Origin of the sequence: Pantoea sp. ME81, assembly GCF_903970985.1 — a bacterium.
GTDB lineage: Bacteria > Pseudomonadota > Gammaproteobacteria > Enterobacterales > Enterobacteriaceae > Pantoea > Pantoea communis.
Window position 1 is genome coordinate 1 of sequence record NZ_CAJCKS010000022.1, and the last position, 45984, is coordinate 45984.

The 45984-nt window shown below is 53.9% G+C and carries 51 protein-coding genes; 14 read left to right on the plus strand and 37 right to left on the minus strand.

The annotated features are described in order from the left end of the window. Positions 1-484 precede the first annotated feature (484 nt). Complete coding sequence (locus tag H7A81_RS06180; RefSeq protein WP_058959398.1) at positions 485-1039, plus strand: histidine phosphatase family protein; 555 nt, start codon at positions 485-487, stop codon at positions 1037-1039. Positions 1040-1109: 70 nt separating this feature from the next. Here H7A81_RS06180 and H7A81_RS06185 read toward each other — a convergent pair whose 3' ends face one another. Beyond that, positions 1110-2060: a YncE family protein gene (locus tag H7A81_RS06185; RefSeq protein WP_182057002.1), complete on the minus strand. Its 951-nt coding sequence runs from the start codon at positions 2058-2060 to the stop codon at positions 1110-1112. A gap of 416 nt (positions 2061-2476) precedes the next feature. Between H7A81_RS06185 and H7A81_RS06190 the strand changes: the two genes are divergently transcribed. Beyond that, on the plus strand, positions 2477-3490 hold the full coding sequence (locus H7A81_RS06190; RefSeq protein ID WP_034826283.1) for a glycosyltransferase family 32 protein: 1014 nt from the start codon (positions 2477-2479) through the stop codon (positions 3488-3490). On the opposite strand, the gene H7A81_RS06195 is transcribed toward H7A81_RS06190, so the two are convergent. Continuing rightward, the gene (locus H7A81_RS06195; RefSeq protein ID WP_045832974.1) at positions 3464-4387 is read right to left on the minus strand and encodes a LysR family transcriptional regulator; all 924 of its coding nucleotides are present in this window, start codon (positions 4385-4387) and stop codon (positions 3464-3466) included. The two genes, H7A81_RS06190 and H7A81_RS06195, sit on opposite strands and share 27 nt — an antisense overlap. Positions 4388-4507: 120 nt before the next feature. Between H7A81_RS06195 and H7A81_RS06200 the strand changes: the two genes are divergently transcribed. From H7A81_RS06200 to H7A81_RS06210, 3 genes are all read left to right on the plus strand, one after another. Continuing rightward, positions 4508-4897 (plus strand): tautomerase family protein, encoded by a 390-nt coding sequence (locus H7A81_RS06200; RefSeq protein WP_034826287.1) that lies wholly within the window; start codon positions 4508-4510, stop codon positions 4895-4897. Between the two features lie 212 nt (positions 4898-5109). Next, positions 5110-7401 carry a phosphatidylglycerol--membrane-oligosaccharide glycerophosphotransferase gene (opgB, locus tag H7A81_RS06205; RefSeq protein WP_182057003.1) on the plus strand — a complete coding sequence of 764 codons (2292 nt, stop codon included), beginning with the start codon at positions 5110-5112 and terminating at the stop codon, positions 7399-7401. Positions 7402-7600: 199 nt separating this feature from the next. Continuing rightward, complete coding sequence (locus H7A81_RS06210) at positions 7601-8218, plus strand: hypothetical protein (protein WP_182057004.1); 618 nt, start codon at positions 7601-7603, stop codon at positions 8216-8218. 32 nt (positions 8219-8250) lie between these two features. On the opposite strand, the gene H7A81_RS06215 is transcribed toward H7A81_RS06210, so the two are convergent. Next, entirely contained in the window at positions 8251-8955 is a 705-nt protein-coding gene (locus H7A81_RS06215) for a GNAT family N-acetyltransferase (RefSeq protein ID WP_166935927.1), read from the minus strand. 106 nt (positions 8956-9061) lie between these two features. On the opposite strand from H7A81_RS06215, the gene H7A81_RS06220 reads away from it, so the two are divergent. Next, positions 9062-10513 carry a PLP-dependent aminotransferase family protein gene (locus tag H7A81_RS06220; RefSeq protein WP_182057005.1) on the plus strand — a complete coding sequence of 484 codons (1452 nt, stop codon included), beginning with the start codon at positions 9062-9064 and terminating at the stop codon, positions 10511-10513. A gap of 30 nt (positions 10514-10543) precedes the next feature. On the opposite strand, the gene H7A81_RS06225 is transcribed toward H7A81_RS06220, so the two are convergent. The 4 genes from H7A81_RS06225 to H7A81_RS06240 all read right to left on the minus strand — a co-directional run bounded on the left by H7A81_RS06225 (position 10544) and on the right by H7A81_RS06240 (position 14342). Then, positions 10544-11038, minus strand: a complete 495-nt coding sequence (locus tag H7A81_RS06225; protein WP_034826295.1) for an RcnB family protein — start codon at positions 11036-11038, stop codon at positions 10544-10546. Between the two features lie 160 nt (positions 11039-11198). Beyond that, complete coding sequence (locus H7A81_RS06230) at positions 11199-12377, minus strand: serine hydrolase (protein ID WP_182057006.1); 1179 nt, start codon at positions 12375-12377, stop codon at positions 11199-11201. Positions 12378-12524: 147 nt separating this feature from the next. Next, positions 12525-13307: a MetQ/NlpA family ABC transporter substrate-binding protein gene (locus H7A81_RS06235; RefSeq protein ID WP_058959406.1), complete on the minus strand. Its 783-nt coding sequence runs from the start codon at positions 13305-13307 to the stop codon at positions 12525-12527. A gap of 18 nt (positions 13308-13325) precedes the next feature. Next, the gene (locus tag H7A81_RS06240) at positions 13326-14342 is read right to left on the minus strand and encodes an isopenicillin N synthase family oxygenase (protein WP_182057007.1); all 1017 of its coding nucleotides are present in this window, start codon (positions 14340-14342) and stop codon (positions 13326-13328) included. 208 nt (positions 14343-14550) lie between these two features. On the opposite strand from H7A81_RS06240, the gene H7A81_RS06245 reads away from it, so the two are divergent. Next, positions 14551-15228 (plus strand): YecA family protein, encoded by a 678-nt coding sequence (locus H7A81_RS06245; RefSeq protein ID WP_058959408.1) that lies wholly within the window; start codon positions 14551-14553, stop codon positions 15226-15228. Between the two features lie 139 nt (positions 15229-15367). On the opposite strand, the gene H7A81_RS06250 is transcribed toward H7A81_RS06245, so the two are convergent. Then, positions 15368-16417 (minus strand): DUF1176 domain-containing protein, encoded by a 1050-nt coding sequence (locus H7A81_RS06250; protein WP_182057008.1) that lies wholly within the window; start codon positions 16415-16417, stop codon positions 15368-15370. A gap of 84 nt (positions 16418-16501) precedes the next feature. Then, positions 16502-17392 (minus strand): LysR family transcriptional regulator, encoded by an 891-nt coding sequence (locus H7A81_RS06255; protein ID WP_182057009.1) that lies wholly within the window; start codon positions 17390-17392, stop codon positions 16502-16504. Positions 17393-17482: 90 nt separating this feature from the next. Between H7A81_RS06255 and H7A81_RS06260 the strand changes: the two genes are divergently transcribed. Further along, complete coding sequence (locus H7A81_RS06260; protein ID WP_182057010.1) at positions 17483-18259, plus strand: NAD(P)H-dependent oxidoreductase; 777 nt, start codon at positions 17483-17485, stop codon at positions 18257-18259. Positions 18260-18275: 16 nt separating this feature from the next. Here H7A81_RS06260 and H7A81_RS06265 read toward each other — a convergent pair whose 3' ends face one another. The 20 genes from H7A81_RS06265 to flgB form a co-directional block, all read right to left on the minus strand. Beyond that, entirely contained in the window at positions 18276-18605 is a 330-nt protein-coding gene (locus tag H7A81_RS06265; RefSeq protein ID WP_081946746.1) for a DUF1493 family protein, read from the minus strand. Positions 18606-18685: 80 nt separating this feature from the next. Then, the gene (locus H7A81_RS06270; RefSeq protein ID WP_034826310.1) at positions 18686-19180 is read right to left on the minus strand and encodes a chemotaxis protein CheW; all 495 of its coding nucleotides are present in this window, start codon (positions 19178-19180) and stop codon (positions 18686-18688) included. Further along, positions 19177-21228 (minus strand): chemotaxis protein CheA, encoded by a 2052-nt coding sequence (gene cheA, locus H7A81_RS06275; RefSeq protein ID WP_182057011.1) that lies wholly within the window; start codon positions 21226-21228, stop codon positions 19177-19179. Before cheA ends, H7A81_RS06270 begins: the two co-directional genes overlap by 4 nt. After that, complete coding sequence (gene motB, locus H7A81_RS06280) at positions 21215-22114, minus strand: flagellar motor protein MotB (protein WP_182057012.1); 900 nt, start codon at positions 22112-22114, stop codon at positions 21215-21217. Before motB ends, cheA begins: the two co-directional genes overlap by 14 nt. After that, on the minus strand, positions 22111-23004 hold the full coding sequence (gene motA, locus H7A81_RS06285) for a flagellar motor stator protein MotA (RefSeq protein ID WP_182057013.1): 894 nt from the start codon (positions 23002-23004) through the stop codon (positions 22111-22113). Before motA ends, motB begins: the two co-directional genes overlap by 4 nt. An 83-nt stretch (positions 23005-23087) precedes the next feature. Then, complete coding sequence (gene flhC, locus H7A81_RS06290; RefSeq protein ID WP_182057014.1) at positions 23088-23666, minus strand: flagellar transcriptional regulator FlhC; 579 nt, start codon at positions 23664-23666, stop codon at positions 23088-23090. Positions 23667-23676: 10 nt separating this feature from the next. Then, on the minus strand, positions 23677-24018 hold the full coding sequence (gene flhD, locus H7A81_RS06295; RefSeq protein ID WP_182057015.1) for a flagellar transcriptional regulator FlhD: 342 nt from the start codon (positions 24016-24018) through the stop codon (positions 23677-23679). Between the two features lie 311 nt (positions 24019-24329). Further along, positions 24330-25058, minus strand: coding sequence for an RNA polymerase sigma factor FliA (fliA, locus tag H7A81_RS06300; RefSeq protein WP_182057036.1), 729 nt, complete (start codon positions 25056-25058; stop codon positions 24330-24332). 120 nt (positions 25059-25178) lie between these two features. Continuing rightward, the gene (locus H7A81_RS06305) at positions 25179-26816 is read right to left on the minus strand and encodes a methyl-accepting chemotaxis protein (RefSeq protein WP_182057016.1); all 1638 of its coding nucleotides are present in this window, start codon (positions 26814-26816) and stop codon (positions 25179-25181) included. A 49-nt stretch (positions 26817-26865) separates the two neighbouring features. Continuing rightward, complete coding sequence (gene flgL / locus H7A81_RS06310) at positions 26866-27762, minus strand: flagellar hook-associated protein FlgL (protein WP_182057017.1); 897 nt, start codon at positions 27760-27762, stop codon at positions 26866-26868. 11 nt (positions 27763-27773) lie between these two features. Next, positions 27774-29408 (minus strand): flagellar hook-associated protein FlgK, encoded by a 1635-nt coding sequence (gene flgK, locus H7A81_RS06315; protein ID WP_182057018.1) that lies wholly within the window; start codon positions 29406-29408, stop codon positions 27774-27776. A gap of 74 nt (positions 29409-29482) precedes the next feature. Beyond that, positions 29483-30358, minus strand: coding sequence for a flagellar assembly peptidoglycan hydrolase FlgJ (gene flgJ / locus H7A81_RS06320; RefSeq protein WP_182057037.1), 876 nt, complete (start codon positions 30356-30358; stop codon positions 29483-29485). Beyond that, positions 30358-31467, minus strand: coding sequence for a flagellar basal body P-ring protein FlgI (locus tag H7A81_RS06325; protein ID WP_182057019.1), 1110 nt, complete (start codon positions 31465-31467; stop codon positions 30358-30360). The genes flgJ and H7A81_RS06325 overlap by 1 nt, the downstream gene beginning before the upstream one ends. Positions 31468-31474: 7 nt before the next feature. Beyond that, positions 31475-32155 carry a flagellar basal body L-ring protein FlgH gene (locus tag H7A81_RS06330; protein WP_052127487.1) on the minus strand — a complete coding sequence of 227 codons (681 nt, stop codon included), beginning with the start codon at positions 32153-32155 and terminating at the stop codon, positions 31475-31477. Positions 32156-32175: 20 nt separating this feature from the next. Beyond that, positions 32176-32958 carry a flagellar basal-body rod protein FlgG gene (gene flgG, locus H7A81_RS06335; RefSeq protein WP_097118262.1) on the minus strand — a complete coding sequence of 261 codons (783 nt, stop codon included), beginning with the start codon at positions 32956-32958 and terminating at the stop codon, positions 32176-32178. A 21-nt stretch (positions 32959-32979) separates the two neighbouring features. Continuing rightward, on the minus strand, positions 32980-33717 hold the full coding sequence (locus H7A81_RS06340; RefSeq protein ID WP_182057020.1) for a flagellar basal body rod protein FlgF: 738 nt from the start codon (positions 33715-33717) through the stop codon (positions 32980-32982). Between the two features lie 11 nt (positions 33718-33728). Next, positions 33729-34934: a flagellar hook protein FlgE gene (gene flgE / locus H7A81_RS06345; RefSeq protein ID WP_182057021.1), complete on the minus strand. Its 1206-nt coding sequence runs from the start codon at positions 34932-34934 to the stop codon at positions 33729-33731. Between the two features lie 24 nt (positions 34935-34958). Next, positions 34959-35636 carry a flagellar hook assembly protein FlgD gene (locus H7A81_RS06350; protein WP_182057022.1) on the minus strand — a complete coding sequence of 226 codons (678 nt, stop codon included), beginning with the start codon at positions 35634-35636 and terminating at the stop codon, positions 34959-34961. 12 nt (positions 35637-35648) lie between these two features. After that, on the minus strand, positions 35649-36053 hold the full coding sequence (flgC, locus tag H7A81_RS06355) for a flagellar basal body rod protein FlgC (RefSeq protein ID WP_097118258.1): 405 nt from the start codon (positions 36051-36053) through the stop codon (positions 35649-35651). 4 nt (positions 36054-36057) lie between these two features. Next, complete coding sequence (gene flgB, locus H7A81_RS06360) at positions 36058-36471, minus strand: flagellar basal body rod protein FlgB (protein ID WP_182057023.1); 414 nt, start codon at positions 36469-36471, stop codon at positions 36058-36060. A gap of 213 nt (positions 36472-36684) precedes the next feature. Between flgB and flgA the strand changes: the two genes are divergently transcribed. From flgA to H7A81_RS06375, 3 genes are all read left to right on the plus strand, one after another. Continuing rightward, a complete protein-coding gene (gene flgA / locus H7A81_RS06365; RefSeq protein WP_182057024.1) occupies positions 36685-37374 on the plus strand; it encodes a flagellar basal body P-ring formation chaperone FlgA in 690 nt (229 codons plus the stop codon). A 63-nt stretch (positions 37375-37437) separates the two neighbouring features. Then, on the plus strand, positions 37438-37716 hold the full coding sequence (gene flgM, locus H7A81_RS06370; RefSeq protein WP_182057025.1) for a flagellar biosynthesis anti-sigma factor FlgM: 279 nt from the start codon (positions 37438-37440) through the stop codon (positions 37714-37716). 12 nt (positions 37717-37728) lie between these two features. After that, complete coding sequence (locus tag H7A81_RS06375; protein ID WP_182057026.1) at positions 37729-38172, plus strand: flagella synthesis protein FlgN; 444 nt, start codon at positions 37729-37731, stop codon at positions 38170-38172. Positions 38173-38208: 36 nt separating this feature from the next. Here the strand turns inward: H7A81_RS06375 and fliT are convergent, their stop codons facing one another. From fliT to fliD, 3 genes are read right to left on the minus strand one after another with little or no spacing between them, the layout of a single operon-like run. After that, the gene (gene fliT / locus H7A81_RS06380; RefSeq protein WP_182057027.1) at positions 38209-38508 is read right to left on the minus strand and encodes a flagellar protein FliT; all 300 of its coding nucleotides are present in this window, start codon (positions 38506-38508) and stop codon (positions 38209-38211) included. Continuing rightward, positions 38498-38899 (minus strand): flagellar export chaperone FliS, encoded by a 402-nt coding sequence (fliS, locus tag H7A81_RS06385; protein ID WP_034826350.1) that lies wholly within the window; start codon positions 38897-38899, stop codon positions 38498-38500. The genes fliT and fliS overlap by 11 nt, the downstream gene beginning before the upstream one ends. Before the next feature lie 10 nt (positions 38900-38909). Further along, positions 38910-40415: a flagellar filament capping protein FliD gene (fliD, locus tag H7A81_RS06390; protein WP_182057028.1), complete on the minus strand. Its 1506-nt coding sequence runs from the start codon at positions 40413-40415 to the stop codon at positions 38910-38912. Between the two features lie 267 nt (positions 40416-40682). Here fliD and H7A81_RS06395 point away from each other — a divergent pair, with 267 nt between their 5' ends. The 3 genes from H7A81_RS06395 to H7A81_RS06405 all read left to right on the plus strand — a co-directional run bounded on the left by H7A81_RS06395 (position 40683) and on the right by H7A81_RS06405 (position 43738). Next, entirely contained in the window at positions 40683-42125 is a 1443-nt protein-coding gene (locus H7A81_RS06395) for a flagellin (RefSeq protein WP_182057029.1), read from the plus strand. Between the two features lie 358 nt (positions 42126-42483). Then, the gene (locus H7A81_RS06400) at positions 42484-43248 is read left to right on the plus strand and encodes a helix-turn-helix domain-containing protein (RefSeq protein WP_182057030.1); all 765 of its coding nucleotides are present in this window, start codon (positions 42484-42486) and stop codon (positions 43246-43248) included. Beyond that, positions 43220-43738 carry a hypothetical protein gene (locus H7A81_RS06405; RefSeq protein ID WP_182057031.1) on the plus strand — a complete coding sequence of 173 codons (519 nt, stop codon included), beginning with the start codon at positions 43220-43222 and terminating at the stop codon, positions 43736-43738. Before H7A81_RS06400 ends, H7A81_RS06405 begins: the two co-directional genes overlap by 29 nt. Before the next feature lie 10 nt (positions 43739-43748). Here H7A81_RS06405 and fliR read toward each other — a convergent pair whose 3' ends face one another. From fliR to H7A81_RS06430, 5 genes are all read right to left on the minus strand, one after another. After that, complete coding sequence (fliR, locus tag H7A81_RS06410; RefSeq protein WP_182057032.1) at positions 43749-44528, minus strand: flagellar biosynthetic protein FliR; 780 nt, start codon at positions 44526-44528, stop codon at positions 43749-43751. After that, positions 44528-44797 (minus strand): flagellar biosynthesis protein FliQ, encoded by a 270-nt coding sequence (gene fliQ, locus H7A81_RS06415; protein WP_097118247.1) that lies wholly within the window; start codon positions 44795-44797, stop codon positions 44528-44530. The genes fliR and fliQ overlap by 1 nt, the downstream gene beginning before the upstream one ends. Positions 44798-44807: 10 nt before the next feature. After that, positions 44808-45539, minus strand: a complete 732-nt coding sequence (gene fliP / locus H7A81_RS06420) for a flagellar type III secretion system pore protein FliP (protein ID WP_182057033.1) — start codon at positions 45537-45539, stop codon at positions 44808-44810. Continuing rightward, positions 45536-45826: a flagellar biosynthetic protein FliO gene (fliO, locus tag H7A81_RS06425; protein WP_182057034.1), complete on the minus strand. Its 291-nt coding sequence runs from the start codon at positions 45824-45826 to the stop codon at positions 45536-45538. Before fliO ends, fliP begins: the two co-directional genes overlap by 4 nt. Then, positions 45826-45984, minus strand: a 159-nt coding sequence (locus H7A81_RS06430) for a FliM/FliN family flagellar motor switch protein (RefSeq protein WP_182057035.1), incomplete at its 5' end; no start/stop codon positions are given. The genes H7A81_RS06430 and fliO, both read right to left, overlap by 1 nt.

The window sequence follows — 45984 nt, forward strand, 5'->3', positions numbered from 1 at the left end:
TACGATCTATGAAAGTCAAAAGAACTCCCTGGTGTTGGAATTCACTCATTCGCCTGTTCTCGTCGATGTTTTTTTCATCGATCGCATTAGTAAGGCAAATGTAACCACGTCATCTCAAGGCCAACTTTGTCTCTGGCACCGTGAGTTATCACTGTGGACACAGTCTATCTACGCGCGTAGATAAATCAAGTGATAAAAGTGAAAATAATTAATTTATCTTCACTATAGCTCGGAATTAGAAAGCAAAAATGGCGTTAATTCATAACATTACAGCTCATTCAAACCAACAGCAGCGCATTAACCTCAAGGCAATTAACGAGCGTTGCTTATCATTAGCTGAGTTGTGGCTGATCCTTCATCGCGCTTTTTTTCGCACAAATCAGTTAAGCTTTAATGACAATTGCGAATTAATCTTAAAACCCTTTCGCCAGTGCGGTTCAGCTATCACCTGCATTACACTGAGTAAAAATCACACAGGGCGCCTATGACCATCATCCTCATGCGACACGGTAAACCTGACCATCCGGTCAGCGGGCGCTTTACTGCGCGAGCGCTGGCCGACTGGTGTGAAGGCTATGACCTGGCCGACATTTGCGACTCGCCGCCGCCGCGCAGTATGGCCATCGCTCGAATGGCTCGCGTGATCGCCTCCAGCCCGCTACCCCGCGCGCGTTCATCGCTCACGCGTCTCGGCCTGCAACCGCATGAGGTGGATGAGGTTTTCAGTGAAGTGGCCATTCCGCTGCTGCCGTTCGAACGCCTGCACCTGCCGCTGACCGTTTGGCTCGCTCTTTTGCGCCTGTTATGGTTATGCGGTTACGCCGGGCATGTGGAATCGTTGACTCATGCCCGAGCACGGGCGCGTCAGGCGGCAGATAAGTTGGTCACGTTATCAAAACAGGGAACGGTGTTACTGGTGGGGCACGGCATCATGAACAAAATGATCGCCCGGGAATTGCGTAAACGCGGCTGGCAGGCGGAAAAACATGCCAGCAGCCGCCACTGGAGCAGCGCGATTTACCACCGCCCGTTTATTTAACCCTGTTACGTCCAATCAAACGTCGCGATCAGGTGCCTGACGAACGTTGCCACAAGGAGATGCCCCGCCGTCAGTTCAACTGGAAGTAACTCAGCACCTCACAGCCTTTTCCGACGTTCGGGGTCGCTATCACTTTCATTTGCAGCAAATCAATCACGCTTAATGATCCATCGCCTTCATTGGCAATCAACAGCGTTCGATTATCAGCACTAAAACAGCCATCCATCGGTTTGTTGCCAACCGGAACATCCCCCAACGGATTGAGTAAATCATCAAACAGTGTGATGAGCGGCTCCTGATCGCCAATTGCTACCAATCGCTCACCGTTGGCGCTAAAACGTACCACCTGGCAGGGCTGTTGATGGGCCGTGAGTTTAATGCGCTGGCGAATACGATGGCTTTGGCGATCGACCACATACAGTAACGGCGCGTCGGCCGCGCTAGCGACCAGATAAGGATGCTTCGGCGAGGCCGCGATACCGGAGATCGGCCCCGGCAGCAGAATGTTGTCAATGATGCGCCCTTCTGCCTCGCACAGATCCACCACCGTGATGCTGGCGTCTTCTTCGTTCTCTGTGAACAATTTACGCCCGCTGGGTGAGAGCGTCAGACGATGCGCATTGTGCGATGGCAGCTTAATCATTTTTTCCACCCTATCGGTAACGGGATCGATGACTGCCACGACCGCACTGTTTTCACAGCAGAGGTAGACTTTTCCATCGCGGCCCAATTGGCCACTGTGGGGCGACTGCAACGGAGATAAATCGATAAAACCGCTGATCTGGCGTTTGCGTAGATCGATCACCGCCACTTTGTGACCGGGGTGGGGATTGTCTCCATGAATGCCGTCACCATAGATCGGCACATAGGCTTTCTCTTGCTCAGGCAACATCAGTAGCTCATGCGGACGCGGCGGAAACGCATTCAGCTCCTGTTGCACGGCAAAGGTGTCGGGATCGAGAAACAGAACCCGATTCCCCTGCTTATCGACCGCCAGTAATCCACGGTTGTGTGGCTGCATAGTGCCTCCTTTGTGTTAACCACCTCGTCTAAGCGTAGTTAACCAGCATCAGGAAGGGGCAAATCCCTGCCAGGCCAGCGAAAAATGTAGCCGCTTTAAACCATTTGAATGCGGGTATTTTTTATCTAAGCCGCAGCCAGCGCCAAGGCCAAGTTATTTTATTAGGAATAGTCCTAATGATGATTAATTATAAAATCAGTCGGCCATTCAATTATTTCCGGGAAATTTTACCCTTAACGGATCCTTCATTTTCCGTTTTATCTGAAAGAAAAAAAAAGTCATAGCCTCTAAGGCCAGAATGCTTTATTAAGCTGATGTGAGTACTTTTTACACACAGCCGTGAGGAAACATAAGAGCGCATAAGCTGCCAGCATCAGGGAATCCTTGCCACCATAATCACAATAATCAGGTGCACCATGAATAAAAAACGTCTCCAGCCAGCGCTCGCGCTCTGGCAGAACTGGAAAAGAATCGCTTTTACCAGCCAGACATTACTGCAGAAAAAACAGCATACTGCGCTCTGCGCGCCGGAGTACGATCCTAGCGAAGAGGACAATATCGTGTTGTTTTCTGGCGAAAAGTCGCTGCCAGAAATACCGAAAAAAGTGTGGATGTATTGGGATAATGAATATTTACCGAAATCCATGATGTTAAATATTCAAAAGCTGCGCAAAGATAATCCTGATCACGACATCTATTTGCTCAATCGATTAACGGTAAAAGAAGTTTTACCTGATTTTATTTTCACCTCAACATTATTAAGCGAACAGCAAAAAAGCGAAGTCATTCGTCTGGAACTGCTGTTGCGCTACGGCGGTATTGCCATTGATTGCAGCACGCTGTTATTTGAAGATCTCTCATGGGTACATCGTGCTCATCAAGAGCGCTGCATGGATGTGATTGGTTATTATCGTGAAAACTCCACCGTCAATTATCTGGCGCCAGTGATTGAAAACTGGTTTCTGGCGGCGGCTCCGAATAACCCGTTTATTCGTGAATGGCAGAAGCAATACGCCCCCATCAAACATCTGGGTGAGCAGAATTATTTCAACGAGCTCAACAAGCGCGATGACTTTTCACTCCTGACCCAGAAAATTGATCAACCGCAGCAGCAGTTGGGTTCATTGGCACAACAGGCGGCGATGCGGGAATATCGTCGGGTGAATCTCTATCTGCGCAAATGTGAAGCCAACGCTTACTATTATCAGCGTTTGAGCGGCTGGAAAAGCGAGGCGTTTGCACATGCCATCCTGTTCAACCAGCGTCCTATGACGCCACCACCGGTGATTAAGCTCAGCGGTAACGAACAGATGCACCTCGACTTCAACCTGCGTTTAGGCAATTACAACCGCAGCAGCCTGCTGGGTGAGATGATGCAGCCGCATGCGGCGATGGCGTTGGCTTCACCCATCAACAAAGCGCGCGCGTAGCCAGTGGATAAAGGTGGTCACCGCCCGTGGCACCTGTGCCGCATACGGGCGCACCACCCACAGCCGATCGGCAAAAGCATCCACGGTTTGCCACTGCGGCAGAACCTGTTGCAACGTGCCTGCTGCCAGCGCCGCCGCGGCGCTGAAATCGGGCAGCATAGCAATGCCCAGCCCTTGCAACGCGGCATCGCGGATTGATTCGCTGTTATTGGTGGCAAAATTACCCTGAATTTTCACCTGCACGGATTCACTGCCGCCACTCACCGGGCGGAAACGCCATTGTGGCGATTCCAGACCACGCGGGTAGTAGAGGCAGTTATGTTGCTGCAACGATTCTGGCACCTGAGGCACACCGTTTTGCGCCAGATAAGCCGGCGAGGCCACTAACAGCGCGCGCGTCTCACACAGCGGCAACGCCACATGGGTTTCGGGCAATGTCTGGCTGTGGCGGATGGCGAGATCAAATCCTTCACTGCCTAACGACACTAAGCGATCGGTAACATCCAGCTGCAGCCGCACCTGCGGATACTCTCGCAAAAAATCACCGATAATCGGCACCAGCTGCTGACGTGCAAACGCCACCGGCGCGCTGACACGCACCAGGCCGCGAACTGGCCCGGCCTCATCGCGCACGCTAAAAAAGCTTTGGGCGATGCGCGCGAAAGGATCGCGCAACTCATCCACCAGCTTCTCGCCCGCCGAGGTCAGACGCACGCTGCGCGTGGTGCGCTGCACCAGTGACACCCCCGCCATCTCTTCCAACTCTTTAATCTTTTGGCTCATGGCCGCTTTGCTGACATCTAATCGTTCAGCTGCACGAGTAAAACTGCCCAGTTCAGCCAGCACCGTTAGCCAGTGCAAATGCACCCAGAGCGCATCAGTTTTGATTTCTTTCATATGGATTGTTCAAAATAATAAATAATCATTTCAACCAGCGCGCTTTTTCTTTCCTGCAGCAAGCGGCAGCATAAAGCCACATCCTACTCTTATCTTGTGAGCAAAAACGAGGGTTTATTTATGCCGTTACTGACTTTTGATGTGATTCAGGGCCGTTCTGAATCAGAAATTCGTACCTTGCTTGATGCCGCGCACCGCGCGGTATTAACCGCGTTCAAAGTACCCGCGCGGGATCGCTATCAGATTGTTCATGAGAATAAACGCTATCAAATGGTGTTTCAGGATACCGGACTGGGTTTCGAGCGGACCGATAACCTGGTGATGGTACGCGTGTACACCAGCCCAAGAAGCGAAGAACAGAAAACGCTATTCATGGCAGAGTTAGCGCGCGAGTTGCAGGAAAATTGTGGCGTGCAGGGCAACGATCTGATGATCAGTTTTATCACTAACAGCAAAGGCGACTGGAGCTTTGCCGACGGCGAAGCGCAGTATCTGACTGGCAAGCTCTGATCCCTCCTCGCCCCTCGCTGGCAGCGACGCGTGCGTTGCTGCCAGGTCAAACCATAGTCAATCTAAACCTGCCTTAAACGGATCGGAACCCGCCGCACAATTCTGTGTGGTTATGTTGCAGCACTGTGACAGCCCATATAAATTGACGCATACCCCCCAAAGAGGGCCGAGGGCGCAGGGATGGCGTCACTAATTTATGTGAGGATCAAACCTTGTCCGAGTTGGTTTCGGTTGTACTCTTTTTAGCGGCAATCGCCGTTTACTCCTGTAAAGCCGGGCGAAATAAATTCTGGTTTATCCTGATCTTAGTGCTGCTCACGCTGTTTATCGTGCTCAATGCCACGCTGTTTGCCAGCAATTATTTTACCGGCGATGGCATCACCGATGCGGTGCTGTATACCCTGACCAACAGCCTGACAGGTGCCGGCGTCAGTAAATATGTGGTGCCCGCCATTGGATTAATCATTGGCCTGTTTTTGCTGTTTTGCCTGCTTTCCTGGCTGCTACGCCGCCGTAGACGGCCGCATCATTTAGGCTGGAGTTTACTGGCTATCGCCTGCGCTGCAGGTTCGGTGCAAACCACACCTGCTTTTCGTCAGGTGAAAGATCTTATTGCCTCGCACTCACGTCTGGCCGACTCTGATTTCGATAACTATTATAAGACGCCCAATAAAACCATTCCCGAACCCAAACTTAACCTGGTGTACATCTACGGTGAGAGCCTTGAACGCACCTATTTTGATCAAGATGCTTTCCCCGGACTCGCGCCGGAACTGAGTCGCGAAAAAGACCAGAGCATCGATTTCAGTGAAACCGAACAGTTGCCAGGCACCGATTACACCATCGCGGGGATGGTGGCTTCGCAATGCGGTATTCCCCTGTTTGCGCCTTTTGATGGCAACGCCTCGGCCTCGCTTTCCAGCTTCTACCCACAGAATATTTGCCTCGGCGATATCCTGAAGAACTCCGGTTATGAAAACTGGTTTATTCAGGGCGCGGATTTACGCTTTGCGGGCAAGGACACCTTCCTGCTGTCACACGGCTTTTCGCCCGCACATATGTATGGTTCAGAAGAGTTAAAGAGCCGGGTTGCCGATCCTGGCTACCGCAACAACTGGGGTTTTTACGATGACACGGTGATGGACGAAGTGTTTGAGAAGTATGAAGAACTTTCACGTCAGCAAAAGCGTTTTGCCTTATTTACCCTGACGGTGGACACCCATCATCCTGACGGCTTTATCTCGCGCAGCTGTCAGCGTAAAAGTTACAGCTACGATGGAAAACCCAATCAATCCTTCAGCGCTGTGGCCTGCTCACAAGAGCATGTCGCGCGTTTGATTGCGCGTATCAAAGCGTCGCCCTGGTTTAAAAACACCATCATCGTGGTCAGTTCGGATCATCTGGCCATGAATAACACCGCGCATCAATACCTGATTAAGCAGCCGCGCCGCGATCTGTTTATGGTGATTCGTGGTGACGAGCCACAGACGGAAGTGCTGGATGGCAAACGCAGCACCCTGGATAACGGCGCGACGGTACTGGATATTTTGGGCGGTGATAAGGCGATAGGCCTCGGTCGCAGCGGCCTCTCTTCGACGTCCTTATCGGCACAGTTTAATGATATGGCGCAGAAGGTAACGGCATGGAAAGCCGATATCATTCAGCTGTGGAAATTCCCCAGTAAGATGGATGTCTTCACCATCGATCAGCCCAAAAACACCTTCAGCTTCTCGGGATCAACCTTCAAATTGCCGATTCTGTTCCGCGTCGGGCAGGATCGCGTCGAGCCACTGCCAGAAGGTGAATATTCTGCTCCACTGCGCTACCAGCTCGCGGACTTTACCGCCTCGGATAAATTCGTCTGGGTCGATCACTGCTTCAAGATGGGCCGCTTATGGCAGCCTGATTTGGCCCTCTCTACCGATCTCTGTGTCGCCATGGGCCAGATGGGCGCAAAACCGACGGTAACACGCATCGATAAACCGCAGTGGAAGGGCAAAGCGCAATTCCCGAAGGTCGAGGTGAGTGCCGCGACTTATCAACTCAATGAGCAGCAGATTCGCGTGGAAGATAATGCGATTCGCTATAACGCCGACAGCTTCCTGCTGACCGTGCCTGGCGCCCCCACTGGCGTGAAAGGTTTCACCGGGATTTCACGGCCCGAGAGCTGGGGAAGATGGTCGAATGCCAATCTGGCACCGGAAGTGAACATCGAATATGTCGATCCGTTGCCCGCCCGTTTTGATCTAGTGATCACCGCACGCGCCTATGGCCCTAATGCGCATCGGCCCATCCCGGTGCGCGTCGGTGATGAGGAGCAGAGACTGAATCTCGGTGATGAATTCTCTACCACCACGCTGCACTTCAGTAACCCCAACGGCAGCCACAATTTGGTTATCGCACCGCCGGAGCCCCAGCCCTCCAACGATGGCAACATCACGGGCCAGGACCCGCGTAAATTGGGTATCGGTATGGTAGAGATAAAAATAATTCCACAGCCGTAACGCGAACTATTTCTTTCACAAACCAAAGCCTGCCTGTGCGCAGGCCTTTTTATTAGCCATTCACGTTACTCATTGTAAGCATTGATTTTTTCCGAGGTAGCGCGCAAAATCCACATTGTCACATTGAGAAACTATCACCCTCTGGATACGCTTGCTTCTTCATGGAGCGACACCAGAGGAAATAAGGATGATATTGACAATGCTTAACACTCATAAAGCCTATAAAGCCTTGCAGGACGCGGGCGTTGCGGACAAGCAGGCCGAAGTCATGGTGGATATTTTTGCTGACATGCAGCAAGAAAATGCCTTAACCAAATTCGACTTGTCGCAAGCAACGGAAATCTTAGTACGAGAACAAAGAGCGACTAATCAGCGCATTGATTCTCTTGAAGGGCGTGTCGACAAGTTCGAAACGGAGGTCAATCAGCGATTTGACAAAATCGATGCAAGGTTTGACAAAATCGATGTGAAATTTGAAAAGATCGATGAAAGATTCGACAAAATCGATGTGAAATTTGCAAAGATCGATGAAAGATTCGACAAAATCGATATGAAATTTGAAAAGATCGATGAAAGATTTGAAAAGATCGATGCAAAATTTGAAAAAATAGATGAAAAGTTTGAAAAGATCGACCAGCGGTTTGAGAAAATCGATGAAAAACTCAGCCAGCACGATGCTAAATTTAACGAATTAGATCAACGCATGCAGATTGGTTTTACCGAGCTAAAACAAGACAATGTCTGGATGAGACGCATAATGTTCACTATCGCCACCACAATGATCGCGTTTACCACCAAATATCTGTTAAGCAACTGAGCCGGGTATCCCGCCCGGCTGTCAACATGCTATTAACGCTGCGCCTGCAACTTTGCGCGCTGCGTTCCATCCTCATTGAAATTGTCTGCTGCCAGCCAGCGCTCAAAGGCCTGTTTCAACTGCGGCCACTCTCCATCAATAATGGAGAACCAGCAGGTGTCACGGCTGCGGCCTTTGTACACGATTGCCTGACGAAAAGTGCCTTCAAATTGGAAACCTAACCGCAATGCTGCCTGGCGTGAGGGCTGGTTGCAGCTATCGCACTTCCATTCGTAGCGACGATAACCCAATTGCTCCAGTGCGTAGCGCATCAACAAATAGTGCGCTTCCGTTGCCATACGGGTTTGCTTGAGCAGCGGCGAAAAAGCCACATGCCCGATTTCGATTGAACCGTGCGTGGTATCGATGCGCATCAGCGCCAACGTTCCGACGGCACGCTGAGTCTGCAGGTCAATCACCGCGAAATGCATCGGATCGCGACCCTGCTCGATCTTGCTGGCATAGGCCAGATAAGCATCCTCATCGGTGAAAGGCTCAGCAAACATATAGGTCCAGTCACGCCCGTCGCTGGCCTGCGCATAGGCAGCATAGAGTTCGCGCCCATGGCGTTCAGCACTGAGTGGTTCCAGTCGGCAGTAGTGGCCGGTAAAGGTCTCATAAGCGGGCCAACTGCGCGATTGCCACTCTGGCAAAGGTGCGCCTACCGGTTGTCCGTACTGGTTAGTGTATTGCGTCATCGCTCAATTCCTTTGTCAGAGAATACCTGTTGCACAGCGTGCCAGTTCGCTGGCATGTTAAAAAGCACCACATTCAGTGAAATTTATGGATCCACGAAGAATCATAATGAATGAGAGTGAATTGCACAGCCTGCTACTGGCACCGTTACTTCCCGAGGGCGCACTTACGCTACAGCAGCAGCTATTGCAGCGTATTAAACAAGCCATTCTGACAGGCGCACTCTCCGCAGGAACGCCTTTGCCCTCAACACGTCAACTGGCTGCCGACCTTAAGGTGTCACGCAATACCGTAACCGGCGTCTGGGCACAGCTTCAGGCCGAAGGCTTTTTGATTAGCGATCGTCAGGGCAGCCGCATCAGTCCTTTCGCGCAACCGCCATCCTCCCCTAATCACGACGTCAGCGCCAGTGACCTTCTGTTACCGCCAAGAGTGGCGCAGCTTCGCTCCAACCACCGCCCCCTAAGCCAGGAGATGGCGCTGCGGCCCGGTGTTCCCGCGCTGGCACACTTCCCGCTGGCCCAGTGGCGACGAACGCTTAATCGCGTGATGCAGCATCAGCCACAGCAGCTCCTCGGCTACGGTGATCCGCTCGGCGAGCCTGCTCTGCGTGCCGCACTGGCCCAACATCTGGCACTGGCGCGCGGCGTCCGCTGCACACCGGAGCAAATCGTCATTACCGAAGGCGCGCAGCAGGCGCTGACGTTGTGCGTGTCTCTTCTAAGCCAGCGCGGCGACATAGGTTGGGTGGAAGAGCCGGGCTATCGCGGAGCAAAAGCCGCCATGCGCCTTGGGGATATGCGCGTTGAGCCTATTCAGGTGGATGCACAAGGCCTGGCTCCGCAAACCCGTGACTGGCAACAGCGCCCGCCGCGGCTGATCTACAACACCCCAACTCATCAATATCCTACAGGCGTGGTGATGAGCGCGCCTCGTCGTATGGCTCTTCTCGCCACAGCGCGCCAACATCAGTCATGGATTATAGAAGACGACTACGACAGTGATTTCCGTTACAGCGGCGAACCGATCGCTGCGATGCAAGGCATGATGCAGCCATCACCGGTGATTTATGTGGGATCGTTCAGTAAAACGCTGTTTCCGTCACTTCGCATTGGATTTATGGTGCTGCCGCCCCAGCTATTGGCCCTGTTACGTCCGGCCTTGCATGAGTTACTGCGCGGGGGAAATCGCCCCGAACAGCAAGCGCTGGCCCAGTTTATTCACAGCGGGGACTACAGCCGTCATCTGAGCAAAATGCGTCGCCTCTATCGGCAGCGTCAAACCAGCTTGCGCGAAGCACTGTTGCTAACCCTGGGGACGCAGACGTCGTTGCTGGGCGGCGAGTGCGGCATGCATCTGGTATTGCGCCTGGCTGATACACAACAAGATACAGAAGTGGTGGAGAGGCTGATGGCCAGCGGCTATGCGCCCGGTGCACTGTCGGGGTTTTATCTGGGAGAGGAAAAGCAACAAGGGTTGGTGCTCGGGTATGGCAACAGCAGTACCAGTCAAATCATTGCCGGCGTCGCGCGCATCGCGCAATGCCTGGACGTGAAGTAGCGGCGGCCTGATAGCCGCCGCGACAAAGGATTAACCTTTGAAGAAGATATCGCCTGATTTACCCATCACAATCTTGCCGCTGTCGTCGGTGATCAGGATGTAGTTGGCATTGATATAAGCCCAGTGTGTACCAGGCTGCGGTGCTGGCAGGTGGCGTGGCTGCCACTCCACAATGGTGTACTGCTTTTTACGATACTCATCGGGTACCACATCACCGACTTTGTACTCTTTGTAGTCGATAATGATGGTATTCAGATCGTAATTATTTTGCCCGGCAGGGGCATCTTGCATCCCATTCTGCGATGGACGAATCGGTGCCACATCGCCGCTGGATTCGGCTGGTTCATTGCTGGCCGGGGCATCCACTGCCGGAGCCTGAGTTTGTGCGTCGGGTGCAGTCTGCTGCACCTGAGGTGGCGGTGGTACGTTATCCGTTTGCTCGCCTTCAGCCAGTGCGGCTGGAGTCAGGCTCAAAGCGCCCAGAAAAATTCCTGCAGAAAGAAGGGTGACGTGTGTCCTGCGCATTGGTGATTTCCACTCTGGTTAATTATTAACTGTCCAATTTACTGACAAGTGCAGCACGCACAAGGTTCCCCCGGCGCGTTTTGCGCGTCAAATTTCGCTGCACAGCATACCTCAGCAAAAGCGACTTTTGGCGCAGTAAAATTGCAAGCAACCATGTTCGTTACTCTGCCTGATTCTTCTGTGCCAGATCCATCAACAGAGCAATGCCCAGATAGTTGCTCCAGTTAAAGGCATTTTGTAGCACCACAATCGCATTGCCATTTTGTTTATCAAAACCGATAAAGCTGGAGTAGCCGCCAATATAGCCCACCTGATAGGTGATTTTTTGCTGACCGTAGGTGTCCGTGACCCAGGCAATATTTTGAGACTGATTGCCATGCTGCTCATAGCCTTGATTAATCTGAGCAAAAGCGGCGTTGATGGGTGCGCTGGCGTCATTGTGCAGATGCGCATCCAGATAGCGGATTAAATCACGTGCGTTGCTATACAAACTGGCGGCGGCCACCATGTTATTGCTGAATGCCCAATCCGGCGTCAACTCACCACGCGGAATCAGCTTTGGCTGGTCGCCCGCATGGCCCAGCGCACGCATCGGATAGCCACGCAGGCTTTGTGGTTTGAAGCTGCTGCTGGTCATGCCCAGGGGTTGGAACAGATTGTGTTGCGCCAGGCTTTCGATGCCCTGATGCAGACGATGCTTCAGAATATAGCCGAGCAGCGCATATCCCAGATTGGAATACTGCGCCGCGGGTTTTGCTGGTGCTTCAAAATCAGCCAGATAGCTCAGCACTGCATCGCTATCGAGGTTGCCGTAAAAATTCTCACCGCTGCGCAGATACGCCATAAATTTCATAAACATCGGCAAATCCATATCCTGACGCGGCAGGCCAGAGGTGTGCGTGACCAGTTGCAGCAGCGTAATGCGTTTTGCATCTTCACTGAGCGGCACTTCCGGCGGCAGCAGCGTAGCAAGCGTATCGTTCCAGCGCAGCTCGCCGCGATCCACCAGCTCAATGATCACCTCCGCCGTTATACCTTTGCTGAGCGATCCAAGCGCAAACAACGTATCGGGTGTGATCGGATAACGCTGTACCGCATCAGTTACGCCAAAACTATAAAACTGCGCAGGCTGGCGCTGATGGATAATCGCAATGCTGATGCCCGACACCTGCTTCTGCTGCATGTAGTGCCGCACGATGTCATCGACGTTTTCATTGAAGGTCGCATGGGAGAGATAGACTTTATCGCCGACCGGCGCAGAAGTTTGTGACAGCGTGCCACAGGCGCTCAATAGCAAACTGAAGCACAACAGCAGCGATCGCGGAATGATGCAGCGCATCACCGATTATTCCTGGTGAAAGATTTCATAGCAATTGATTTATAAGGTATTTTTTATTTTTAGCAAAAAGTGCGATGGGTGTTTGTGGCGAAATATAACACAGAAGAGGTGAATCGCCACCTGCCAGAAACAGGTGGCGAGGCGGGATTATGGGTTGACCGGAATCACCGAACCTTGATAGTGCTGGTTGATAAATTCAGCAGTTTGCTTTGACTCCAGATCTTTGGCTAATTCGAGAATACGCGGATCATGGGCCAGTTTTGGCGTCGTCACCAGCACGTTCGCATACGGATTATCTTTTGCCTGCTCCAGCGCCAGCGCATCTTTCGATGGCACTAACCCCGCCTGCAACGCGTAGTTACCGTTAATGATCGCCAGTTGCGCATCATCCAGTGCACGCGGCAGCTGTGGCGCTTCGATTTCAATGATCTTGAGGTGATGCGGATTGTCACTGATATCCGCCGTTGTCACCAGCGAACTGGCGTTGCTGCCCTTGAGTTTTATCAAACCGCTATCCTGCAGCAGATACAGCGCACGGCTGAGATTGGTGACATTATTGGGCACCGCGACCTGCGCGCCATCAGGCAGATCTTTCAGGGATTTAACTTTATGCGAGTAAATACCCAACGGCTCAATATGCACCGTCGCCACCACTGCAAATTTCTCCCCCAACGCTTTTTCTTGATCGCGCAAATAAGGCACATGCTGGAAGTAGTTTGCATCCACATCGCCGCGCGCTAACAGTTCATTGGCGTTGAGATTGCCGTTGAGCTCAATCACCTTCAGGTCGAGCTTTTTATCGGTTTGTTTGATGTGGTTGAGGATTTCGCTGTGCGGCACCGGATCGGCCGCCACGCGCAATGCGGCTGCCGAAGCATATGTGCTGAATACTGAGAGCAGTGCCAGGGTTGCTATCACCTTTTTAGTCATGTGCTTTCCTTACTTTTATTATGATTGAACGGTGTTCTGGGCGTCGGCGTAGTAACGCGCTGCCACGTCGCGATGCGATCGCAAACGCCCTTTGAGATAGTTCCAGCCCACTTCACGCAGCAAGGGATTGGTGGGATCGCTGGTCGGCCCGTGCGCTTCTGCCGCCAGCTGCGGCGGTAATTGATAAATCGGCACTTTGGCATCCAGCTGTGCACCGAGGAAAAAGGCGATGGAAACACGCTCTTTGCGTGCAGGTGGCGATACCACACGGTGAACCGTGGCACGCAGATAACCATTGGTAGCAATCTCCAGCAATTCGCCGATATTCACCACAAATGCGCCCGGTTTCGGCAATGCATCCACCCAGTGACCCGGCGTCACTTCAACCTGTAAGCCGGGCTGCTCATCCTGTAGCAGAAACGTCAGGAAGCCTGAATCTTTGTGCGCGCCGACGCCCTGCTGGCTGGCATCGCTGGCCTGGCCGGGATAACGAATCAGTTTCACATGCTCGTTGGGATGCGTGCCGTACAGTGCATCAAATGCATCTGGCGGCAGCGACAACGATTTGGCAAACGCACGCAACAGGCGCAGTGCAATCCCGGTCATCGCCTGTTGCCAGGCGTGGATCACTGGCCTGAGCTGCGGCAGCGCCTCTGGCCATAGATTTGGCCCCTGCAGACGCTTCCAGGCGGGATCGCCCGCTTGTAACGCTAACGCCACACGTTCCGCGCCAATATCAAACTGCTCACGCTGGTCGCGTTGCTCACGGGTATATTCCACGCCAGCCCGGTTGTAGCCGCGGAAATGCGGTGAGTGGATCATCGAGACACGCTGCTTCTCCTCATCCGGCAGGGCAAAAAACGCCTGGGTGATGCTTTGCACGTTCTGCAGCAACTGTGGATTGATGCCATGATTGATCAGGTAGAAAAAACCGACATCGCGCGCCGTGGTGCGCAGTTCGGCGAGATAAGGCGACTGGCCAGCATCCGGGAGTTCCAGCAGTGCCAAATCCAGCACCGGCAAGGTTTCTGCCATACAATTTGGTCCTTAACGCAGTAAAGTTCTGCGTTTACGCTGCCACTGGCGTTCCATTCCAGCCAATACTGTTGCGCAATATGTTATGGCGAATGATTTTTAGGAAAGCTTCAGCAATCGATATGCAAAAAGCGGTAAATCCGTGCCGCTTCCCGCTATAATCGCGCCGTCAAAACTTTGCCTACCCGCACCGCACAGGAGATGCCGTATGAACCAAGGCCCGTTAACCGAGAAAGAACTGAACTGGCTGGAAGATATGCTGGAGAAATACGGCAATGAACAGTCGGTGGTGGATACTTCCGAGCTGGATGGCATGCTGACGGCTCTGCTCTCCGGCCCGAACGATATCGAACCGAGCGAGTGGCTGGTGGCGATGTGGGGTGACAAGAAGCACATTCCAAAATGGTCCAACGAGCGTGAAATGGATCGCTTTATGGCGCTGATTTTCCAGCACTTTAACGACATTGCCGAACGTCTGGCGGAGTTCCCGGATCAGTTTGACCCGCTGTTTGGCATGCAGGAGATGGAAGGTCAGGAGTTCACCGTAGTGGAAGACTGGTGTTATGGCTATCTGCGCGGCGTAGCGTTAGATCAAGATTGGGATCAACTGCCAGAGAGCCTGCACCCGGCGATGGCCGCCATCACGCTGCACGGCAGTGAAGCGCAATTGGCAAAGCGTGAAGCGTTCTCGCCAGAGGAGTTTGAGGCCAGCATTGACGCCATTCGCCCGGCGGCGCTGGAGTTGCATGAATACTGGCAGGAACAGCGCATGGCACAGCCCGATCCGGAACCCCAACTGCCACACTTCGCGGGCGAGAAAACCGGTCGTAACGATCCCTGCCCGTGCGGCAGCGGCAAAAAGTACAAGCAGTGTTGCGGTAAATAACGCGAAATAATGAGAGGGGCGCGCCAGAGCACGCCCTCTCCTCAATCTACTTTCAATGCTGCAACTTCACTAAACCCAACTCAGGGCGTGTACGGCCATTAGGCCCTTGTGCCGGCTTTTCACAAAATCTCACAACGCATTAAGAGGCGGGCTTCACCTCAGTGACCAGGGTCGGCAATTGCCATGCACCGCCAGCGCGAATCGCACGACACATGCCGGTGGTAACATCACTGCTCTGCACGAAATCCTTGCCATCCCATACCCAGGCCGCTGTACTCCAGCAGTCGCCAATGCCGCGCCCTTTCTGTGCCTCGGAAATCATGCCTTCGCTGTAATCTGAACCGGAATCGGTGATCAGTTGAGGTTTACCCTGCAACGCACGATCCATTAGCCAATAGCCATAGCCTTCGTTATAGGCACCGCGCCAGCACAGCGCGGCAATCAGCACATGCGTATCATCCACTGGCGTTAACGTGAGCGGCTCAGAGCCCTCTTCAGGTTGATCATCCGTAGGGTCCAGATTATCGCAGCTGTCGTCATCGGTCAGCGAAGCAATCAGCTTCGGCTTGAGCAACGCCAGTTCATCCGCACTCAACGGACGAGGCGCGGCTTTCTCAACTTTGACCTGCTGAATCACCGGCATTGCGACCGCCGCTGGAACACTGTTTTCAGGCTTATTGCCCTTGCGCACCAGCGCGCCAGGCGTACTCAGACGACCCTGTGCATCGTCCATCTTCAGCAGCGTGGCAAAGGCACCATTGCTGGAAAGCTCGAACGGCTCTTCGCCGCCGCGAAACTCAACTTTGCTACTGCCTTTGATGGCATTAATCAGCGCCAGCGTTTGCGCATCGGTCAGCGTCCACTCATCGTTCTCGGCTTTGGTGACCTCGCCCTGCGCGTGATCATCAATCCACAGCGCCAGTGCATCCACTTGCCTGGAGTCATCATCGCCAGTATCGGCCAGCACCACGCGTCCATGGGTCGGTGCATTGGGCCCGCCCTCACGTGTGAGCAGGACTGAACCACCCGCGCCCTCTTCAGCGCTGTAACCCGCAGCGCGGCAGGTTAAGGTATTGTCGCAGGCGAGTTCCCAGTCTTTATGGCTGAAGGAGACGCCATCTTCATCTGCCAGCAATGGCACGCTCAAACTGGTGAGCAGCGCGAACGCCAGCAGCAATCGGGTTTTCATGCCATCACTCCATAACGGTAAAGGTGGCTAGTGTGATGATTTTTAGTGCGCGGGAGAAGTGAATTTTTTGCGCTGATATCCGATCTACAGCGATGCCACAATTTGCTGGCGTAGCCACTGTTGGGCAGGATCGCGGTGCAGCCGTTGATGCCACAACATTAAAATATCAAAGCCGGGAATCTCCAGCGGCGGAGTGAAAACGTGAAGATGTGCGGCACTGCGCACCAGCCGCTCGGGTAGCACAGCGACCAAATCACTGCTCGCCAGCACTTCCAGCATAAACAGGAAATGCGGAACCGACAGCACGACACGACGCGAGCGTCCCACTTTTGCCAGCGCGGTATCAGTTGCGGCATTGAACCCGCCACCATCAGGCGAGATCAGCACAAATTCCAGCTGACAGAACTGATCCAGCGTGGGGGCCTGCTGTAACTGTGGATGATCTCGCCGACTCGCCAGCACGTAGCGCTCACTGAACAACTTGCGTTGATGCAGGTTCGCTGGCGCGTTGTCACCGGTGTGAAACACCACATCCAGCACCCCTTTCTCCAGTTGGTGAGCGACCTGCGGTGGGTGAAGCGCAAAGACCGCCATCCGACTTTGTGGCGCGGCTTCGCGAATGATATTGAGCGCGGGCAATACCAGCGCGGAGGACATGTAATCAGTGGCAGCAATCCGCCAGGTGTCTTCAGCATTCTTCGGGTCAAAGGCCTCTGGCGGAGCCACGGCACGCGTTAATGCCTCCAATGCCAATCGCAGCGGTTCACGCAGCGCTTCTGCTCGTGCAGTGGGCAACATACCGCGCGGCCCCGGCAACAGCAGAGGATCATCGAATACCGTGCGCAACCTGGCCAGCTGCGCACTCACCGAGGGTTGCGATAAATTCAGCCGCTGCGCCGCTCGCGTTACGTTCAACTCCTGCAGCAGAACATCCAGTGTCTGCAGCAGATTCAAATCCAGCGCATTGATATTCACTGTGACTATACCTGCGATTTGAGCAATTGATTTCCACTATATCCAGCAGCGTCCTAACCTGCAGCTGTTTTCAACTCACAGGACTCAGCCATGAATGTACTGATTGTGTATGCCCATCCAGAACCGCGTTCACTGAGCGGTTCGTTGAAGGATTTTGCCGTTACTTACCTCCAACAAGCGGGCCACCGGGTGCAGGTATCCGACCTTTATGCCATGCAGTGGAAAGCTCAGCTTGATGCTGTAGATACACTGGCGCCATTGGTGGGCGCACACTATGACGCCACGCTGGATTCCCGTTCTGCTTTTGAGCAACAGTTACAGCCTGCCGATATTGCCGCAGAGCAGGAGAAACTGCGCTGGGCCGATACGGTGATTTTCCAGTTTCCACTGTGGTGGTTCAGCATGCCCGCCATCTTGAAAGGCTGGTTTGACCGGGTATATGCCAATGGATTTGCTTACGGTGTCGGCGAACACAATGAACAGCACTGGGGGGATCGTTACGGCGAAGGCAATATGACAGGCAAACGCGCGATGCTGGTGGTGACCACCGGTGGCTGGGAATCACATTATAGCCCGCGCGGTATCAATGGGCCGATTGATCAGCTGTTGTTCCCGATTCAGCACGGCATGCTGTTCTATCCTGGCTTTAGCGTGTTGCCGCCGCTGGTTTTTTATCGGGTGCAAAAGTCCGCTCAAGAACGCTTTGCTGGCTGGTGCGATACCCTGGCCACACGGCTGGATACGCTGGCGGACACGGCACCGATTGCCTTTCGTAAGCAGAATGGCGGCGACTATACAATCCCCGCGTTGACGCTGAAAGAGTCGTTAGCAGAGGGAGAAAGTGGTTTTACTGTGCATGTGAAATGATCGAGCGGCGTTGGTATTACTCATACAGCCAACGCCCCGCTTTGGCGGATTCAATCAGCATGCTCAGGGTAAAATCAGGCACTACGGGGACTTCACGCTTGTTAAAGGGATTCAGGATCTGCGCCAGTGACGGTTCGTCCGGGTAGTAGGTATCAATCAAAAAACCGCCGCGATCTACCGCAAATTCGCTGAAGAACTCGTCCATCAACGCCTGCGCTTCTTCGCGCTCGAAGTTAAGATCGGTATCGATATCGATCTGTGGCGTCAGCGTTTTTTGTTTAAACAGATAGACGCCGTCGTAGCGACGCACTAATTCGTAGATACGCTGGTCGATTTCGTCGGTCATGATCCACCTCCTGTTTAACGAGCGGCTATTCTGCCATGCAATCTCATCCGCCTGGTAGCGTAAAAGATAGCGCGGTGCCGCTACGCTAATGCATCGGTCACAGCATCCATGGCATCCAACTCTTCACGGCTTAGCAGTTTCTCAATATTCACCAAAATCATCATACGATTATCCACCACACCCAGACCCAACAAATAACGGCTGGAAAGCGCTGCCGAGACATCTGGCGTCGGTTTGATCTGCTCGTGATCCAGTGACAGCACGTCCACCACGCCATCCACTACAATACCGACAATGCGGTCGCTGAGATTCAGCACAATCACGACGGTGTTCTCATTCTGGTGAACCACCTGGAGGCTGAACCGCACGCGCAAATCTACAATCGGCACGATGACACCGCGCAGGTTGGTCACGCCGGTAAGAAAGTCCGGCGCATTGGGCACGCGCGTCGCCCGGTCGCAGCCACGGATCTCCTGCACTTTGAGAATATCGATGCCGTACTCTTCATCGCCGAGACGAAAAATCAGATACTCCTGCGCTGCCGTATCACTCTGAAGCGCTTTCGATAATGTCATGCTGCTACCTCCTGTTGGCTGACACGCAGACGGTCAGCGTTTTCCTGTGGATGCGCTAAGGTTGCCAGCTCAACCACATCCAGAATCAGCGCCACGCTGCCATCACCGAGAATGGTGGCAGCAGATACGCCGGTCACTTTGCGATAGTTTTGTTCGAGGTTTTTCACCACTACCTGCTGCTGGCCAATCAGCTGATCGACCCACAGCGCGTAGCGGCAGCCAGCACTTTGCACAATCACCACGATGCCGTTATCACTCGGGGCTTGCCCGCTCACTGAAAAACGCTGACGCAACATCACCAGCGGCAAATACTCGCCGCGCACCTGCAGCAAACGTTCGTCACCCACATAGCGGTACAGCATCTCCTCCTGCGGCATCAGCGATTCCATCACCGCACCCAGCGGTAGCACATAAATCTCCTCGGCCACTCTGACCAGCATGCCGTCGAGGATCGCCAGCGTCAGCGGCAACAGGATGCGCACCGTGGTACCCTTTCCCTGCCGCGATTGCACCTCCACATGGCCGCCCATCGCCAGAATATTACGCCGCACCACATCCATACCCACGCCGCGCCCGGAGACATCGGTGACACTTTCTGCGGTGGAGAATCCAGCGGCAAAGATGAGCATCCACACTTCGTCATCGCTGAGCGTGTCGCTAATGCTCATGCCCTGCGATCGCGCTTTGGCGAGAATTTTTTCCCGGTTCAAGCCCGCGCCATCATCCGTTACTTCGATCACGATATTGCCGCCGTGATGTTCAGCGGAGAGCGTCAGATTGCCGGTGCCCGGTTTGCCCTGGGCAATGCGCTGTGCTTTGGCTTCAATACCGTGGTCGAGACTATTGCGCACCAGATGAGTCAGCGGATCGATAATGCGCTCAATCAGGCTCTTATCCAGCTCGGCAGATCCGCCTTTCAGCGTCAGCTCAATCTCTTTGTCGAGACGCGAACCGAGATCGTGCACCAGCCGAGGAAAGCGGCTAAAAACGTAGTCCATCGGCATCATACGAATCGACATCACCGACTCTTGCAGTTCACGCGTGTTGCGCTCCATTTGCGCCACGCAGTTGAACAACGCGTCATGATTGGCGTTATCCAATGTTTGGGTGAGCTGAGACAGCATTGCCTGGGTGATGATCAGCTCGCCGACCTGATTGATGATTTGATCGACTTTGCTAACGGCAACACGAATGCTGCTGGATTCCTGGCTGGCCGCACGCGGCGCGGTGGAAGGCGTGGGTGCCGGGGGTATAGACGTGGCCGTGGAAGTGGCTGGCACCGGAGCTGTAGAAGTGCCCGGGAACGCGGTTGGCGCCGAAGCAGTAAGCGGCACCGTAGATGTCGGCGCAGAAGGTGCAGCCAATACGGAAGCCGTGGGCTCGGGTTCCGCAGTCAATGTGGGGGCGGCAGGTACGGCGACCACCGGTTCAATAGCGATCTGCGTGTCATTCAGCACAAAACCAAGCACCGCACGAATATCGTCGGCTGGCGTAGCGGTGGCGAGCACCACTTTCAGGCTTTTCGACGTCTGCTCCTGGTGGCGCAGCGACCCGAGGTTTTCCAGCTCTTGTCTGAGCAGCGTTTGTTCGCCTTCTTCGATATCACTCAGCGTAATGCATAATTCAGCTTCAGCGGCATCACCTGCTACCGCAGCTGGCTCGGCAGCCTCAAGCGCAATCTGCCGCAGGGCTTCGCAGATGTATTGAAAGCGCGCCTCATCGGGCGGCTGAGACGCGCGGTACGCGGCAAGCTGGTTTTGCATGATGTCTTTGCTCTCCAGCAACAGCTGAACCGTTGCCCGGTTAAGCCTGCGTTCACCGCTGCGCGCCTCATCCAGCAGGTTTTCCAGCAGATGGGTGGTTTTCTGCAGCGCATCAAAACCAAAGGTACCCGCCCCGCCCTTCAGCGAGTGCGCGGCGCGAAAGATGGCATTGAGCTGCTCAATATCGGGCGCGGCAATATCCAGCTGCAACAGGTGCAGTTCCATCTCTGCCAGCAACTCTTCAGCTTCACTGAAAAATATCTGAGAAAAATCATTCAATTCCATCGGAGTGTCCTTCAACAGGCTGAATGGAGGCATCCTGCAATAGGGCATCAGGGTGCTGCGCGAGGGTATTTTCCATCTGGATCTCCTGCTCTTTCATGTGGCTGAGGACAAGAATGCTGATGCGGCGATTACGCGGATCCTCTGGTGTACTTTCTTCCAGCGGCATACGGCTGGCGGTGCCAATCACCCGCAGAAAACGTTCATCCGCCAATCCGCTATGGGTCAGCACGCGTCGCGTGGCGTTGGAACGTCCCGCTGACAGTTCCCAGTTGCTGTATCCACTGACACCGCCCGCGTAGGGCAGCGAATCAGTGTGGCCGGTCAGACTGATCGCATTCGGTAACTCGTTGAGCAGCGGCACCAACGCTTCAAGAATGCCCAACATGTAAGGTTCAGGCAGCTCACTGCCCAGCTTGAACATCGGGCGCTGCTGCGAATCGGTAATCTGAATCAGCAGACCATCCTGCGTGAGCGTCAGCAGCAGATTGGATTGGAAATTATTCAGTCGGGGATCGGTGGCAATCATCTGCTGCAGTTTCTGTTTTGCCCGCTTCAGGCTCTCCATCTGGCGCTTCAACGTATCCAGCCTGCTTTTATAGACTTCGCCCTGCTGTTTAATCAGATCGTCACCGCCGCCGGGAATGACGCTGTCGCTGAGGCTGGCTTTGTTGCCCTGCGCCAGCGTGGTTTTTAACGGGGTGCGAAAGTAATCGGCAATCATTTCGCGTTGCTGCGCGGTGGACTGCGACAGTAGCCACATCACTAAAAAGAACGCCATCATCGCGGTGATGAAATCGGCATAAGCGATTTTCCACGTCCCCCCATGATGCGCATGTTTATGCTTTTTACGGCGGCGAACGATGATGACCGGGCTGCCGTCCTTCATGCGCTGGCGTCCGACGGTTTCATTTTGCTGGCATTCGATTTCACACTGCGCACGTGTTCTTCCAGCTCTTCAAAGGAGGGGCGTTCGCTGGTGAAGATGGTTTTGCGGCCAAATTCCACCGCTATCTGCGGCGCATAACCATTCAGGCTGGAAAGCAACGTGACTTTGATGCACTGCAAAATTTTGACCTGATCGCTGCCCTTCTGTCGTAACAATGTGGCGAGCGGCAATACAAAACCGTACGCCAGCAGGATGCCAAGGAAGGTACCCACCATGGCGTGAGCGATCAGCACGCCCAGCTCGGAGGCCGGGCGATCGGCGGCGGCCAGCGCATTCACCACCCCCATCACCGCCGCTACGATTCCGAAAGCGGGAAAGCCATCACCCAGCGTGTTCATGCTGTTGGCCGGCACTTCCAGCTCCTCTTCGCAGGTTTCAATCTCTTCATCCATCAGCGCTTCGATTTCATGCGCATTCATGCTGCCGGCGATCATCAGGCGAAAATAATCCAGCACGAAATTTTTTAGCATGGGGTCATTGAGCAGACGCGGATAGGCGCTGAAGATCTCACTGCTTTCCGGTTCTTCAATGTCCTTCTCCAGCGACATCAACCCTTGTATGCGACTCTTCGACAGCAAGAGGAACAGCAAAGCCATCAAATCCATGTAAATCGCTTTGCTGTAGCTGCGGCCAACAAACAGCTTTACCAGCGCTTTGCCCGTGGCCTTCAGCGACTTAATATTGTTGCCCACCAGAAAGGCACCCATACCCGCGCCACCAATGATCAGCAGTTCGATAGGTTGAAACAGCGCGGCCATTTGACCGCCAGCCAGCATAAATCCGCCAAACACTGTTGATATAACAACAAGATAGCCAAAAATAACTAACACGATTGCTCCTTGTATTATTGATAGCCCGCGCCAGACTGGCCACGGGCGTATGACTTTCTTGTCACTGAAATAGGGCTAGCGCCTCAGGCAATGACCGGCATAAAAGCGGCGGCGGCCTGAATGTGCCGTTGATTAACGTGGTCAACCTGAGATTTTTTACTGGCGCGTGAGGGTGGGCTGCACAAACTGCAGGTAAAGGGTTTCTTGATGTTCTCAGTGATCACCACATATCCCCCCTGACAGATCCGGCACGCTTTACGGGAAATAATGCCGCACTCAATAAAGCGAACTAATGTCCAGGCGCGTGTCAGACCTAATATCGGCTCCTCATGACTCTGGCCGTAACACTGTTCCAGATAGAGCCTATACGTTTTCATCAACACGTTAATCGGCGGACCGTTTTCCGTCACTTTCAAATACAGGTAGATGTTATAAAACATCGACGAGTGAATATTCTGCTCCCACGACATAAACCAGTCTTCGGAGAAAGGCAGCATGCCTTTCGGTGGTGGGCATCCACGTAACTCCTTATACAAGCGTAATAGTCGTCGTCGACTTAGAGATGTCTCAGATTCTAAAACCTGCATACGTGCTCCGAGAGAGATCAACTCCATGGCGATTTGAACGTCATGCACTTCCTGCAATAAATTTCTTTCACTCATTCTCGCCCCCTTAATCCACAGCCATAGGTTCTTTATTAAGTGAATTAAGCAAATCCGTCGACAAGATAATGCCAGTGTGAATTTTCTGCAGTGCCTCAATCCGCGATTCTTTCGTGAGATTCTCAATCAAGACTTCATCATCAATGCGTAAGCGGCAAATAAATTGATTGGTCGAGGCCAGCTTCATCAATTGGGGTAACGTCAGCGCCTTCAAATTATCAGTGGTGGACTCCGATAATCCAAGGCGAAAACCTGCCGCAAATTTATCCTGTCGAATTAATTGTTGCGCCAGTAGAAGGTAAGATAAATTCATATCGTGGATATGCTGAAGATACTCATCAAAGTCAGACATTGATAACACCTTATATTTATCGTGCAAAGCAGAGGTCATTAAGAGAGGAATATCCATTCCCCATGTGATGCTGATAATCGTGTGGTCGTAGGGTGAACATTCTTGTGACTATCGATCATCCCAACAGCCGACGATTTAGCCGCATCCAGCAATGAAAAAATGATAGCCATCAGAATTTTCCGTAACAATACGTCAGAAAAGCCTCACACAAACAACCCAACTAACCACATGATTAATAACGATAATAACATTATTAATTGTTATTAATTATCGATGATGCCCTTTTACAACATTGCAGGTGCTGCATCACTTTAGATTGCTCCATCATAATCCATTCGACTACGCAAACGTTTTATTGCCAGACTGTGAAGTTGACTCACTCGTGTTTCCGTAATGTCGAGAAGCAAAGCAATCTCGCGCATATTGAGATCATAGTGATAATAAAACTGTAAGATGCGCTGCTCCCGCTCAGGAATATAACGTACGTAGTCAGCAATACGCTCAATCAAATCCTCCTGAATAGAGTGATGCAGGGGGTTCAGCAAGGCATGTTCTTCATCAGCTTGTTCCCAAAGATCGGCATAATGCTCTTGCAATTCATCCATGGAAAAAAGTTGGCTGTTGTTATTATCTGCCAGCATCTGTTGAAAATCCCGCAGCGATACGCCCATTCGTTCGGCAATATCTCTTTCACTGGCACTGGCGCCCTGCTCCTGTTCAATTATCTGGATAACCGCAGATATCTCACGCGAATGGGTTCTGACCCGACGCGGCACCCAATCACGTTCTCGCAATTCATCGATTAACGCCCAGCGCACGCGTTGTGTAATCCAGGCGCTGAGCGTGACGCCTTTCTTCGCGTCATAACTGTCAACCGCAGCAATAAATCCTATCGCACCTGCCTGAATGAGATCATCGAACTCGACGCTAGCCGGTAATCTTTTTTGCAGGCGTAACACTTCCTGCCGCACCAGATAATGGTAGGTTAGCCACAGTTCGTTTTTATCATTCAGACCGGATGCGTTATATAACCCATCCATATTGCCACCCATCTGATAGTCTTGTTATTAATTATCAGCTGAGCGTTATTATTTATATAGCGCAATAAGCTCTTAGTACCTGGGCTATTTAATCTCTTTATTTCACTAATGGGTAATACGTTAGAACGATTCCCACTGCGTATTCTCTTTTTCCGATATCAGATCCTGATGGCGGTTATTCACTTTATTGACCAAACGAGCCGGTTGTGCGGAGCCTTCATGACTTAACACAAACTGTGCCACCAGCTTCTCCAGCGCGTCGGACTGCGCTTCTAATCCACCAGCCGCCATCGCGGCTTCTTCCACCATCGCCGCGTTCTGTTGAGTCACCAGATCCATTTCGTTTACCGCCTGCGAAATCTGGTTGATACCGGTGCTCTGCTCATCTGACGCTGAGGTAATTTCCCCCATAATCTGCGTCACCTGCGCCACCGAGCTGACGATATCCTGCATCACGACGCTGGCCTGGTTCACCTGGCGCGATCCCGTATCCATATTGCTGACGCAGGTGTGGATCAGCTGATTGATCTCTTTGGCTGCATCAGCGCTGCGCCTGGCGAGGTTACGCACCTCTTCAGCCACCACCGCGAAACCACGTCCCTGTTCACCGGCGCGTGCCGCTTCGACTGCGGCATTCAGCGCCAGGATATTGGTTTGATTAGCAATGCTGTCAATCACGCCGTTGATATCGGCGATTTGGCGCGAGCTGACGGTGATCTGCGCCATGATCTGCTCCAGACTTTGCATCACATTGCCGCCCTGCTGCGCATTGTCGCTGGCACTAACCGCCAGCTGGCGCGCGGTGTGGGCGTTGTCGGCATTCTGCCGCACCGTGGTTTTGATCTCCTCCATACTGGCGGCGGTCTGCTGCAACGAGGCTGCCTGCTCCTCGGTACGCGCAGAGAGATCGCTGTTGCCCTGGGCAATTTCCTGCGCATTGGTATGAATGTGCTGCACACTCTCACGAATACTGAGAATGGTGCCGGTCAGCGACACGCGCATCTGCTCCAGCTCGCTCAACATAGTGCCGATTTCATTGGCGCTGCCGATCTCGACGCGGCGGCTCAAATCACCTGCCGCCACGCGTTTCAGCACCTCAACCGTGCCTTCCATACGACGCACCAGCGTCTTGCGCAGCCAGATACGCACACTTATCAGTAAGAGTGCCGCCAGAACGGTGACGCTGATACCAATCACCAGCATGGTGCGGTAACTGCTCGCCGCATGGCTGACATACTCCTGATTCTGCTTGAAGTTAATCTGGTTATAGCCCTCAATGCGTTGATTCAATGTGGTGCGCAACCCCAGCTCACTTTCCAGTGAACCGCGATAACTCTCCTGGCGCTGGAGCTGATCCAGTTTAATCTGCACCACGTCATACACCGCTTTAAAGGCGGTGTTCACCTCTTCGGCGACTTTGGTTTCCTCTTCGCTGTTGAACGGTGAGCTCATAAACTGCTGCATATCTTCTTCAGCGCTTTTCAGGATCAGCGCCGTGGTTTGCAGCAGCGTTGGCGAGGCCGTTTCTCCCTGCGCCTGCAGCAGCATAATGCCGTTGGTGTTAGCCAGTGCTGCACTGATGTTATAGGCAGCATCGCGCATCTGATTATTGCTGTACGAAGCGATCTGTATTTTATTAAAGTTCTCGTTATTGGAATAAGCGTTAAATAACGAAAAGGTGACGGTAGAAAAGAGGACGACAGCAAACAACACGACAATCAAGCTGACCGCAGTATAGATTCTTATTTTATTAAACATAGGGTTCACTCTCGCGCTACACGATGATGTTAAAAACAGAAGGGTAAATTTAGAGTTTATTGAACAAGTTCATTTTTTGCATCGACTGAAATACCATCATCGATGCATTTAACGCATATTCAGACATCTTCGAATCCATAATTAGCGATGTCATGGTGCCGTAATCTGCGCCAATCGCATTTTGTACTTTGACGATGGTGTCATTGATCAAACTCTCACCGCTTAAATCGAGGCTATCAAGTTGCTGCAGATGGGTGCCCAGTTCAGCCTGCGCTTTGCCCAGTCGATCCATGCCTTTGTCGACCGCCTGGCTGGCGGCGCTCAGGGCTTTCTCCAGTTCGTCTCTGTCAATAGGATCACGGCTCAACTCCGCTACCGCCTTATCCAGATCGGCAAAGATGTCACCAAATACCGCATCGCCCAGCCGGCTAACTGACATGCCGGTGCCATCTGCCACGGTTTGATGGCGTGCTTCGCTGCCGCCCTGATAGTTGCCTGCCGCATCAAAGGGTGCAGTATCACTATGATAACCTGAGAAAATATAGCGTCCCTGACTGTCGCGCGTATTAGCAAGATCGAATAAGGTGCCGCGAATGCCGGATAACTCTTTTCCCAGCGCAGCGCGGTCTTCTGCGGAATAGGTATCGCTTTTCGCCGCGATGATTTTCTCCGTCAGGCTGGTAGTGATGATACTGCCGACGCTGCTGAGAATACTCTCCTCGTGCTCCATGGCACTGCGCGCGCCGGATCGCACGCTGCGGTACAACTCCAGTTTTGCCAGCGCGTCCTGGTTTTTTACCGCATCGGTGGCACCTTGCGGATCGTCTGATGCGCGTAACAGTGATTTACCTGCCGAGAGGCGCAAGTAAATATTGTTATTCTCACTCACACGCTGCGACATACTTTCCGCATTCTGTTTGAACATATATAAAGTGCTTAATCGCATCGCTGACTCCTTTATTTAATCGATAGCAGCGTGTCAAATAACGTGGTGGCGGTTTGCAATATTTGACTGTTGGCCTGGTAGTACTGCATAAACATCTGCATATTCACCATCTCTTCATTCATATCCACGCCGCTCAGCGACTGTTTGGTGTTGAATTTGTCATCGAGATCTATTTTGGCCGATTCCAGTCCGGAATTAACCGCGCGCGCATTGGAGCCGATGGTGCCAACCAGTTGGGTATAGGCATCGGTGAGCGTATTTTTGCCGATCAGTTTTTCATCCTGAATTTTCAGCATCAGTTCCAGATTTTTGTTATTGGAACTGCCGCCAGCAGGATCATCAGAGGCGGCAAACTTGCTGGCGCTGTCCAGTGCTCGGCCAATCCCTTCAGCAGCACCGGCCATCGGATTGAGGCTAAAGCTGTCGCCCGCATTCACGCCAGCAGGCAGATCGATTTCCACGCCGTCAAATGACAGCACGCCGCCCGTCACCGTCGCCGGAACCGTGCGACCATCCGCACCGGTAACATGCCAGTTCGTGCCATCAAAGCTGACGTTATAATCTTCGGCATTCACCGCTTTGTAGTCGGTAACGCGGATGGAATCGAGCCTGCCGCTGCCGGTGTTTTGGCTATTAGCGAGGGCTTTGATCTCCGGCAGCGAGAACAGATCCTGACCGGGATTGCCGTCCGCATCGAAGCCCGCATGGTGCTGTTCGTTTAAGCGGCTCGCCATCATAAAAGCGATCTGGTTCAACTCATTGCGCGCCACCGCCAGATCGTCATTACGGAACTTAAATAATCCGGCGAGACGGCCTTTGGTGACGCTGGTTTCACTCAGTGGCTCAGGCTTGCCATTGTGACCCACGTAAGAGACCACGGTTTTATTGGGATCGCTGGCGGACGGCGAGGTTTGTAACTTATAGGCGCGATCGCCGGCGATAAGGGGGCGCCCATCAGGCAGTGTCACATCCACACGGCCCGAGGCTTTGTCTTCAGTGACCTCAACACCCAGTTGTTCGCTGAGCTTTTCCAGCAAGCCATCGCGTTGGTCCAGCAGATCAGCGGGGGGATTACCGCCCTGCGCCTGCACTCGCTCCAGCTGTTTATTGATATTGGCTAACTGGTCGCTGTAGCTGTTGATGTCCTTCACGCTCTGCTCAATGTGCGTGTTGGTGCTTTTCTCCAGCCCAGTGAGTTTTTTACCGCTGTCGTTAAAGCGCTGCGTTAATACACCCAGCGCACTAAATAGTGCGGAACGCGCTGGCCCATCAGAAGCATCACCGCTCAGCGTGGCCATGGCCTTGAACAGATTGTTAAGTGAAACCGAGACGTTGTCGGATTCGTCGCCGAGCATGTTGTCGATTTCAGACAGTTGCTCCTGTCGCCCTTTCAGCCCGGCCCAGTTGCTGATAGAGCCGCGCAGTTGTGAATTGGCAAATGCGTCATAAGCGCGATCGACGCCATTCACCTGGGCACCGTAACCAAAAAAGCCCAGCGAGGTGTTCATGCCGCCTGATTCACCAATCAAAATATTGCGGCGGCTGTAGTTGTCGGACATGCCGTTTGTCAGATTGCTGCCCACCACACTCAGGGCCGCCTGACCGGTGCTTAAACCACTTCGGGCTAAATTAAACAGGTTGTTCATCGCTATCCACCGCTTGTCTTTGAGGTTGCTCTCTACCTTTCATCGGTGATTCGCCGATTCTCTAAAACACCGGATTAAAATATTTTCGTCAGATCACTTTGATAGGCGGCAGCAGGTTGTTGCAGCGTGGTCTTAACCTTATTAATCAGCGAGATAAGCTTCTGCGCATAAGCGGGATCGGTGGCATAGCCGCTGGATTGCAGGGCGCTAGCACCCTGCTCCGCTGAGGTGGCGCGCACCACTGACTGGTAGCGTGCGTTGTGACTTAACAGCGCGGCATAATCGCCCAGCCCCTGCTCGTAAGAGTCATAGACGCGAAATACCGCTTTTACCTGCTGTTTCACGCCATTGATGTATTCGCTGGTGGTAATTTCACTGGTTTTTCCCCGCCAGCCCGCGCTGGCTTTGATGCCAAACAGGTTATGACTCGGGGAACCATCGGCGGCCGGAATTTCACGCTGGCCCCAACCCGACTCCAGTGCCGCCTGCGCCACGATCAAATGTGCATGCAGGCCGGTTTGCTGCGCCACCCGCTGCGCAGCAGGCAGTAAGCGTGCGATAAAGGGATGCGTGCTTTCAGTCTGAGGAGAATAGGCCAGCGGCGCGGGTAAGCGCAGTGGACCACTGGCGCGGCGCAGCGGCGGGATCGGGGAGCGCATATCGCCACCACCTGATTGCCGTACAATCATTTCGGCAAATCCCAATTGGCCACTTCGGGCGATTTCCTGCGCCACCTGCTGGTCGTGCATCGCAGTAAACATGTCGGAAGCCGCGCTGTGCATCAGTTCATCTTTGAAGGTGGCATCGCGCATGCTCTTCATCATCATCTGCACAAAAATGCCTTCCATCTGCTGTGCAGCAGCCTGCAGCGCTTCAGGTGAGGAGCGCTTTGCTTCGCGCTTGAGCGCATCCAGCGAACGCAGATCAAATGCCGGACGATCGGCGATCATCATTCGATCTCCAGACGCGCGCGCAGGCAGCCCGCATTTTTCATCGCCTGTAGTATCGCCATCAACTCATTCGGCGTAGCGCCTAAGGTATTTAACGCTCGCACCACATTGTTAAGATCGGTGCTGCTGCGTACATTTTGCAGCGCACCGCCGCTATCACGCACCGAGATATCCGTTTGCGGCGTCACCACCGTTTCACCGCCGGCAAACGGCGTGTTGGGTTGGCTGACCACATTACTTTGCGCCACTTCTACCGACAGCGATCCATGCGCCACCGCGCAGCTCTCCAGCGTAACGTGGCGATTGATCACCACCGATCCGGTACGCGAGTTGACCACCACTCTGGCATCCTGCACCGCCACGCGTAGCGGGATGTTCTGGATATTGGCGAGAAATCGCACGCGGGAAGGGCCATCAGCGGGCGCAAACAGGCGCACCGTGCGCGCATCTTCCGCGATGGCCGCTCCTCCGCTGTAACGCTGATTGATGGCATCGCTGATCTGCTGCGCCAGCGAGAAATCGGAGTGATTCAACTGCAAACGCACCACGCTCTGCTGAGCGAAATCATTCGGCACTTCACGTTCAACGGTGGCACCCGCACTGATTCGGCCGCCATTCAGTTGATTGACTTGCACGCGGCTGCCGCCTGCCTGCGCACCTGCGCCGGAGATCAGCACGTTGCCCTGCGCCATGGCGTAGATCTGGTTGTCGGCGGCCTTCAGGGGCGTCATCAGCAAGGTGCCACCGCGCAAGCTTTTGGCATTGCCCAGTGAAGAGACTAAAATATCCAGTTTTTCACCGGGTCGCGCAAACGGCGGCAGCTCCGCGGTCACCATGACCGCCGCAATATTTTTGAGCTGCATATTGGTGCCAGGCGGCACAGTAATACCGAGCTGCGACAGCATGTTTGTCAGGCTTTGCCCGGTAAACGGTGCCTGCATGGTTTGATCGCCGGTGCCATCCAGTCCCACCACCAGCCCATAGCCCATCAGCGCGTTAGAACGTACGCCCTGCACGGTGACCAGATCGCGGATACGTTCGGCCTGTGCGGCGGGCAGCACGCTAACTAACAGCAGGCTGACAATACAAACAACAAAGGCTCTGTTCATGGTGATCTCAGAAAGGTGAAAGGTTGAGAAACAGGCGTTGCAGCCAACCCATGGTCTGGGCTTCATTGATATAGCCATCACCGACATATTCGATGCGTGCATCCGCCACCTGCGTGGAAGGCACGGTGTTGCTGCCGCTGATGGTGCGCGGGTTCACCACGCCGGAGAAACGAATGAATTCAGTACCCTGATTGATGGCGATTTGCTTTTCGCCCACCACGCCAAGATTGCCGTTGGGCAGCAGCTGATTCACCGTGACGGTAATGGTGCCGGTAAAAGTATTACGCGCCGCCGCACCGCCTTTGCCGCTGAAATCGTTCTTGCCTTTGGCATCCAGATCCCACTTGCCGTCACCCAGCCAGCGGTTGAGTTTGTCCGGCACCGACAGCAGCTCCATGCCCGCCGAACCATTACGATTGGCATTGGCCGAGGCACTTTTGCTGGCGCTGACGTTTTCCTGCAGCAGGATGGTTAAGGTGTCACCCACGTTGCGCGGGCGCCGATCCTCGAACAGCGGCTGATAGCCGTAATTCATGCCCTGCCCCGCCATGAACAACGAACCGCCGCTGGCGAACGTTGCCATCGGTAACGGAGCGGCCGAAGTCGGCCCCGCTACCAACGGCTGCTGTAAAATATGTGCACAGCCGCTCGCCAGCAGCGCGGCACTGACAATCACCACACGTCGCATGTTGATTCCTGTGTTGAGCACTACAGCTGCGTGAGGCGTTGCAGCATCTGGTCAGAAGCCGATACCGCTTTGCTGTTGATCTCATAGGCGCGCTGCACCTGGATCATGGTGACCAACTCTTCCGCGACGTTGACGTTGGAGGTCTCAACGTACTTTTGCTTTAGCGAACCGGCATCTTCCATGCCCGGATTCAGCTCGTTCGGTGCGCCAGATGACTGGGTTTCGCGGTACAGATTGCCGCCCACGCTTTCCAGCCCGGCTTCGTTGATAAAGGTCGCCAGGGTTAGTTGGCCGATTTGCTGTGGCTGCGCCTGACCGGGCTGCGTCACGCTGACGATGCCGTCATTGCTAATCGACAGGGTTTTCGCATCCGGCGGGATCACAATTCCCGGCTGCACCGGATGGCCCTCCGCATTCACCAACTCACCGTTCTCGTTTTTATCGAAGTGCCCATCGCGGGTATACGCGGTGCTGCCATCGGGCATTTGCAACTGGAAGAACCCTTTGCCCTCAATCGCGACATCGGTTTCATTGCCGGTTTCGTTATAGCCACCCTGGGTGTGGATCCGCTGCGTCGAAACCGGACGCACGCCGGTGCCCAATTGCAAACCGCTGGGCAACGTGCTCTGTTCCGAGGCCTGCGCACCCGGCTGACGCAAGGTTTGATACAGCAGATCCTGGAACACCGCGCGCTGGCGCTTGAAGCCGTTGGTGTTAACGTTGGCGAGATTGTTGGAAATGACATCCATATTGGTCTGCTGCGCTTCCAGACCGGTTTTTGCAATCCATAACGATCGGATCATTGAGATCTCCCTGGCAGGCGCTTAGCCCACGCTTAATAACTGATTGGCTTTCTGCGCGTTTTCATCAGCGCTGCGGATCACTTTCATGCTCATGTCGAAACCGCGCGAGTTGGCGATCATCTCGGCCATGGTGTGCACCGGGCTGACATTACTGCCCTCCAGCGCTTCCGGACTGAGACGCAGCGTCTCATCCTGCGCCAGCGCATTCCCGGTTGCGGCACGGAACAGGCCATCATCGCCATGCCGCAACTCGCTCATCTGCGCACTGACCAGCTTGATACGACCGACCGGCACCACAGCGGTGGCATCATTGCCAGCACCCAGCGCGGAAATCGTGCCATCGGCGGCCACGGTGACGTGCGATTGCGGCGGCACCGTCAGCGCCGCGCCATCGCCCATCAGCGGCCTGCCGTTGACGCGCAAGCCCCCTTCGTTGTCAACCTCGATGTTGCCGTTGCGGGTGTAACCCTCGCTGCCATCCTCTAACGCCACGCTAAGCCAGGCGTTTTGCGGCAGCGCCACGTCGAGACTGCGTCCGGTGTGGGTAATCGGCCCCATGCTGCTGTCATGCATCGGGGTCGAAGCCGCCACCAGCGCACGCGTGGGCAGACTGTCACCGTTGACTGGTACGGCGCGAAAGGCTGCCAGCTGAGCGCGAAAGCCAGCGGTGGAACTGTTTGCCAGATTGTTGGAGGTCACGGCCTGGCGGTTTAACGCCGCCTCCGCGGCCGTCATGGCGGTATAAATGGCGCGATCCATCGTCGATGTCCTTAACGCAGGTTAGCTAGCGTTTGCAGCAGTTCGGATTGGGTTTTGATGGTCTGGGAATTGGACTGGTAGTTGCGTTGATAGATGATCATGTTGACCATCTCTTGCCCCATATCGACGTTTGAACCCTCCAGCGAGCTGCCTTTAAAACTGCCAAAGCTGCCGCTTCCGGCAATGCCAAGGAAGGGTTGACCAGAGCCTGGGGATTCCGCCCAGGCATTGCCGCCCTGAGGCGACAGACCGCCGCTGTTGGGGAAATCAGCCAGCACAATCTGCGCCACGGTCTGTTTTTTGCCGTTGCTGTAGGTGACCACGATCTCGCCGTTATCACCGATGACAAAGTTTTGATATTTGCCCGGTGCCTGGCCATCGATCTGATTAAGCTTGATGCTGCTGTCACCGCTGTATTTGGTGATAGCAGAGAGATCCAGATTGATATCCAGCGGCTCCGATCCATTCAGCGACAGACCTTTGATGTTGATGTTGGCATCCGGCATGTCGATCTGGCCGCTGGAGTTGAATTTCAGCTCCAGTTCGCTGTAACCGGCGGGATCGGGCGCAGTTTCATCGCGCGCATAGGCCTTCCATTCCCCCTCCGCAGTCTGCACAAAGTAGAGTTTGATAGTGTGCTTATTGCCGAGGCTGTCAGTGGCTTCAATCTGGCTGCTGTAGTTATAGGTCTTTTGGTCTTCGTGATTAAACGGGTCGGTGATGACGTTATCGTCGTCTGCTTTCAGGTTGCCGTTCAGTGAGCCTTTGGACGAGGCATCCGGCGGCATATCGTCAGTGGGAATGCGGATTTTTCCCACCGGCGCGCCGGGTTCAATGGTCGGCGGCGTACCGGTCGCCTGAAAGCCAGTGAGGAACAGGCCATTGCTCTTGTTGTAGATATTGCCGTCAGCATCACTGTCGAACTGACCGTTGCGCCCGTAAAACACGCCGCCGGCCTCGTTCTCCATGCGGAAGAACCCGCGCCCACTCAGCGCCATGTCCAGCTTGCCGCCGGTGAAGTTGATCCCGCCGTCAGCGAAGTTCTGGTTGACGTTGGAGACCTGAACGCCCAATCCCATTGAGCCGGCGAAAATATCGGAGAAGGTGATCGAGCCGCTTTTGAAGCCGCTGGTTTGCGAGTTGGCAATGTTGTTACCCACGACATCGAGGGCTTTGGAGGCGGCGTTGAGGCCGCTTAGACCTTGTGAAAAGCTCATAATGATTTCCCAGAAAGTGAGGCACTATTTTTGGATCACCACCACATGGCCGATGCGGATAGGATCGTGGTCAAGCAGATGCAGCAACGCGCCGTCCGGCGTGATGGTGACGCCCTGCACCTGTTCCTGAATCAGCCCGGAGATTTTTGGCGGCTCACCGTCAGGGTTTTTCGCATCAAAGCTCAGGGTGTATTCCCGGTCTTGCTGCGGGCCGGGTTCCGGCTGGAAGTTTTGTAAATCGTCGAGGGTGAAGGTATTCACGCCCGCCTTCACGTTCTTCAGCTGTGCGGTGTAGCTGTTGCCTTCAGCATCGGTGAACGTGACGGTGACCGTTTCGGCTTCGCCACCCAGCAGGAAGCTAAAGGTGTCGTTCGCCTCATCCCCCTCTTCAGCGCCACCAAACGACACTGTCGGGTCGCCCTCGATCAGAATGCTGCGGCCGACCCATGCGGCGGTGCCCATGCCGCCCAGTTGCGCCATCAGCGCCTGTACATCCGCCACTGAGCTATTGAGTTTTTCGACGCCCGCCGCCGTGGAGAACTGCGCCAGCTGCGAGGTGAGCTGATTGTTGTCCATCGGATTGGTGGGATCCTGGTTTTGCATCTGCGCCACCAGCAGTTTCAGAAAGCTGGCGCTAAGATCGCCTGCACTGCTGCCCGATCCGTCGCCGCTGCCATTGTTGTTATTGACCTGAGGTATCACGGTTGCACTTCCTTATTGGCCGAGAGTGAGCGTTTTCTGCATCAGCGCTTTGGCGGAGTTCATCACTTCGACGTTGGCCTGATAGCTGCGTGAGGCCGAGAGCGTGTTGACCATCTCGTGCACCACATTGACGTTGGGCATGCGCACATAGCCCTGCGGATCCGCCAGCGGATGGCCCGGCTGATACTCCAGACGTTCAGGTGCACTGCTCTCCACCACCTCACTGACCCTAACGCCGCCGATCTCACTGCCCGGCGCGGCATCCACGCGAAACAACACCTGGCGGGCGCGATAGGGCTGCTGATCGGGCCCCGCCACACTGTCGGCATTGGCCATATTGCTGGCGCTGACGTTGAGCCGCTGCGATTGCGCCGCCATCGCCGAACCGGCAATATCAAATACGCTAAATAACGCCATTTATTTACCCCTGACTCAGCACGGTCATCATTTTCTTTATATCCGCCCCAAGAAAAGTGAGGCTGGATTGGTATTTCATAGCGTTATCTGCAAAATTAACGCGCTCGCGATCCATATCGACGCTATTACCATCGGCACTTGGCTGATCGGGAATGCGATATAACAGGCTATCGTCATTAAAATTTGTCGATTGCGCCGCAATATGACGGTCTGCGGTTAATGACAAAGACACCGATGATTTACCAGCAGCAGGAGATGCCATGGCACTTTTTAACTGTTGAGAGAAATCGATATCCCGTGCCAGGTAGCCCGGCGTATCCGCATTGGCAATATTGGCCGCCAGCACGTCCTGACGGCGAGAGAGTATATTGAGCGCATGCTGTTGAAAGCGAAACGCCTCATCGAGTTTAGTGTTCATAATAAGGGAGATCCTGCCTCACGTTATCCAAACATCAGCAGTCTAATCAGGAATAATGAAATATCACACTGTGAAGAGTGCACAGAAATAGGGGTTATTAGTCTGTTAAATACATACCCGGTTAATTACCTTCAAAAACGAGACTATTTAGCTCGTTTGAATATTCATTATTCCATTTATCATAACGGGGATGACGATATAAAAGGCATCCTGATGAGACATGATGTTTTACGCCCGATCATTTTATTTCTCGTAGCCCTTTCCGCGCCGGCGCAAGCCAGCACTGCGGCTGAGCAGCGCTTGCAGCCTAAGCTGGATGCGTTATTAAAACTCCCCGATAACCAGGGTGAGATTGTGCGCAGCGCAACGCTGCTGGCGACGTCAGAACAGCTGGCAGCCCTGTGTGATGCGCCCGTATTGAGTCTGGCGGGTAAAGATTCGCGTCTAACCGGTAGGCGAACGCTGGTCGCACGCTGTGGTGCGCGAAAGCACTTTTTAGCCATCCGTATTCACGCTCAGGGACGCTGGTGGGCAGCACGAACGTCTTTGCCTGCCGGACATGTGCTGCAAGCGGGCGATATCGTGGCGCAGCGTGGCGATCTGGCCGGTCAACCTGCGGGTTTGATCTTTCATCAGCGCGATATCCTCGGCCAGCGCCTGATACGTGACGTTGAAGCGGGCAAGCCGCTGTTATCTCAGCAATTGCGCCAGCCGAGGTTACTGCGTGCCGGTCAGACGGTGGAGGTCATCACACTCGGCGAGGGATTTCGTGTGCGCAGTCAGGGCAAGGCGCTGCATCATGCGGCGGAAAACGACACGTTGCGAGTGCAGATGCGCAATGGACAGACGCTAAGCGGGCTTGTCAGCGCCGGCGGTTTGGTGGTGATCTTGCTAACACAATAATTTTTAGATTTCTCAGCGATCTCCGATGTAATGGCTATACAACCTATTGCTTTCGAGGATCCCATGATTGACCGAACTCAACCTGTTTCACCCATTGCGGGCACCCATGAGCTACCTGCCCGCTCCACACCACAATCACTCCGCGCCCGCCCGGATGCGGAGCGTCAAAGCACCGTGAGCCTGAGCAGTGTGATGAAACAGCTCCAGACGGACGATAGTCGCGATGTGAATGTCGCACGCGTTGCCGAACTGCGCACCGCACTGGAAGCCGGTGATTTGCCGATTGCCGCAGAAGAGATCGCGCGCGGCATGGTGCACTCCCTTATCTCGCCACAACAGTGAGGTGTTTAAGTGATGGAGACACTGCATACAACACTGCTTCAGATGAAAAGCACGCTGGAGGAGCTGGATGCCATTATGGTGGCCGAGGCGAACCAGCTTGATCGCCCCCAGATTAACCCTGTGGCGCTGCAGGTGCTCACCGACAGCAAGAGTCAGTTACTTGCGACCTTGCAGCATCACGATGAGATGCGGATCCAGCAGGAGACACGCTTAGCCATTGCCGCGCCCTATCCGCATCGCGTGCAGTTGTTTGTGTGCTGGCAGCAAATCACCGAACGCGTCCGTCGCAGTAAGGCTTTGAATAGTGAAGTTGAGTCACGTTTACAACATCATCTGGAGAAAACCCAGCGGGTACAGAAGGTGGTGGATCAGGTGGGGCATCATCATACGCTATACGGGTCTGACGGAGAGTCTGGCCCAGCTGTGGTGGGTAGGAAATACGATATCAGTGTTTAGGGAGGCTGGGTGCGGACTCACGCCAGCACCCATGTCCTACAACACCGCATAAGCACGGGCAGACTGGCGAGATTTACGCAGCGCGGCGATCTCACCGTGCAGCGCTGCCAACCGAGCCGGAATGCACTGCATCAACTGCGCATCCTCCGCCAGTAACTGCGCTAAACACACTGCATCCGCCTGACTGAAATCACACGCACACAGCGCTTTCATCCGCTGTGTATATTCCACAATCTCCTCGCTAAACGCCTCCCATCCTTCCTGTTGCGCCAGTGCGCTCAGCCGCTGGTTCAGTGCCAGCAAGGCTTGAATCTGCTCTTTCACATCACTGAGCATATTTCACCTGCGGATCGATGGCTTTCCAGGTATCGGACATCTCCACCATCAACGTAATGAGTTGCGGTAACGACTCAGCTGATTGATTGACACTCGCCAACAGCAAATTGCGCGACACATATTCATACAGCCGCTCCAGATCGGCGGCGATCTGCCCGCCCACCTGATGATCAAGCCCGGCACGCAAACCGTTATCAATGATGTTAATTGCACGCGAGATCATCTCGCCTCGCCGGGCAACATTGCCGGTTTGAAAATAGATCTCAGCGCGGCGCATGGCATTGATCGCGCCTTCGAACAACAGCGCGATCAGCTGGTGCGGTGTTGCGCCGCTTACCTGGCTCTCTAATGAAACCGCAGAATAGGCGCGGTTACCGGTTTGACCGTACATCGCCCGTTCCTCAGCCTAATCCTGCCAGCGCACCCTGCAACTGATTGCTCATTGCCTGCATATCCGTCATCGCTTTATCCAGACGCATAAACTCTTTCTGCTGGCGCTTCAGGCTCTCTTCGATGCGCTGTTCCATACGCTCGATCTGCTTCGCAACCCGCGCTTCTTGATCTTTAAGCCCTTTAACAGTCGAAGCGATGGTGCCTTCCGTTTTGGGGATCGACTCGTTATCGCCCAGATAACTTTTGAACACCTCGCTCATCTGGCCCTTGATGCCCTGCGCACCGTCTTTACCAAGGAACAGCGCTTCCACCTCTTTCGGGTGCTCTTTCAACGCGGCATCCAGCTTTTTACTGTCGATACTCAGCGTGCCCAGCGTGGCGGTGCGATCTTCGCCGGGCTTCAACTCCTCGAACTTCACGGTGATACCGATTCTGGCTAGCGAGTAATACAACTCGCTCGACTCACCATAGTTGCCGCCGGCAGCCGATTTCATCTGGCTATTCAGACGGCGTAAGGTGCCATCGCTGAACAGTGGGCCATTTTGCTTGTTCTGCTCATCGGAATTTTTTTCCGGTGGCTTATAGGTGCTGGCGCTGGCGGAAGTACTGAGGAAGCTGTTGTAATTATTGATGAACTCCTCAATCAGGCTTTTCACCTTTGAAGTATCCGCCGTCACTGACAACGTTTCAGGCTTAAACTGACCGGGATCGTCCGGATCTTTTTCCGAGACTTCACGCAGCTCAAAAGTAATGCCTTCAATCGCATCGCTGATAGTGTTTGAACTGCGCTCCACCGTGATGCCATCGATTTTCATCACCGCATTTTGCGCTGCGCTGATCTGCTTCATGCGGGTTGGATCGTATCCTGGCTCTCCCGGCACGTTGGCGGCTTTGGGATCGTAGTTCAATACACCAGCCAGCTGGCTATCTCCGCTAACTTCCATCTTGATTTGGCCGTCACTGCCGGTTTTTTTCGAGGTCACCACCAGCTGGAACTTGTCGCCTTCGGCAGGCATCACTGAGGCGCTGACATCACCATTTAGCGCATTGATCTTTTTCGCCACTTGCGCCAGCGAGGTTTCATCGTCTTTCAACTCCACCGACAGCGGTTTACCGCTGCCCAGCGTGATGGTCAGAGTGCGCGTTGCCGAGCCATCTCCCAACTGTGCGCTGTTACTGTCCTGCTCCGGCGAGCCAATTTTGTGTGCTTTTGCCAATTTTTCGACAATCACTGAATAGCTGTCGGGAATTGCGCCTTTACCGGCGGTGGCTTTGAAAGCTTTATTATCGCCAATGCTGACACCGTTAAAACCTTCATCCTGCAGCTTATCCAGATTCGATTTTAACGAGGCCAGTGAATTAGAGATTTTTCCCCATGACGATACCTGGCCATTAAATTTACTCTGCTTATTTAAATAGGGATTCAGCTTCTTGCTCTCCCCATTTTTTATCTGCTCCATCAGTGCGGGGATATCTAAGCCGGATCCGCCCAATCCTGAAATAGGTGTCGTCATTTTTAAATTCCTTAATTCATCGAGGGTATCAACTCTTCCCATCGGTGCCGGCAGGATTTCGCTTAATAATTTACACAATGATTTTCATCCATCGTCTTAAGTCTCGATATAGCGGCAAACCTGTCGTGATTTTTTGCCTTTGCATGAAAAAGCAAAAAATTATTTCAGCACCTGATGGCTGCCCCGATGAATAAGGTATGCGTCACCTCTCACGCATATTCCCGCTGCCACGCTTAAGCAGCATTCACTGGAAAAAGGATATCGATTATGGCCCAGGTCATTAATACCAACGCACTGAGTCTGATGGCTCAAAACAACCTGAACAAATCACAGAACTCACTGGGAACAGCGATTGAGCGCCTCTCTTCGGGCCTGCGTATTAACAGCGCCAAAGATGATGCCGCCGGTATGGCCATCTCTAACCGCTTCACCTCATCGGTGCGCGGTTTAACGCAGGCAACGCGTAATGCCAATGACGGCATTTCACTGGCGCAAACCACTGAAGGCGCGCTGGAAGAAGTGAACGAAAACCTGCAGCGTATTCGTGAACTGACGGTGCAGGCGAAGAACGGCACCAACTCCAAAGAAGACCGCGAGTCGATCAAAAAGGAGATTACCGCACGTCTGGATGAGATTGGCCGTATCGCCGAATCCACCAACTTCAACGGCGTGAAAATGCTGGATGGATCGCAGGAAAAATTGTCGATTCAGATCGGTGATAAAGATGGCCAGACCATTGATATCAAGCTGCCGAAGATGGCGCTGGGTTCGCTGGGTCTGGATACCTTTGCTAAAGACTTTGAGAAAATCATCGACAGTCTGCCGATGGACTCGAAATTTACTGCTGCAGGAAGTCTACGCGGTGTGGATGAGCAGTTTGCCGTTCCGGGTATGGCTGAGCCCTTCGAACTGAACGATGTTGAACGCGCGAAGATCACCGCACTGGTCGGCGGTGCAGTGGCCGATACCGAAGTGGTGACCATGGAAGACAGCAAAGGTAATCTGCGCTTCTTCGCTGCTGACAGTGCTAATCCAGGCAGCGCAGTTGAATTGGATATCACTTTCCAGGCGAACGCCACGCCAGGCGATCCTTCTGAAATTGACACTATTGCGGTGAAAGAAAAAATCACCACGCTCGACTTCGACATTCTTAAGAATGGCCCAAGCGATCTAAAGAACCTGAAAAATCAGGGCATCGGCGCGCAAATCGGTAGCAAACTGATTGATGAAGCCACGCTGAATCAGATGTCCAATGACATCTTCGGTGCCGACATGGCGGATACCGAGATGCAGATCTTTAAAGCCGACAACGGCAATTACTTCGCCGTCAACAAAGACGGTGAAGTGAAATCCTTTACCTGGGATGATGCCGCAGGCGGCGCTACCGCGGTAGCTGATGCCAGTGCGCGTGATACTCATGAAGTGCAGAAGGTCGCAAATCACCTGTTGGATCGCCTCGATAGCGCCATGACCGACGTCAACAGCTTCCGCTCGGATCTGGGTGCGATTCAAAACCGCTTTGGCTCGATTATTGCCAACCTCAACTCCACCGTCATCAACACCAGCGAAGCGCGTTCGCGTATTCAGGATGCTGACTTCTCAGTCGAAGTCTCCGCCATGAGCCGCGCCAACATCCTGCAGCAAGCGGGTGTTTCGGTGCTGTCGCAGGCAAATCAGGTGCCGCAGAACGTCCTGAGCCTGCTGCGTTAATCTGTGCATCTCCTTAATTGCATTCAGCGTGCAATTTTCGCCCTCCCCGTGGAGGGCTTTTTTGTTTGTGCACGCGACTTTCCGATGAAAAATATTAATCATTTTTACCCGAACAACTAACGTGAAGCGGCCATTAGCCTTGTTAATTATCAATAAAAAATAACCATATAAATCTTACGGGTTAGATCAAATAAATAACCTTAATGATTAAGAGGATTTTGGGTGGCTTTCGGGAAAATAAACGCGGGAGGGCGGTAAAAATCTGGCACTCTTTAGCCGCAAAAAATGGGATCGGTTAGCGCAAAAATAACATTAACAACCGACTCGCTCTTTACCCTAATTGATAGACGACTTCTCTATGCCTAACACAATCTTGCTTGGTCAGGCGGCCAGATTAGATCGACGTACGCGCATCCTGAGCCGGACGCTGGATAATATGTCCGTGACGCTGCCCGCCAGCGCCGCTCGCTGCCTGTATGCACTCGCGGAGGCGCACGGTGAAGTGCTGACGCATGAACAGCTGATGGAGATTGGCTGGCGTCGTGCCGGTTATGCCGCCACCGATAACAGCGTGCGCGTGATGATCAATAAACTACGCCGTGCGTTGATGTCGCTGGAGCTTGAGCAGCAGATTAGCCTGCTGGCCGTCACGCGCAGCGGTTACCGCTTAATCATCAATACGCCGCCAGCCGTCGAGCAACCCGCCGCACTGACAATGCCCCTTTCGCTACCGGCACGGAGCCCGCTGAATGGGCGGCGAGTAGCAGGCGTCACCGTCGCCGGCATCACTGCCGGGTGTCTGGTGGCTTTACTGGTGCAACATTTCTTTCTGCTCACGCCAAAACCGATTGATTTTGTCAGCTGGCAGGGGCCGTCCATCCCTGTTGGCAGCAGCGTCTGGGTGCCGAAAGGACACCTAACTCAGCACGCCTTAATTGAAACCACGCTGCGTACCTATCGCCGTTATGTGCTGGAGGCGAACCCGGATAAACCCGCCGCCAGGGTGCTGTACGTCACCCTCAGTTCAGCCAACAATCCGCAACATCAGGGTGTGATTGCGTGCCAGCAACCCTTCGAGGAAGCGAATAATGTGTGTGAATCGTTCTATTTTCGCGTCAATTAAATCCCCGCTGCTCTGGCTGTTTATCGGGGGCTTTGTACTGGCTTTTAGCGCGGTCATCGGACGCTGGCTAATCACCACCACACAGCAGTCCCAATGCCTGTTTCCGCTGGCGTTTTATGACATCAAAAGTGAGCGTGAATGGGTGCTGACGCAGGGGATTTACCGCAGCTATCGCGATGGCTTCAGCCAGGGCCATCTCAGCTATCTCGGCACGCTTTCGCGTTTCAAGGATGGGCAGTTGACGGCACCGCTCACCCCGATTCATCGTGCGGTGTGGTTTAACGGTGAGTTCAACCACAACCTGCTTAAAATCACCGTCACACAACACAGCCGTGGCCTGGGTGACAAAAGCCGCGATGAGGACGTGCAAAAGTATGTCTTCCCGCATTGGCAGGCAGGTGATGTCAGTGTGATTGCCCTCTATCTGTTCAATGGCCGCGTGCTGGCCTCTGGCACAGAGAGCGTGGCGCGCAATGTCTGCATCAGGTAGCCAGAAATATCTAGCGTAGCGCGGCTAACAGCTGTTCAAGATCAGCAAACACGCGTGCGGTGAGGTGGGTAAAAAAGGGTGGCAAGGTATCGCCCATCAGGAACAGCGCCAGCATGCCTGCCCCTAACGTCAGGGGAAAACCCACCACGAAGATCGAGAGCTGCGGGGTTAAACGGTTCAATAACCCCAGCGTCATATTGATACAGAGCAACAGCGTGATAATCGGCAATCCCAGCATCAATCCCTGACTGAAGATCAACCCGCCCTGCATCACCAGATAACGGAGGCCACCCGCGTGCAGCGGTTCAGCATTCACTGGCAGGCTGGTAAAGCTCTCTGCCAGCAGCGCCAGCAGCCAAAGATGACCATTGATACTGAGAAACAGCAGCATCGCCAGCAGGTTGAGCAGACGTGATATCACCGGCGTGTTGCCGCTATTAGGGTCAAAAAAGGTGGCGAAGGAGAGTCCCATCTGCATGCCAATGATCTCGCCGCACAAACGCACCGCAGCGAAAAGCAGCTGCAGCATCAGACCGAGCGCGGCACCGATCACAACTTGCTTCACCACCAGCCAGGCACCGTGCCACGACATCAACGCCACCTGAGCATCTTCCACGCTGCTGGCAATCAGCAAGGCGATAAGCAGCGCCAGTGCGGCACGCAGCCGTTTACTGATTGCCTTCTCACTGAAAATCGGCGCGACAAACAGTAGCGCAGCCACGCGCACCATAATAAAAAACACGTGAGCAATCTGCGCGGTCAGCAGCTCAAACGGGATGCCAAACGCCATTAGCCGATCGCGAATGAGATGCTGGTGAACACCGTGCGCATGTATTCAATAAAGATTTTCAGCATCCACGGACCCAGTAACACGGCAACACCGACAATCATCAGGATCTTCGGGATAAAGGTCATGGTCATTTCATTGATTTGAGTGGCGGCCTGCATGATGCTGATCGCCAGCCCGGTGACCAGTGCGGCCAGCAGCAACGGCCCGGCAATCATCAACCCTACCTTTATCGCCTGCATGCCCAGCACCATCACACTTTCAGGTGTCATTCGCGGCTCCTTAGCTGTAGAAACTTTGTGCCAGTGAACCCAGCAGCAGCTGCCAGCCGTCGACCAACACAAACAGCATCAGTTTGAACGGCAGCGCGATGGTGGTGGGTGGCACCATCATCATGCCCAGCGCCATCAGAATACTGGCGACCACTAAATCGATAATTAAAAACGGGATGAATATCGTGAAGCCAATCTGGAAAGCGGTTTTCAATTCGCTGGTGACAAAGGCAGGCACCAGAATACTGAGCGGCACTGCATCCGGCCCGCTCATCGGCGGCGCTTTGGCGATACGTGCAAATAGCGCGAGATCCGCTTCACGCGTTTGATCCAGCATAAACGCGCGCAGCGGTTTCACCCCTTCCGCCAACGCTACTTCCATGGTGATGCTGTTGTTTTGCAGCGGCTGCCACGCTTTTTCGTAGATTTGGTTCAGCACCGGCGACATCACGTAGAAAGTGAGAAACAGTGCCAGCCCGACCAGCACCTGATTTGGTGGTGCGGTCGGCGTCCCAAGCGCATTACGCAGCAATCCCAGCACAATCACGATGCGGGTAAAGCCGGTCATCATCAGCAAAATACCGGGAATGAAGGTAAAACCACTGAGCAACACCAGCGTCTGCAGCGGCAGTGTCCAGCCCTCTTCGCCGTTGGGTCGGGCGATGACAATGTCGCTGTTGGCGGCCCCGGCGCTGGCGGCGGTGAAGAGCAGCAGCAACGCTATGACTGCGCGCCCTTTCATCGTTCGTCCTTAGCTTGAGGTTGCGGTGATTGGCTCAGGCAGGTGATTTGATGTGCGGTGATGCCAAGCAACAGCCGCTGCTCACCGATATCCACCAGCACCAGCCGCTCGCGTGCGCCGAGCGAGAGACGCGCCACCACGTTAATGGCCGGATGGCTGCGTTGATAACGCTGCAGCCAGCCGCTGCGTTTCGCACTCCACGCCAGCAGCAGCATCAGTAAAATCACCAATCCCAGCGCACCGAGCAGCGTCATAAGCAGCGAATCATCCGCAGAATGCGTGATCATTAGCGGCTTAACCGGTGCATACGCTCGGACGGCGTGATGATTTCGGTGATGCGAATTCCAAATTTATCCGACACCACCACCACTTCGCCCTGGGCAATCAGGTAGCCATTGATCAGGATATCCAGCGGTTCTCCCGCCAGACCATCCAGTGTCACGAC

Coding starts and splice junctions, on each gene's coding strand:
- H7A81_RS06250 (WP_182057008.1), bottom strand. CDS start 16,417: ATGAAAACCCGATTGCTGCTGGCGTTCGCGCTGCTCACCAGTTTGAGC.
- H7A81_RS06220 (WP_182057005.1), top strand. CDS start 9,062: ATGAATGAGAGTGAATTGCACAGCCTGCTACTGGCACCGTTACTTCCC.
- H7A81_RS06265 (WP_081946746.1), bottom strand. CDS start 18,605: ATGACCGACGAAATCGACCAGCGTATCTACGAATTAGTGCGTCGCTAC.
- fliT (WP_182057027.1), bottom strand. CDS start 38,508: ATGCTCAGTGATGTGAAAGAGCAGATTCAAGCCTTGCTGGCACTGAAC.
- H7A81_RS06400 (WP_182057030.1), top strand. CDS start 42,484: ATGCCTAACACAATCTTGCTTGGTCAGGCGGCCAGATTAGATCGACGT.
- fliA (WP_182057036.1), bottom strand. CDS start 25,058: ATGGATGGGTTATATAACGCATCCGGTCTGAATGATAAAAACGAACTG.
- flhC (WP_182057014.1), bottom strand. CDS start 23,666: ATGAGTGAAAGAAATTTATTGCAGGAAGTGCATGACGTTCAAATCGCC.
- H7A81_RS06230 (WP_182057006.1), bottom strand. CDS start 12,377: ATGCGCTGCATCATTCCGCGATCGCTGCTGTTGTGCTTCAGTTTGCTA.
- flgB (WP_182057023.1), bottom strand. CDS start 36,471: ATGAACACTAAACTCGATGAGGCGTTTCGCTTTCAACAGCATGCGCTC.
- motB (WP_182057012.1), bottom strand. CDS start 22,114: ATGAAGGACGGCAGCCCGGTCATCATCGTTCGCCGCCGTAAAAAGCAT.
- flgM (WP_182057025.1), top strand. CDS start 37,438: ATGATTGACCGAACTCAACCTGTTTCACCCATTGCGGGCACCCATGAG.
- H7A81_RS06200 (WP_034826287.1), top strand. CDS start 4,508: ATGCCGTTACTGACTTTTGATGTGATTCAGGGCCGTTCTGAATCAGAA.
- fliS (WP_034826350.1), bottom strand. CDS start 38,899: ATGTACGGTCAAACCGGTAACCGCGCCTATTCTGCGGTTTCATTAGAG.
- H7A81_RS06185 (WP_182057002.1), bottom strand. CDS start 2,060: ATGCAGCCACACAACCGTGGATTACTGGCGGTCGATAAGCAGGGGAAT.
- H7A81_RS06180 (WP_058959398.1), top strand. CDS start 485: ATGACCATCATCCTCATGCGACACGGTAAACCTGACCATCCGGTCAGC.
- H7A81_RS06245 (WP_058959408.1), top strand. CDS start 14,551: ATGAACCAAGGCCCGTTAACCGAGAAAGAACTGAACTGGCTGGAAGAT.
- H7A81_RS06270 (WP_034826310.1), bottom strand. CDS start 19,180: ATGACATTATCGAAAGCGCTTCAGAGTGATACGGCAGCGCAGGAGTAT.
- H7A81_RS06225 (WP_034826295.1), bottom strand. CDS start 11,038: ATGCGCAGGACACACGTCACCCTTCTTTCTGCAGGAATTTTTCTGGGC.
- flgA (WP_182057024.1), top strand. CDS start 36,685: ATGAGACATGATGTTTTACGCCCGATCATTTTATTTCTCGTAGCCCTT.
- flgG (WP_097118262.1), bottom strand. CDS start 32,958: ATGATCCGATCGTTATGGATTGCAAAAACCGGTCTGGAAGCGCAGCAG.
- flgE (WP_182057021.1), bottom strand. CDS start 34,934: ATGAGCTTTTCACAAGGTCTAAGCGGCCTCAACGCCGCCTCCAAAGCC.
- flhD (WP_182057015.1), bottom strand. CDS start 24,018: ATGTCTGACTTTGATGAGTATCTTCAGCATATCCACGATATGAATTTA.
- flgC (WP_097118258.1), bottom strand. CDS start 36,053: ATGGCGTTATTTAGCGTATTTGATATTGCCGGTTCGGCGATGGCGGCG.
- H7A81_RS06190 (WP_034826283.1), top strand. CDS start 2,477: ATGAATAAAAAACGTCTCCAGCCAGCGCTCGCGCTCTGGCAGAACTGG.
- flgK (WP_182057018.1), bottom strand. CDS start 29,408: ATGAACAACCTGTTTAATTTAGCCCGAAGTGGTTTAAGCACCGGTCAG.
- H7A81_RS06215 (WP_166935927.1), bottom strand. CDS start 8,955: ATGACGCAATACACTAACCAGTACGGACAACCGGTAGGCGCACCTTTG.
- H7A81_RS06325 (WP_182057019.1), bottom strand. CDS start 31,467: ATGAACAGAGCCTTTGTTGTTTGTATTGTCAGCCTGCTGTTAGTTAGC.
- H7A81_RS06235 (WP_058959406.1), bottom strand. CDS start 13,307: ATGACTAAAAAGGTGATAGCAACCCTGGCACTGCTCTCAGTATTCAGC.
- H7A81_RS06340 (WP_182057020.1), bottom strand. CDS start 33,717: ATGGATCGCGCCATTTATACCGCCATGACGGCCGCGGAGGCGGCGTTA.
- H7A81_RS06395 (WP_182057029.1), top strand. CDS start 40,683: ATGGCCCAGGTCATTAATACCAACGCACTGAGTCTGATGGCTCAAAAC.
- H7A81_RS06240 (WP_182057007.1), bottom strand. CDS start 14,342: ATGGCAGAAACCTTGCCGGTGCTGGATTTGGCACTGCTGGAACTCCCG.
- H7A81_RS06260 (WP_182057010.1), top strand. CDS start 17,483: ATGAATGTACTGATTGTGTATGCCCATCCAGAACCGCGTTCACTGAGC.
- H7A81_RS06375 (WP_182057026.1), top strand. CDS start 37,729: ATGGAGACACTGCATACAACACTGCTTCAGATGAAAAGCACGCTGGAG.
- fliD (WP_182057028.1), bottom strand. CDS start 40,415: ATGACGACACCTATTTCAGGATTGGGCGGATCCGGCTTAGATATCCCC.
- H7A81_RS06210 (WP_182057004.1), top strand. CDS start 7,601: ATGCTTAACACTCATAAAGCCTATAAAGCCTTGCAGGACGCGGGCGTT.
- fliP (WP_182057033.1), bottom strand. CDS start 45,539: ATGAAAGGGCGCGCAGTCATAGCGTTGCTGCTGCTCTTCACCGCCGCC.
- H7A81_RS06195 (WP_045832974.1), bottom strand. CDS start 4,387: ATGAAAGAAATCAAAACTGATGCGCTCTGGGTGCATTTGCACTGGCTA.
- fliR (WP_182057032.1), bottom strand. CDS start 44,528: ATGGCGTTTGGCATCCCGTTTGAGCTGCTGACCGCGCAGATTGCTCAC.
- fliO (WP_182057034.1), bottom strand. CDS start 45,826: ATGATCACGCATTCTGCGGATGATTCGCTGCTTATGACGCTGCTCGGT.
- flgL (WP_182057017.1), bottom strand. CDS start 27,762: ATGCGATTAAGCACTTTATATATGTTCAAACAGAATGCGGAAAGTATG.
- fliQ (WP_097118247.1), bottom strand. CDS start 44,797: ATGACACCTGAAAGTGTGATGGTGCTGGGCATGCAGGCGATAAAGGTA.
- H7A81_RS06305 (WP_182057016.1), bottom strand. CDS start 26,816: ATGTTTAATAAAATAAGAATCTATACTGCGGTCAGCTTGATTGTCGTG.
- cheA (WP_182057011.1), bottom strand. CDS start 21,228: ATGGAATTGAATGATTTTTCTCAGATATTTTTCAGTGAAGCTGAAGAG.
- H7A81_RS06330 (WP_052127487.1), bottom strand. CDS start 32,155: ATGCGACGTGTGGTGATTGTCAGTGCCGCGCTGCTGGCGAGCGGCTGT.
- flgJ (WP_182057037.1), bottom strand. CDS start 30,358: ATGATCGCCGATCGTCCGGCATTTGATCTGCGTTCGCTGGATGCGCTC.